The organism is Terriglobus sp. ADX1, from assembly GCF_036877645.1.
GTDB lineage: Bacteria > Acidobacteriota > Terriglobia > Terriglobales > Acidobacteriaceae > Terriglobus.
In genome coordinates this window covers 1-52,486 of record NZ_JAEDXV010000030.1, presented here as the reverse complement: position 1 = coordinate 52,486, position 52,486 = coordinate 1, and the positions used below count along the sequence as shown (strand labels likewise).

Sequence of the window (52,486 nt, the reverse complement as noted above, 5' to 3'; positions counted from 1 at the left end):
GGGGGTACCCATGCACTACCGCACCGCCATTGCATTGTTCGTCCTCGTCACCGGAGCAGCGACCGCACAGTCCGTTCCAAAGGATCTGGAATCGCAACCAGCGCGTCCGCCCGTCACTGGCCCACACGGCGAAACCCTCATCGGCATGCCCAGGTTCCACGAGCCACTGCCCTACGACATCGACGCCCACACCGGTTACACACAGATCTTCGACGGCGCCTCACTCAAGGGCTGGGACGGCGACCCCACCATCTGGCGCGTGGAAGACGGCCTCATGATCGGTGAGACATTGCAGGACAAGCCGCGTGGCAACAGCTACATCGTCTACACCGACAAGAAGACCAAAGACTTCGACCTCAAACTCCAGATGAAGATCGAGAAGGGCGGCGGAGGCGGCATCCAGTACCGTTCGCACACAGGAACGCCCTGGACGCGTCCACAACCAGCGGGCGCTGGCCCCAACGGCACACCCACCAAATGGCTACTCACCGGCCCCCAGGCCGACTTCTGGTTCCCCGTGGGTAAAGCCGCGCAGCAGCATACCGGCCAGTGGTACTCCGAGAACACCATGCAGGGCATCCTCGCCTACCGTGGCCAGGTAACCCAGGCCCTCCCCGGCGACGGTAACCGCCTCGTAGCCAACATAGGTGACCGCCAGGCCCTGGGTGGGTACGTGCGCACCAACGAGTGGAACGATTACGAAATCATCGCGCGCGGTGGTGTGATGATGCACATCATGAACGGCCAGTTGATGGCCATCTTCATCGACGACAATCCGAACGACGCCAACAACCAGAGCGGCAATATCGGTTTCGAGATCGAGTCCCAACCCTGCAAGATCAGTGTGCGCAACATCTGGCTGCGCACCTTCGACAAGTAAGCGCAGTATGCTGGTGCTCGTGTAACGCTACGCAACAGCGTCAGGGAGAAGCAATGGACAGGAGAGACTTTCTGGGGGCAGCGGCTGTGCTGCCCTCTGCCCTCATCCAGCATTCGCAGGGAATCACGCATGTCGATACTGTGCGCAGCGGGCCACCACTCAAGAGCTCTGTGGTGAAGTCCTCCAGCCTGCAGGCTACGGGCGATAGCCCCGGTGCGAAGGCAAAGACCCACTTCAATGGCCCCACGCGGCAACTCGCCGCACTAGCATCAGGACTGGTGACACTGGAACCCGGTGCCCGCCCCCATCCGCCCCACCGCCATCCCGAAGAAGAACTCGTCATCATCGCGGAAGGCACCGGCGAAATCGTGGTGGATGGCGTCACCACCCATGTGGGCCCCGGCGACATGATGTACGCAGAAGCCAACGTGCTGCACGGCATCGTCAACACAGGGAAGACGCAAATGACCTTCTACTTCACCAAGATGCTCGCAAAGAATGCCTGAACTGTCTCAACGTTGGGAAAGTCGTGGCTCTTTATGCTGCGGCTTTCCGGCTTGTCGTAAGTTCACGCCAGTTGAAGTAGATGTCCGGGAAGAACAGATAAGCCGTAAATAGGCCCATGAGGATCAGGAAGAATCGCTCATCGCTGAGGTGTACCCATGCGGGTACCGGATTCGCCACACGCGTGAAGATGAAGTTCAAAGTGAACAGGTAAGAGCGCACCATCCATTGTCGATGCGCTTGTATCTGCCGATTGCGCGCAGTCTGATAAGCCGCAAACGTGCATGCAGCCCAAAGCAATCCGCCAACACAATTCGCAATGGTCGGTTCCAGAAGATATGCCGTGGGCGCAGCGATTGCAATGCAGATCACATACACACGCCCCATCACGCGATGCCTCATCAAGTGGCGTTGTCGAAAGCGCGTAGAGAACAGAAACGGTCCTAATACGGTCGCCGTTACGCCGCCGATGGCATGCGGAATCAGGATGACAAGTTCCTTCAGGAAACGGGCGCGTGCATGAAGCGGATCGGAGCCAAGGAAGGTTGGATAGTCGGTGTAAGCCAAAACGCTGAGTCCCATTAAACCCAGCATTATCCAGAGATAATGATGAGGACGCAGACGGCGTGCCGGTGTTCCGGGTGCGGAGGCGGGAAGCGTTGCCATGGCGGCAACCTCAGGTTGAAATGTTTGGAATCTGCGCGAAGTGTAGCGCAGATTCCAAACACCCCGCGCAAATTTTCACCGTGGTCGAAGATGGATTTCCACTAGAGATGGAAGGCGCGATCGGCGCCCCACACCAACGCCAGTGTCATGACTGCGATCACTACTTCTCCAATGACGCCCACCATCAGCGGGCGCACACCCTGCTTGCTCAGATCGCGGAAGCTGGTACGTAACCCAACGCCTGCGAAGGTCAATAGAAATGCCCAACGCGAAAGATTTCCGAGTGCTACCAGATTTGTCTTGGAGAAAAAGCCCACACTTGCAAGTGTGGAGATGAGCAGGAAACCGAGAACGAATTTCGGAAACTTCTTCCATAAAAACGCTGCCTTGTTTTCTACGCCGGAAGCTTGTCCCTTTGACGCCCAATAGATTGCGTAACCCAGGACCACAAAGCCAATCATGGCATTGCGGCATGTCTTTACAAGAACGGCGACTTTACCTGCAGCATCGGAATACAACGCACCCGCTGCAGCAGTTTCTGCGGTATTGTCGACGGCAAGCCCTGTCCACACACCGTATGCCTGATCGCTAAGGTGCAGCGCATGACCGATCAGCGGAAACAGAAATAGCGATACTGCGCCCAACGCAAGAATTGCAGCAATGGCGTAAGACGAGTCTTCCTCATCCGCATCAATCGCACCCTGGGTTGCAATGATGGCGGAGACACCACACACCGAAGCACCGACCGATAACAACGAAACCAGCTTGGGAGCAAGTCGGAAGCGTTTGCCCAACCATGTCATAAAAGCAAGTGCGAGGATGATCTCAACAAACACCAGCACCAGGGCCAAGCCACCCAGCGTCATGATGTCGCCCATCAGAAAGCGCGCGCCCAGCAGCACAATGCCCAGCTTCAGCCAGAACTCATACGTGGCCACGCCGCTGCGAAATATCTTCGGTACGCCGACGGTATTGGAAATCAGCAGACCAATCAGGATGGCCCACAACACATATTCAATGTTCGGCAGGACAAGATGGTGTGTCTTCCCGTAGCGAGCGATGAACTGCTCCAGAAACTTTCCCGCATAGCCCACAACAAACAACAACAGCACACCCGGCAACATGCCGAGCAGATTCGCAAACGCGCCAGAGGAAACGGAGGTATCAGGCACCGCACGAGTGTTAGACATGAGTGGCCTCCTGACCTACCAAGGCACGACGTTGAGTACGCCGAAGCGCACCAGTAGAGCCAGAGCCAATGCAAGCAGCACTGCCCAGGTATCAGCAGAAATACGTTGTGTAGGTGTTGTCATGGGTTCTATGAAGATAGAACCCGAAACGACCGTTAGGCAAACGAGCCGTAACAGCTTGAGACAGTAGTAGGCTTGCTGTCTAAGTCTTCGCTCGGGGAGTGTTGCCGTGAATCGCAAATGTATGAGGTGGACCTCATGCGTCGTAGCCGGATTAATTGCTATTGCGCCTTCTGCTGTTGCCCAGCACACGCTGCCTGGCGATACAGTGCAGCCGGTAAACATCACGGTGAACCTTGACCAGCCCATAGGCGAGTACAAGCCGATTTATGCCTGGTTCGGTTATGACGAAGCGAACTTCACCACCATGCATGACGGTCGTGTGTTGATGAAGGAACTTCACGATCTGAGCCCTGTGCCCGTCACCATCCGCGCTCATCATCTGCTGACCAGCGGCAATGGTGTGCCAGAACTCAAGTGGAGTTCCACCGGCGTCTACAGCGAAGATGAGCACGGCAAGCCGGTGTACAACTTCACACTGCTCGACGGTATCTTCGACGCCTATCGAGATGCAGGTGTGCGGCCCATGGTGGAGCTTGGCTTTATGCCGAAGGACCTGGCCGCAGATGTGCCGGGACGTTCTCAACCGTACCAGGTGCATTATCCCGCCAGCACCATTAGTGGCCGCAGCAACAATCCTCCCAAGGATTATGCGAAGTGGGGTGAGTTGTGTCGGGTGGTCACGGAGCATCTTGTGCAGCGTTATGGCCGCGATACTGTGCAGCAGTGGTACTTCGAAGTATGGAACGAGCCAGACATCGACTATTGGCACGGCACGCCGCAGGACTACTTCAAGCTGTATGACTACGCCGTGGCTGGGGTGCGTGCCGCGCTTCCCAATGCAATTGTTGGTGGACCTGCCACAACCAGCCCACGCTCCGATAAGGCATACGCCTTCCTGAAGGCTTTTCTCGATCACGTGCGCGATGACCATAGCGCAGCCGATGGCAAGGCCGTTCCGCTCAAGTTCATCAGCTTTCACGCGAAGGGTCAGCCGGTGATTCAGAATGGCGAAGTGAGCATGGGCATCCGCAGCGAACTGCGCGATGTGGATCGCGGCTTTTCACTTATCGCGAGTTATCCGCAGTTCAAGCCACTTCCCATCATTCTGTCCGAGGCTGATCCGGAAGGTTGTGCCGCCTGCTCCAGCAAGGTGAATCCTGCAAACAACTACCGTAACGGTACGCTTTATCCGGCTTACACTGCAGCGGCATATAAGCGGCTCTTTGAGCTTGCGGATAGGCATGGTGTCAATCTCATCAGCATGTTGAGCTGGTCGTTCGAGTTTGAGAACCGCGACTCGTTTGAAGGGTTTCGCGATCTTTCCACCAACGGCATCGACAAGCCGATCCTGAACTTCTTTCGCATGGCCGCAAAGATGAGCGGCACCCGCGTGTCAGCAAGCAGCAGCGCGGAAGTCCCCCTCGACAAGGCACTCGCTGATGGGATTCGTGGTGACTACGATATTGCTGCCATAGCTACACGCAATCCGCACAGCGCTGCCACGATGCTATGGAACTACAACGACGACGCCGCATCTACGGCGCCAGCGTCTGTTCAACTCGCCGTGAGGCAATTGCCCAGCACAGTGCATGCCGTACGTGTAACGGAATATCGCGTAGACAGCACCCACAGCAACGCCTACACCGTCTGGCAGCAAATGGGCTCTCCGGCTCATCCCACTCCGGATCAACTCCGTAAACTGAAATCTGTAGATGGCCTTCAGTCGATGGGCCCAGCACATCGAGTCACAGTGAAGAACGCAACGCTAACCATGCCCATTTCACTGCCTGCGCAAAGTGTGTCGTTGTTTCTCTTCGATTGGTAGTTAGTTATCGGAATGAGGAAGCGATGGATTTAAACCGCTACAGGATGTAGCGGCTTAAATCCTGGTTCTTCACAATGCCGGCTACTTGCTGCCGAACGTATTCGCGATCGATCAGAACCACGCGTTCCATGCCGCCTTCCACCTGCCGTTCCAGCACTGGCAAGGGATGTGCGTTTTCCGGTTGCGCTGCACCGCGTGGCTGCTGCACGGTGCTCGGTTCCACCTGTGCAATGACGCCGTTTACCGCAGGCTGTGCGTTTTTGATCAGGTCCGGCGCCTGGAAGCTGATCTCGTCCAGTACGCGCTCCATGATGGTGTGCAGGCGGCGTGCGCCGATGTTTTCTGTGGTCTCGTTCACGCTGAAAGCAAACGAAGCCATCTCTTCCAGAGCATCGGGCTGGAACTCCAGCTTCAGGCCTTCGGTTTCCAGCAGCGCGATGGACTGCTTCACCAGCGACGACTTCGGTTCCGTCAGAATGCGAATGAAGTCTTCCACGGTGAGTGATTGCAGTTCTACGCGAATGGGGAAACGTCCCTGCAATTCAGGGATCAGGTCGCTGGGTTTGGAAACATGGAATGCGCCTGCCGCGATGAATAGGATGTGGTCCGTCGACACGAAGCCGTACTTCGTGTTCACAGTGGTGCCTTCCACAATAGGCAGAATGTCGCGCTGCACGCCTTCGCGGCTGATGTCCGGGCCGTGGCCGCCTTCGCGTCCCGCGATCTTGTCGATCTCGTCCAGGAAGACGATGCCTGAATCTTCCACGCGTTCAATGGCGGTGCGTGTCACCAGATCCATGTCGATCAGACGGCCTTCTTCCTCACTGATGAGGTACTCAAAGGCTTCGCTGACCTTCATCTTCCTCTTGCTCTTGCGTGGTCCGAAGAGGCCAGGAAGGATGTCCTTCAGGTTTACATCGGCGTCTTCCGTACCGCCCACACCCACAATTTCAAACTGCGGTTGATTGCGGTCGCGGGCGTCCAGTTCTACGATGCGTTCGTCCAGCTTGCCTTCGCGGAACTGCTGGCGCAGCTTTTCACGTGTGCGTTCCTGAGTGTGCGGCTCTTCCGGTTTTGTTTCAGTCGCAGCGTCGAAATCGATCGCTACGGAAGGTGTTGGGGATTCAAGCGCGAGTCCGACGGTATCCACGTCGGCAGTTTTCTGTGCAGTCTGTGCGGCTTTCAGTGTTTCCGGAGAAGGCGGCAGCAGCAGGTCCAGCAATCGCTCTTCGGCGTTGCGCTCAGCCTTATCTTCGGTCTCTTCCAGCTTTTCTTCGCGCACCATTTCAATGGCGGTTTCCACCAGGTCGCGAACGATGGATTCCACATCGCGACCCACATAGCCCACTTCGGTGAATTTGCTGGCTTCTACTTTCAGGAACGGAGAATTGGTTAACTTGGCTAACCGTCGAGCAATCTCCGTTTTACCCACGCCCGTTGCGCCGATCATGATGATGTTCTTCGGCATGATCTCGTCGGCAAGTTCGGGAGGCAGCTTCTGGCGGCGCTGACGATTGCGCAGCGCAATCGCTACGGCACGCTTCGCCGCGTACTGACCAACGACGTACTTGTCCAACTCGGCAACGATCTCGCGCGGCGTCATCTCTTCCAACGCAACGGCCTGGTCTTCTGCAACTCCGGGAAGGTAAATGGCCATTTAGAGCTCCTCCACGGCGATATTGCCGTTTGTGTAGATACAGATTTCCGCGGCAATCTTCATGCTCTTTTCGACGATCTCGCGGGCGGAGAGGTCTGTGTTTTCCAGTAGCGCCTGTGCCGCAGCCTGCGCGAACGATCCGCCAGAGCCGATGGTCATGATGGCTCCATCGCCGGTCATGTCGGGTTCAATGACATCGCCGTTGCCGCCCAGCAGGTACATGTGTTCCTTGTCAGCGACAAGAAGCAGAGCTTCAAGCTGGCGCAGCATCTTGTCTGTGCGCCAATCCTTGGCGAGCTCCACGGCGGCGCGGGGCAGATTTCCTGCGAACTGTTCCAGTTTGCCCTCAAAACGCGAGAACAGCGAGAACGCATCTGCTGTCGATCCGGCGAATCCGGCCAGCACCTTGTCCTGATACAGCCGACGCAACTTCTTCGCACCGGACTTCATCACGGCCGAGCCCAGTGTTACCTGCCCGTCGGCGGCCATCACCACCTTGCCATTGCGACGGACACAAAGAACAGTGGTGGACCGAATGCGCCGGCCATCTGCCGTGTCGTACGGGTGCATCGCGGGCTGTGCGGAATGCGTGGTTTTGGTCATGGAATCGCTGCGTAAAGACAGCTCAGAACGAGTGCCGGAGGAAGTGTGCATCACTCACCAGTATACGCCCGCGACCGTGCTAAATCACTGGTTCCGACTCGCCCCGTGTCACCTTCCGCGCCAGTACCATCAGCACCACCACCAACAGCAGCGCGCTGAAATACATGTAGCTCTGGACGATGTTCCACCCGTGATATGGCGCGGCCTTGTTGAGAGCCAGCCACGCGTTCATGGTGAACAGTGACGCTATGCCCAACAGCCACGGGCGTTTCTCCTGCCAGCATCCATACGCGAACCAGACCCAGGCAAACACACCCACCACAATGCCGTAGTGGTGTTCCCAGGCCATGGGGGAAGCGGCTACCGAAACGATGCCCATTGCTGCCAGATCGGCTGCGGAAGCGCGCAGCTTGCCCCACGGAAACAGGAGTACAGTGCCCATCAGCACCAACGCTGTCGCGACGGTAGTGAGGTACACCCAACGGATGTACGGCGTGTAGAGCAGCGGCGTATACGAGATATTTTCGCCATTTCCAATGGCGCGATTCAGTGTGCCGAACATGCTCTGGTTGCCGTAGTGCGACTGTGCCTTCTTGCTCAATCCGGCCAGCACATGCAGGAAGTCCAGGTTGTTATGGACGCCGAAAACAATCACGGAAAGCAGCAGCAACACTGCGGATGTGGCCAGAAATGCAATGGTGGCGTTCCAGCGCTTGCGCACGGCCATCCAGATCAGCAGCAGCGCATACTGCGGCTTTACGAAGGCCAGCAGCGCGCCAACAACGCCTCCTGCAGCTTCTTTGCCTTCAGACCAAAGCAGCAGCAGCAATGCGAATTCAAATGACAGATAGGTCTGCGCATTACCTAGTGAATAGCCCTTCAGCAGCGGATAGCAGAACAACACGGCAGCAAATACTGCCACTACGGTTTCCCACGTGATGCGCACGCCGCGTGCCTTTAGAAACTTGTGTGCCATGGCCAGAGCTACGCCGGCAATGCCTGCCAAAGCCAACCATGAAGTTACTGCGAGAAAACGCAGCATGGCCACATCGCCCATGCCCAGTTTTTTCAGCGCCCACAGCGGCAGGATACTGGCCAGCGAATAGATCAGCGTGTCGTATAGCGGTGCGTAGTAGATAGGCAGCGTGGGGTGCTGCAGGAAGTAGTCCACCGACTGCATCATAGGCAGCCAGGAATCTGTCCATGTGTGAAGGGTCCAGAAGTCATGGAGCAGATGGCCAATCGAGCCAGGATTGCCCCATCCCACCAATTTGAAAAGGATGTGCGGAATGAAGTTCGATAGTACGAGGCTGCCCAATACAAACAGAAGCAGACGACGGCCATGCGCAGGATCACTGGGACGTGGGCTCATTCCACTCCAGTACAGCACGGAAGCAGCGGCTTTGCTACTTCAATGTGGCCACATGTTTGTCTGCCCGGACGGTAGTTTATTTGTCTGGACGTATATATTCCTGTTTTGCGCCACGGTCAGTCAGCCGTACGCGCATACGGCAAAAGTTGCATCGCCATGGATATTGGCCTAGTAATGGCCAGAAATACTTCTCTAACAAGCTGCGGCGCTTACTGCGCTTCAACCTGCCACGCTGACACAGCGTGCAAACATGTTCGTTCATGTATCACCGGAAGGAAGAACTTACCCAAAGCAGCAGGACAAAAGTGAGGCAGAGGCGCAGCGACGACAGGTTTTTATAAGTGGTGATGATTTTAACGACCGTTATACATAGTTGAGTTGCGAAAAGTCGTGCCATTGAAAAGAAAAAGGCTCCAGTTTCCCGGAGCCTTCGCGGATTGATATTGCGGACGGTATTACTTGCGATAAGCAGGCGGCTGCGGATTGCGATGGTAGAACTGCACCTGGTGCCAGTAGGGATAGGGCTTGGGCAGTTCGCTGGCTTTGTCCAACTTTGCTACTTGCTCTTCCGATAGCACGAAGCTGGCAGCTTCAAGATTGCCTTTCAACTGTTCTGCATTGCGCGCGCCAATGACCAGGCTGCTCACCGTCGGCTTGCGCAGCAGCCAGTTCAAAGCTACCTGCGGTACAGTCTTCCCGGTTTCGGCGGCGATGGCATCCAGAGCATCCACCACTTTGTACAGGTACTCATCGTCCACGACAGGACCACCTGCAGTGCCTTCTTTAGCGCGAGTACCAGCGGCAGGCGGCTGACCGCGACGAATCTTGCCGGTCAGGCGTCCCCATCCCAGCGGGCTCCATACCAGCGCTCCAACGCCTTCCTTATCGCCGACCTGCATCAGTTCCCATTCATAGTCGCGACCAATCAGTGAGTAATACACCTGGTGCGCGGCATACTTTGCCCAGCCGTATTTTTCGCTGATGTCCACGGACTTCTGCAGCGCCCAGCCAGAGAAGTTGGAGCATGCGATGTAGCGGATCTTGCCTTCCCGTACGAACTTGTCCAAAGTGTTCAGCGTCTCTTCAATCGGCGTCAGGCCATCGAATGCATGCATGTGATAGACGTCGATGTAATCCGTCTGCAGGCGTTTCAGGCTGCCGTGAAGCTGCTCGGTAATGTGATAACGGCTTGATCCCACATCGTTCGGCCCGGGGCCAAAGCTGAAACCGGATTTCGTGCTGAGCAGAACGCTTGTGCGCGGTAGATGCTTGATGGCCTCGCCCAGAATCTCTTCCGAACGGCCTTCAGAGTAACCATCCGCCGTATCGAAGAAGTTCACTCCAGCTTCCATGCACTGGTCGATGAGTTGCCGCGCTTCGTCGACGTCCGTCGAACCCCACGTTTTGAAGAATTCGTTCGTACCACCAAAGGTGCCAGTGCCATAGCAAAGCACGGGAACCTTCAGACCGCTGTTGCCAAGCTGTCGAAATTCCATATTGTCCTCAGATGCCTCTGTCTTGATTCGGTCGCAATCGCTCTCACGACAATGTACTCATTCCCTTACGCCATTCCGTCACATACTTCGTGAAGAACATCATGGGTCGCAGCCGCCCCACTTGCATTATTTTCCTTCTCTCCATCGTTCTGTTCTGTGCCAATGCTTCTGCGCAGCATACTGCTTACACTGCTGTCCGGCAGGGAGATCTCCAACTTGGCGGTGGTTTCAGCTACGCCCTTACTGGAGATTCCGGTGATTCCTACGCCATTCAGACCGGCTATAGCAATGAGCACATCACTGGATTCAAACTCTATGGCAACTACGATTTCAAGACCCACTTTGGCATTGAAGTAGACGTCAACCAGCTCAACGGCAAGAACAGCGTCTACGAGCGCACCTACGAGATTGGTCCTCGCTATGTCTTACGATATGACCGCTGGGATCCCTACGTGCGTGTCATGTACGGACGCGGCGTCTTCAACTTTCCGCAAAATATCGCTAACCTTGCCTACAATATTGGCGTCGTTGGCGGTGGTGTGGACTACCATCTCTCCACTCATATCAACCTGCGTGCCGATTATGAATATCAGAAGTGGTTCGGCTTTCCACCGCATGACCTTACGCCTTCCATTCTCAGCATTGGTGCGGCTTACCACTTTTAATGACCCAGCAGGCCTATAACCTGATCTATGACATCGCCGCCGAATCCGTGTAGCCACTGCACGCGTGTATCGCGACGAAACCATGTGCCTTGTCGCTTGCTGTAGTTGCGATGACCGGTTTGCGTTTTCGCGATGGCTTCTGCTTCGGTCATTTCGCCCCGCAGTACGGCCTGCGCTTCTGCATATCCCAGTGAACTCAGTGCGCGGCAGTCGGCGCCATATTTCGCGACTAATCCACGCGTTTCTTCTACTAAGCCGTCGTGAAACATGGCGGCACAGCGGGCGTTGATGCGGTCGTATAAAGCGGCGCGCTCTGGAGCCAGCCCCATCTGCACTACATGAAACCCTTCCAGCGGCGAAGGCGATCGGGCTTGCCATGCGTCGCTCATGGGCCTGCCTTCCAGCACAGAAACTTCAATTGCGCGAATCAGTTTCGGATGGTCGTTCTCATGGATTCGCGCAGCCGCGGCAGCGTCCAGGCGTCGCAGCACACGCATCAGCACTGCGGGGCCACGGCGTTCCATCGCTGCACGCAGCCTGTCGCGGAGAGCTTCATCGCGTTGCGGCACGGGGCTGAAACCATCCAGCAGCGCACGTAGATACAGCCCTGTGCCACCGGCCACGATGGGAACTTTACCGCGGCTGGTAATGTCCTGCACTGCTGCTCGTGCGGCTCGGCCGTACTCGCCTGCGGTGTATTCCACGCTGGGCGGCACCACGTCGATCATGTGGTGCCGTACCTGCGCACGTTCTTCTCGCGATGGCTTCGCTGTTCCTAGCTCCATCTCTTGGTAAACCGCTACGGAGTCGCAGGAGACGATTTCACCGCCAAGCCGCTCCGCCAGCGCAAGCGATAAAGCGGTCTTGCCGCTGGCGGTAGGCCCAACGATGACAGGTAGTAGAGGAAGTGTGCTCAAGGCAGCATTCCTCCGCGCCACGCACGCAGCACGATGATCACGAGCATGATTGCACCGACTGCGATTGCTGCTGACAGTTGCAGTCGTTGTAGCCGTGCCTGTTCTTTCGTATGCATCCCTTCACCAACATAAAGCCGGCGAGGGTTTGCGTGCGCGAGCAAGCCTTATACGGTCTGTTCTGTTGCGTGGTCCACTTTCTCGTCGTGGTAGAACTGGCAGCCGAACAACCGGAAATCCTGCACGTTATGCAAGCGGAACTGCTTTTCGCGCAGACGACGTGGCAGGCGCAGCCGGAATAGATCCACACCTTCCGCATCGGCCAACAGCATCGTGGGGCGTGTGTCGCTGTTGGATGCGTTGGCGAACTCCACGTTCGACAGTTCCAGGTTGCGAATGTGGCGCGCATACAGGCCGCTGGCGGGAACGTCGCCGAACATATTCGGTTCGGGATAGCCGTTGGGAAGCTCCTGCGGGATGCCGTCCGGCCCCAGCGGTGCAGGGCCTGCCTGCCCGTAGCCCGATGCCGCGTGGCCCTTGTCGATGGCGCTCATCTGCACATTCGAGGCTGCCGAAACACTCTCAATGGGCGCGTGATGGAAGTAGCTGTCGGAGAGCTTTACGTCTTCAATCGCATGTTCGGGAATGCCTGCAAAGATACTGGGCATTGGGTCGGCGTTGTGGCTGGTGATGTTGCTCATCAACGCGCGTTTCAGCGTGCCGACCGGAATTTCCTTTGGTCCACGCATGCGCGATTGCAGCCGCAGGAACAGCGGTGCGCCACGCACACCGCGCATGGTGATGCCGGTGAAGGTAATGTCTTCCAGGTTCGCTCCATCGGCGGTCTCCAGCGCAAGGCCGCGGCAGGTGTCGAAGGTGCAGTCGGAGATGGTGATGTTGCGGAATCCGCCGTTGGATTCCGTGCCGCACTTGATGCGGCCATGCCCGTAGAACCGTGCGGGGTTCACATGGGGTTTCCACGTGCCGTCCAGGACGGAGCCGATCTGGTAACCACCGGTGACGTAGCAGCCCGTGATGGTTACGTTTTCAGTATCGCGACGATAGCCCAGCGCGTAGCTGCTCTTGGGGCAGATGCCGTCATCATTGGGCGAATTGACGGTGCAGTTGCTGATGCGGACGTTGCGGCAGCAATCCACGTCAATGCCATCGCGGCTGGTGTCGATTTTCAGATTGTCGATGGTCAGGTTATCCACGCCTGTTGCCAAAACACAGAACCACCCGCCGCGCAGCACCGAGAAATCGCTCAGGATGACGTTGCGGCAGTTCTTCAGCGCGATGGCCTTATTGGCCACACCGGGCGAGGTGCTGGCGGGCAGATCGACCTCAGCTTTTTCGCCTCGGGCAAGGCCCTTGCCCCAGATCAGGCCGGGGCCAAAGATACCGATGTCGTGCAGGTCTTCGCCCCAGAGCAGGGAATTGTGCCAGTGGTTATGGCCGTAATCCTGAAACTTCTCAATGGCCGGATTTTGCGGTTCGGCAGCGTCGTAGCCGCCGGTTTTCAGCCCTTCCATGGGAACGGTTGCCGCCAGGATGGTCGAGCCCTGCGACAGATAGAGTGCGACGTTGCTCTTCAGGCGGATGGAATAGCTGGCATAGACGCCTGCCGGGAACACCACTGTGCCGCCGCCCGCGTTGGCCGCAGCTTCAATGGCCCGGTTAATGGCGGGGGAGTCGATGGTCTGGCCGTCGCCCGTGGCCCCAAAGCGGCGCACATCGTAGTAGACCTCGCGTGTGGCCGTAGCGGCACCGCGATGAGGCTGTGCCCCCAGCGATCCTGCCAGCGTGACTGCGCCACCGGCCATGCCCAATCCGGCCATCTTTAGAAATTCACGACGAAACTCCTGCACCTTTTTCATCCCCATGACTCATTTGTGTGGAAAGCAGCACCAGTTTAGGTGAGAGCGATGAACCGGGTGTGATGGAAATGCTGAAATCCGTATGCGGTAACCTTTTGGCTGCCGCCAGCCGATAGAGGGGGAGTGAGACGCGGACGCTGTGCCCGTGCTGTGGTAGCCTGAAAAACGAAACAGGGGTGAGCGGAGCTGCACAACGGCGGCACCTTTCCGTCCACTAGAAAGTGTTTAACGAACCGCCAGAGCGCGCAGCGTCCTGCCAACCAGAGGAAAGCGCCATCGCATGAGCAGTGCATCGTCGGCCAGTGTGTATGACCTGATCGTGATCGGCTCCGGCCCCGCCGGACAACGCGCTGCCATTTATGGCGCAAAGCTCGGCAAGAGGGTCGCCCTCGTCGAGATGCGCGAAGTGGTGGGCGGAGCCTGTATCAACACCGGAACCATCCCCAGCAAGACCATGCGCGAGGCGGTGCTGCACCTCTCGGGCTATAACTACCGCTCTATCTACGGCATGAACTACCGTGTGAAGGAGCGCATCACGATGGCCGACCTGGCCTTCCGTGTGCAGCACGTCATCAAGACTGAGATTGACGTTACCGAAGCTCAGCTTTCCCGTAACAACATCGAGATGTTCACCGGTGTCGCCTCGTTTGAGGATCCGACCCACCTCCGCGTGACCAATAGCCGCGGATCGAATGTCTACGAGGCGAAGAACATCATCATTGCCACCGGCACGAAGCCGGCCAGCAGCGACAAGGTGCCGATCAACGGCAACACGATTATCAACAGCGATCTGGTGCTTGATCTGAAGCAGTTGCCCAAGACCATGATCGTGGTGGGTGGCGGCGTCATCGGTGTGGAATACACCTGCATGTTCGCCGCGCTGGGCGTGCGCGTCACGCTGATTGAGCGTCGTCCACGCCTGCTGGAGTTTGCCGATCAGGAAATTGTGGAAGCGCTCAGCTACCACCTGCGCGACAGCCGCGTGACCATGCGCCTGAACGAAGAGGTGGAGTCCGTCGAAGAGAACGAAGACGGCACGGTGACGGCGAACCTGGAATCGAAGAAGAAGGTACAGGGCGACGCGCTGCTGTACGCCGTTGGCCGCCAGGGCAACGTGGATGAGTTGATGCTGCAGAACATTGGGGTGGATTCCGATGAACGTGGCCGCATCCCCGTGGACAAGGATTACCGGACGAAGTGCCCCACCGTATTTGCCGTGGGTGACGTGATCGGATTCCCGTCGCTGGCGTCGGTATCCATGGAGCAGGGCCGTATCGCGGGTGCTCGCGCCTTTGGCGACGAAACGATCCTCTCCAACCCCAGCTTCTACCCCTACGGCATTTGGACGATTCCAGAGATCAGCTTCCTCGGCAAGACGGAAGAACAGCTCACGGAAGAGGACGTGCCTTACGAAGTGGGCGTGGCCTACTATCGCGAGATTGCGCGTGGTCAGATCCGTGGCGATACGACCGGACGCCTGAAACTCATCTTCCACCGTGAGAACAAGTCAATCCTGGGCGTGCACATCATTGGCGAAGGCGCCAGCGAACTGTTGCACATCGGGCAGGCTGTGATGGCGTTGGGCGGCAACGTGGACTACTTCGTGGAGACGGTCTTCAACTATCCCACGCTGGCCGAGTGCTACAAGGTGGCAGCCTTCAATGGTCTGAACCGCCTGCGTCGTGGCGACTAGTTCGTTTCGCAAAAGATAAAGAGGGCATGGCGCAAGCCATGCCCTTCGTTTTTCTGGTCAGACTTGTTACTGAACGTCTGCGTCGAAGACTCCGGTTTCTACCGTGTTCCCGTGCTTCATCTGTACGAAGATGCGATAGCGTCCGGGTTTAGGAAAGCCATAGGGAAACTCGACGATCGGGTCGATGTGCGTTTCCGGCATGTGCATGCCGGACATGCCTGCCATGGAATCCATGTTCTGCATGGCCATGTCGCTTTCTCCGTTGGCGATTTCCATAGACTGCATGGGCGCGGAGCCTTCAGGATGCGTATGCGCGAAGGTGGAGAAATCGTCGCGAACAAACGCCGCGTGTCCGGCCATGCCGAGGTAGGGAACCACGTCTGCGGCAGGTTTGCCGTTGGCATCCACCAGATGGAAGCGGAAGGTGGCTGCCTTGCCAGACCTCAGCGATGCAGGCTTGTCCCAGACCATCGTGTAGTCGTCCGGCAAGTGGAATTGTGGTCCCAGTTCACCGGCGGAAATAGGAGCGGGAGCGGCAGAGGCGTCTTCCCTGGCGAGCGCGCCGCCGTGCAAGTCTGCTGGAATATCCAGTGTAGAGGTCAGCGTTTCCGGCAATCCGCTGCGATGGACAATATCCGCAAACAGTCGATAGCGGCCTGCGGGCATGGCGGGGAGAGCCATCTTCAGCTCACCGTTTCCGGCAGGGGCTGGATGCAGATGGAAGACGGCATCCATGCCGGGTTCGCGGATGGCATAGAGGTGCATCAGGTGGTCGTGGTCAGGCACCAGGTCGGTGTTTCTGCGCCGCCAGTGCGGATCGTTCGCGGCGTCTGCGCCAATGGCAAGATCAAGATTGTCGCCCTGTAACGTGGGTGTCAGCGAAAGCGGATGGTAGACGCCCTCCGCGTAATCCGCAGCTTCCACGTTCCACCACTTCGCTCCAAGCCAGACGGCGATGAGGGCAATGGCAAGTGTCGCGCTGCCTGCTAACCAGGCACGGCGATTGCTGTTTGCTGACGGCTCCTGTCCTGGGACAAGGCGCGATTCTCGCGCCGCAGCGGCAACGATTGCTGCCACGCCCACAACCAGCAGAAAGCCCAGAATGCCGAGCACAATGCCGATGGAGCGGTTCATGCGCAACATCTGCAGAGCCACGGCGGGAACAGGCACACTGGCGCTGCCGGAACCGGCGTGGCCTTCGGCCAGGAGCGACACTTTCCATGAACCGGGAGCCATCAGCCAGACGGAGCCGGTGAAGAACTTCGCGTCCGCGCCAGAGACCTTGAGCGTATCGGGTGTCGGTGGATGTTTGCTGGCGTCGCCGGTCATGGGGACGGGCGTTACTCGGAGCGAGTGGGGCACGGCATCGCCGGATATGCGAACTTCCACCACGGCTACGCCGGGGATGACGTCAGGCGGACGGACCGTTACGTACAGTTTGTATGGCCCGGCCTGCACCTGTTCAAAGACATCTTTGGAACCAACGTGCGCGCGCGCGGGCAGGACGAATCCCACGCACAGGAAAAGAAGCAGAAGGATGCGACGCATTTAACGGCGAACCCCACGCATCCACTTGCCGAAGGCGAGACCGCACCATGCTGAGATCGACGCATAGATCGATGCTCTCAGCAGACCCATCCAGAGCGTGACACCGCTGTCTGGTGAGAAAAACACACGGCGGAAATCAAAGCTGTTCGGGTTCTGGAAGTAGCTGAAATAGATGGTGCCGAAGAAGCGGTTGGCGGCAGCAGGCGTGAGCAGGAAATGTGAAAACGGCCACTCCACGGCAACCAGCACGGCGATGAAGAGGAAGCCGGAGGCCAATGCCACCTGCCAGCGCTTCCACGATTGTGTGCGCTGCCACAGCAGATCCAGCGCAAAGGCCGGGATCAGGATCAGCACCGGAAACTTAGTGGGAACCAGATGCGTGACAGGGACGAAGACAGGACCCAGTTTGGGTTCTGCCTTCACCAGAGGGAAGATCAGGATTTCTGCGATCAGCAGTACGGTGTAGATGGCGGCAGCCGTCGTTGCGGCCCACTTGAATCGCGATGCCTGCGAAACCATGGCTAACGCAACCGGTACACCAATGGCCAGAGCCAGGTACGCAATCACACGATGCATTGCGACTTCGGTCGTGTATTCCTGCAGGAAGAACATCTGTCCGCAGACAGTGAGTCCGCCTAGATACAGCAGCAGTCGCTGTAATGGCGCGAAGTTTTCCGAACCTTCGTCTGCCGCGCGATTCATGGTGGCAAGAATGAGGAAGAAGACACCCAGCGATACCGCGCGCATGCCCAGGATCAGCAGCGTGTGCGGCGGCGAGATGATCTTCACGTCCAGGCCGTAGGCGTCGTGCCACCAGTTATCAAACGGCGCGGAGGTGATCATCGCGACACCACCCCAGGCCGCCACAAAAATCCCAAGTGGGGCGCGTAGTCCGAAGACGCTTACGGACGATGCTGCAAGCTCTGATTCAGGGCGGAAGGTGCACTGATAGACCAGATACAGTCCCACCACTGCGGCAATGACGCCGCATAACTGGATCATCAGGTGAGCGGGTGTCCAGAAGGTGTCGCGGCCAATGGAGCGATGCCACGAGACGTCCCACTGACCACCAATGAACGCGGAGGTCACTCCGGCGACGCCTGTCCAGATGTACCAGGGAACGGTAGCGGATTCTGCCTCGCGCACCGTGGTGTGAATCTCCGTTTCCGGCAGACCGATGAGAGAAGAGGGATGTGCGGCTGAGGACATGATCGATTTCCTTTGCAGGAATGTTGCTTCAGCCTATAGCGACGCAATCGAACATGGAAAGCTGAAAAGCGACGGAGGTAGCGGCAATTGCACGAAGCTGTGTGCAATTGCCGCTAACGATTTACTGCGGCGCTGGTCCGCGCACCACCTGCACCAGGTCTTCCACACGCAGATTCTTTGCGAAGGATGCCTGTACTTCTTCAGCTGTGAGTCCCAGGTAGGTCTTTGCGGCGTTGTCGCTTTCATTCAGCGGCAGGCCCATTTGCGCACGTGCCAGCAGAGCGGCTGCCACCGCGGCTTGGCTTGATTCGCCAAGCTGAAGCTGGCGCAGGATCAGGCTCTTGGCCAGTGTCAGTTCGCCTGAGGTTACGGGTGTAGTCTTCATCGATTGCAGATCGCGTTCGACGAGCGCGCGTGCCTTGGAGACGTTTACCGGCTCGCAGCCATAGTCCACGGTGTATGTGGCACGTGTCTTCGTGGCGCGAAGGTTCACGTCTACGGTGTAGACATAGCCCGCTACCTGGCGCAGATCGTGATACAGGCGGCTGGCGTAGAAGCCTCCACCCAGCACGTACGTGCCAAGCTGCATGGGATAGTAATCCGGGCTGAAGCGGTTCATCTGCAAGGTGTGCGACAGCGTGACGGAGTCCTGCACAGCCTCCGGATCACCTACGACGGCGGCGGTCGGCTTATTCGGTGGAACGGGCGGCAGCTCGACCTGAGGCTTCGGTCCGGTAGCCGTCCATGTACCAAAGGCCCTTTCCACCTGCGCACGGGCTTCTGCAGGCGTGATGTCTCCAACGATGACGATGGTCGTCAGGTCGGGCCGCATGGTGGACTTCATGTAGCTCTTCACGTCGTCCAACTTCAACGCGGCAATGGTTTGCGGTGTCTGCTGGCGTAGCGAAGGATCGTTCTTTGGCAATAGAGCTTCACTCAATGCGCGACGCGTGCGGTAGCCGGGCGACGTGAGATTGCCAGCGGTCAACTCCGCTGTTTGCTTCTGCACCACGGGGAAGGCTTCGGCGGGCAATGCGGGATGAAGCTGGTTGTCTGCCAGCAGCTCCACGCCGCGTGCGAAGTTCTCTTTCAGTACCTTCAACCCGAAGCTGAAGCCGGCATCTTCCGTTGCGCCGATGTCATCGAGTTCTTTCTGGAAGGCAATGCGGTCCAGCGAGGTGGTGCCGTAACCGTAGAGCTCCTCCAGAACATCGGCAACGCCTTCCTTGCCCTTCGGCGTGTCCAGATCTTCGTTATGGCGCACAGAGCCGGTCAGCGTGACCGTTGGGCTGGTGTGATCGGTGCGAACGATCAGTCGCAAGCCGTTTGGCAGCGTCTCATCGCTGGGTAATGTCATGGGATGCGGCAGTCGAAGTTCTGCCAGCGGCTTTGCAGCCCAGTCGGGCAGCGCCACTTCCTTCGTTGGAGTGGAGGTGAGTTTCTCGCCGCCACCAAAGCCCTTGCCTGCGGTGGGTGCGCCGCTGGCAACCGGTTTCAGTGTCGCCGTCATGGTGCTCACGCGCAGCAGATACTGCCGTGCCACGCGGTTCACGTCGGCTACCGTGACGCGTTTAATGGCTTCCGTTGCTTCTGCGGGAGAATTCTTGCGATCCGCGCCCAAAGCCTGCGACCACTGCTGCGCAAGGCCCGGAATGGAGTTGGCACCGAAGGCGTCATCTGTAATTTCGCTGCGCTTTGCGGCTTCCACCAGGTCAGCGGGAACGCCGTTCTGTGCATAGCGATTCAGGATGGAACGCATCTCATCCAGCGCGGGTTTGGCGTCGGCTTCGCTGGCAACGGCCACCATGCCGAAGCCAAGGCTGGCCTTGGGATAGCTGCCTGCCATGCCAAACTGTGTTCCCAGGGCCTTGCCCGCGGGCACCATGGCGTACAGATCGCCGCGCTGGCTGCTGAGCACATCAGCCAGCACCTGCGCTGCGGCGTAGTCCTTGCTTTCCGTGCCGGGAAGACGATAGCCGATGACCGCCAACGTGTACGGTAGATTGCTGTCCAGCGTGAACGTCTCGTTCTTCACTGGGCTCAGCGTGAATGCAGCTTCCTTCGGCACCTCGCGGCGCTTTACCGGGCCGAAGAATTCACGCACCTGCTTCAATGTCTGGTCGGAATCAACATCGCCCACAATGACCAGCACCGCGTTCGACGGCGAGTACCACTTGTCATAAAACGCGCGGAGGTCAGCGCCTGTGGTCTTTTCAAAGCTTTCCTTGGTGCCAAGAGCGTCGTGTGCGTAGGGTGTTCCGGCGAACATGCCTTCATTTAGCCGCGAAATCAGCTTGTACGTCGGCGAAGAAAGATCGCGCTGCACTTCCTGCGTAATGGCGCCGCGTTCCTGCTCCCACTCATGATCGGCGTTGTCGACACCCACCATGCAGGCGGCTTCGGCGCGCAACGCTACTTCCACGTCTGTCGATGGAACGGTGGCGTAGAACTGCGTCACGTTACCCTGCGTGTCGGCGTTGTTGTCGCCACCCAGGCGAGCGTAGATGGCGGCGGTCTGGTCCGCCGTCATACCGGTGCAGCCGCGGAATGCCATGTGCTCCAGCGCATGCGCGGTGCCGGGGAAGCCCACGGGCGTCTGATTGCCGCCAGCGAGGATGTTCAGTTCCACCGTTGCCACGGGGGCCAGTCGGTTCTTCACAATCACCACGCGCAGGCCGTTGGGCAGTGTTTCGCGCGTCACATTGGGGCCGTCTGCCAGTGTTTTTGGAGAGGCGTGCTTTACGGCGACGGGCTTCTTCTGCGCGCTGGTAAATAGCGGAGAAGAAATGGCAACAGACAGAATGGCGGCTAGAACGAGTGGAGTGCGTGCTTTCAAAACGAACATGTACCTCGCTGCTTTAGACTCTACCCCCTCTGGGCAGGTCAACCACTGGTGCAGTGTGAGGATTTATCCTATAGAAGACGATGTCTGCGCTGTTTGGTAAATCGCTTCCGGAACTGACCGAACTGGCCGCCGCCCTGGGCCAGAAGCCCTACCGTGCGCGGCAGATCTTCGACGCCCTCTACAAACAGCGCGTGACGGACTTTGACGCCATCACGCCGCTTTCGCAGGAATTACGCGCCTCGCTGGCTGCGGAACATACGGTTGGCATGCCTGAAATTGTGCAAACCGCGATCTCCGTAGATGGAACCGAGCGCTACCTGATGCGCATGGAAGACGGCGAAACGGTGGAAACCGTCTGGATGCCAGATGGCGACGGCGTGGAAAACACCGACGACGCCGAAGAGGCCGCCGATGCCCGTGCCGACGCAAAGTTCGTGGACAAGCGGAACTGGGGCGCACTGGCTCCAATGGGATATCGGCGCGCGACCATCTGTATTTCGTCGCAGGTGGGCTGCGCGGTGAACTGCCAGTTCTGCCTGACGGCAAAGCTGGGCATCAAGCGCGACCTGACCGCAGGCGAGATCGCAGGCCAGGTGGCCGCTGTGCTGAATCGCCACAAAATTCAGATGGGCAAGGACCGCATCAACCTTGTCTTCATGGGCATGGGCGAACCCTTCTTGAACTACGACAACTTCATGAAGTCCGTGTTGCTGTTGGTGGAAGGCATCGGTATTCCTGCATCGCGGATGACGGTGAGCACCAGCGGCATTGAGCCGGCGATTCGCCGCTTTGCTACGGAGACTGTTCGACCCAATCTTGCGCTGTCCTTAAATGGATCGAACGACACGGTGCGCGAACAGGTCATGCCTATCACGCGCAAATGGAACATTGAAAAACTGCTGGACGCGGTGAATACCATCCCGCTGAACAAGCGCGACTGGGTCACGTTTGAATACGTAATGCTTGGCGGCATCAACGACCAGCTGTCAAACGCGCACGAAGTTCTTGCGCTGCTCAAGGGCATGCACGCGAAGGTAAACCTGATCGTGTGGAACCCTGGCCCCGGTATGCCTTACACGCAACCCACCGCAGAGGACGTGGATGTATTCCAGCAGACGCTGATCCAGAACGGATTGCCCTGCTACATCCGCCGCCCACGCGGCCGCGACATCTACGCAGCCTGCGGGCAGTTAAAGCGCACCGTGGAACCGGAAAAAACAGCGGACACGCTGGTACAACTCAGCGCTTAGCCTTATCCCTGCATTCTGAATACCGTGACCCATCCTGTGATGGGCAGTTCTGTGTAAGTGCCACCTCCTCTTGAGTTCTTGAACTATTCCCCAAGACGACTAAGTCCGCCTCGAGAGGCGACTTAGTGTCTTGGTTACGTTGTTTGAAGTTATTGCACGGTCACGGTGATTGCGGATGAGGCACTTGCGCCGGGGTTCGTTGCTACCAGCTGTCCTGTTCCTGCTGCTGCCAGATCAGAGGCTGGGATCGCAACAGTGACGTGCGTAGCATCCACGATGGTTGTCGTGCGGTAGCTACCGTTCCAGGTAACTGCTACACCCGGAATGAAGTTGCTACCAGTCAACGTCAACAACGTGTTGCCCGTGCCCGCTGTAATTGTGGTTGCGGAGCTTGAGGTGAGTGTTGCCGCAGAGTTTGCGCCCAGTTCCTGCGGCACTACAAATGCTCCCCGGATCAGATAGATATGTCCGGTAGAGGTCAACATAGCAAGCCCATCCTGTCCCCAACGGATGACGTCCACGATTGAGTACGAGCTTGACCCCTCGATGGAAGCAAAATCAATCGGCAGAACAGAACTGGCTAGATACGTGTTCAAGTCGTAGGACGTGATGGCGTTCGAAACTCCATACGATTGTCCTGAAGTCAGGTAGAAAGCACGCCGGAGCGAGGAGTCGGGAACAAAACCCTGGTTCGACGAATAGCCACCGGAGGTAGAAGTGGGTAGAGTTGCTATCTGGCGCGCTATCGAACCGGAAGGATCTGCTATGCCTCCAGCATTCGCAAAGGCAAGACCGCCGCTCAGTTTGAAACAGCCAAAGTGATTGAGCGTAGAAGACGTGTATTGCGAGTAGTTGTAGTACTGGAAGCCCGCTGGCGTCACCGTGTAGTGGTCTAAGCTGAAGCCGCTTGTGTCTATGTCAAATGACAGCATGTTATTGGCATCGAGAAAGGCAATGCATGAGCCCGTATAGGGGCCTGTGGCGCTGCCGCGCTTCGTGGCTGTTTTGTTTACCGGATCGAAGTCATAGAGAATGTTGCCTTCCCAGGAAGACAGGTCGAGCGCGAGAGTATTTTCAGAACCAGTCTGGACGGCCAGGCCGCGAGGATAGGTCGTGGTGCTGGAGGTCGAACTGGTCCCGACCGCGTAAGTGTAGTCCAGGCTACGGCTCAGCATGTTGAACCGTGCAATGCTCTGATTGCCATTCAACACGGTGTAGAGCGTCTGCCCAGTGCTGCTTAGTGCCATGCTTGTGGGTTGACTGCCAATTGCAACCTCTTGATCAAAGAGGCCCGTCGATGGTGTAAGTGCCACGATGGTGTTGCCTTTGATTGTGGATGATCCGGCGCCGACGCTTACCATGATCTGACCCGAATATGGATCCGTGAGAATGTGGTTCGCGCCAAGAGTGAAGGTCTGGTAGACGGAGAGAGGCTGTGCGGAAGAGGTTCCGCCGCCCAGTCCTGGGGTGGTCACCGTAACGGGTGCCCAGCCAAGTTTAGTCAGATTCGCTGCCGGTACCATCGCGGTGAGCTTTCCGCTGTTCACGAACGTAGTCGCAAGCGAACTGGAGGCAAGAGAGACTATTGATGTGGAGTTGAAGTTTGCTCCCAGCACTGTAATTACGGTATCCGTCGAGCCGGCTGCCAAGGCAGAGGGCGAGAAGGATGCAAGAACGGGGGGCAGAGCGTAAGCGTTTCCTGTGATGGCGACAGTCGTGGATGCGCTGTTATTGCTGCTCGTCGAATCTGTGGTCGATCCCGACACGGTTGCAGAAAGTGTTTCGTCTCCAGCTGTGGTCTGAAGAACACTGACTGACACTGTGGCACTGCTGCCATTTGTGAGGGTGCCAAGTGCGCATGTGGACGTTTGACCCAGGTAGCAGGTGCCGCCCGAGGTCGTTACTGCTGTTACAACCCCATTCGATGGACCAGCAATGAAGAGGAAGACGTCAGTGGCGTCCGACGGACCACCATTGGCAACTTTCACCGTAAAGTTGCCGGTCGCTCCAGTGGTTGTGCTTCCAGATGACGTAATGCTCACCCCAAGATCTGCTTGCGAGGCTGAGAGATCCTTTACAACCGCAGTTTGGAGACTGAAGAAACCGTCTGTCGTGCGGAATGCCAGCCCGTTTGCTCCCCAACGCGTCAGACGCGGCCCGGAAGCGCCGTAAATAGACGAGGATGAGACGCTCGGTATTGCGATGAATGCACCGGCAGTGAAGTCCGAGGGATTGAATGCCTGGATCTGATATCCGCTTGTAGAATTGTTTGTCTCCAACACAAATGTTTTGCTGGCATCAGGTTCGGTGACCTGAGAGCCCGCAGCGACGGTCTGCCCGGAACTGTAATAAGTGCCAAGCGTGGCACCGGACTCCGCATCCAGAACCCTGCCAGTATCGGTGTAGATGCGGCCATTCAGCAGTTGCATTTCGTCCGTGCTGCTGCCAGCCACATTCGCGTTATTGTTGGTGGCTTTGGTGGTTATGCCCGTTGACGAATAGGTGTACGTGTTGAACGTGCTGCCACCCGCGTAGATCTCGTTCTTTGTCCCGTCAATCTGGAGTGCGTAGGTTTGGTTGTAGCTTGTTGTGGTGCTTGTTGCTGTTCTCTGAACACCAGCGTCGTAGATGGAGAGGTAGGGAGAGGAACTGATACCCACCGAACTGGAGATAACAACCGAGTCGGTGGCTCCCGGAAGCGCCGCGAGGGCGAGCACGGTTTGAGGAGCGTTATAGATGCCAGAATTCGTGGGGGTGAGTGAGAACTGGAGGCCAGCCGTTCCAGAGTTGAGGTCTACCTTTCGCACGGCGGAGGAACCATCCAGGCCAACCCATAGATATCTTCCATCCGAAGTCACCGCCAGCTTGTTGGGCTCGCTTCCAACAGGGATGGGAGTGCCGAGAGCACCGGTGAGGGGATCGATTGAGACGATTGCATTTCCAAGTGGCGCTCCTGCCGAGGAAGGGATGGAGGCGTAGAACAGGCCCTTTACGGGGTTATAGACCATGCTGTTATTCGGAACTGCTACATACGCCAGGAAAGGCTTGGAAGCGCTGCCACCACCCGGCGCGGGAGTCGTGACGGTCACATTTGCAAGCCCGGGTCGAGAGAGGGCAGACGCTGGAATGGTGACACTCAGACTCGTACTCGTCACAGAAGAGACGTTGTAAGTTACGCCGCTGTATTGGAGCGTGGTGGAAGCAGTAAAGCCGGTTCCATAGATCGAAAGTGTCGCGTCTTTCCCGATTGGTGCTGCTGAAGGGCTAATACTCGTGATTGTCGGAGCAGGAGGATCCGTGATGCTTACTGTGAGTGCGTTGGAGTTAGCTGAGGCACCCGGCGTGGAGGCTGTGATCGAAGCTGTTCCCTTGGTTGCGATCAGGCTGGCCGCCACCTTGGCGGACAGATAATTGATGGTGGTATTACCAACTACGACAGTGTTGTATACCGTCGAGTCGAGTGTCGTTCCATTCCAGAGCAGCTTGGTGGAGGCGGTCAGGTTTGTTCCCTGAGCGCTAATGGAGGTATCACCAGATCCTGCAACGAAGCTCGTTGGGCTCACGGTGGACAATACTGGGGTAGCAGCTGGCTTCGGCGCTACGATAAAATTAGCTGGTACTCCAGGGCCCCCACCCGGCTGCATGTTGTAAAGCACAAACGTAAGCGTGCCGGTGCTCGCGAAATCTGCAGTGGTGAGCCCGACAGTCATCTGGGTCCCGCTGACATAGGTTGCAGCCCTAGTAATGCCATTGATCTGCAGAACCGTGGAAGGCAGAAATCCTGAACCATTGATTGTTATCTTGGCTGCTGCCGCTCCTACAACGACGGAACTGGGCGCGAGAGAAGTGATGCTGGGAGCGGGGTTGTTTACTGCAAGTGAACTGGTGCCGGACATGCCGCCGCCCGGCTTGGGGTTGATGACGTTCAGCGGTAACGCCTGCGCTGTGGCAAAATCAGCCGCAGTCAACGCCGCAGTGAGTTGTGTGTCGCTGACAAAAGTGGTGTCGCGCGTGCTGCCGTTTACCGCAAGCGCAACGCCCGGAACGAAGTTTGTTCCCGTTACCGTGATGCTGGAAGCGCTGGTTCCTAGCAAGACTGCCGCTGGCGAAACAGAAATCAGTGATGGAACCGGATTATCGACGGAGAGAGCGACGGACTGAGTGTCAGCTTTGACAGTCGTGCTGCCATTGTTTACGGAGACAGACAGCACTGTGCCCAGCTTGAGCTGGGCTGCGGCTACGGCTGCCTTGAGCTGTGTATCGCTAACGTAGGTCGTGGGCTCGGCCGTGCTGCCGAGAGAGATGACCGATGAACTGGTAAAGCCTGTACCGGTTACGACCAATGTGATGTCGTTCGATCCCATGGGGACATTGGTGGGAGAAACACCAGCGATGGTCAGGGTTGCCGTAGTAGAGCCGCCACCGCCCCCAGTGGAGGATGATGCTCCACCCCCGGCGCAACCAGTGAAGAACATCGTTGAGGCAGACAGGGAGGCAATCGCTGCAAGGCGTAGGAGAAACGAACGGCAGTCGGACATAGACCTCGGATAGTAATTCCCGGAGGTAACACAGGCAACCTAAATTAACGCCAATTTGCGCCATAGCGCGTGATTATTACCCGGATTGATAACCCCCTGCTGGAATCAGCGTCATATATCAGCCTTTGGCGTCCTTATTTGCCGATTTTGTTCGTCGTCAGGACCTCTGAGAGGTGCATAGCTCTCCGTGAGCCGTTTTGGGCAATCTGTTCGCGGCAACTGAAGCCGTTGCTGACGATGATGTCCTGTTCTGATGCTGCACGTACTGCTGGCATTAGAACGCGTTCGGCGAGGGTCTGCGAAACTTCGTACTTGTCTTTCTCAAATCCGAATGGGCCTGCCATGCCGCAGCATCCGGAGTCGAGCAGATCTACCTGCGCTCCCGTTGCCTGGAGTAAGGCCATGTCGTCCTTCATGGTGAGTTGTGTCTTCTGATGGCAGTGGCCGTGCACCACGATACGGCGATCTGGCATCTGTGGCGGTTGCCACTGTTTGCGTGCAAGCGCCTCACTCAACATGATGGTTTGTTTTGCTAACTTCTTTGCACGCTCGTCGTTCGGGTAGAAGTTCAGCAGTTCATCGCGAAAGACGGTGGCGCAACTTGGTTCCAGCATGATGACGGGGATTCCCGCATCAATCTCATGGGCAAACGTATCCAGCACGCGACGGAGATATTTCTTCGCTTCATCCAGAAAACCGAAGTCATACAGCGGACGCCCGCAGCAGATGTGTCGCTTCTGCGTGGTGATGGTGTAACCGGCATCGTTCAACAGATCGGCAGCAGCGTGTAGTGCGGAGGGGTGGAAGTAGTTATTCCATGTATCGGCCCACAGAATGGCATCCGTTTGTTGTGGCTTCCATGCGTGTGTCCGATTGAATGCGTCGCGAAAGTTGCTCTTGGCAAACTGTGGCAGTTCACGCTGCGGTGCAATGTGCAGTATGCGTTTTGCAAGCGATGCCAGTGGCGCAATCTTCATCGGCAGATTCGCCAGTGTGGGCGCAATGGATGCGAGCGATGCCCACTTATCCATGTGGCCAAAGCCGTAGTGCGAAAGAGGATGATGTTTGCCTTCGTAGTAATGCGCCAGGAACTCTGACTTCCACGTGGCCATGTCCACGTTCACGGGGCACTCTGTCTTGCATGCCTTGCAGGAGAGACAGAGGTCGAGTGCATCGTGAATCTCTTCGCTCTTCCAACCCTCGCTGATGGCGTCGCCGTGCAGCATTTCCCATAGCAAGTGCGCACGACCGCGTGTGGAGTGCTTTTCTTCGTGCGTGGCCATGTAGCTGGGACACATGGTGCCGTGATCATGGCGACGGCATGCACCTACGCCGACGCAGCGTTCTGTGGCTCCAGCAAAGCCTTCGTCGTTGGGATAGGTAAACCACGTCTTTGTTGCTGCGGCTTCGTAACCGGGGCCAATGCGCAGGTTGTCGATGGCGTCATAGACCGCGACAGGATCAATGAGCTTGCCGGGGTTCATGTGATTCGTGGGATCCCACAACCACTTGAATTCGCGGAAGGCATCCATCAATTCGTCCCCGAACATTTTCGGTAGCAAGCACGCACGTGCTTGTCCGTCGCCGTGTTCGCCGGAGAACGAGCCTCCGTACTTCAACACGATGTCCGCAGCGCGATCAATGAAGGAGCGATACTTCTCTGCGCCTTCCTGCGTGCGCAGATCGAAGGAGATGCGCAGGTGCACGCATCCCTGTCCGAAGTGGCCATACATGGGCGTGCGGTAGTCGTATTCGTGTAGCAGGTGGAAGAGATCTCGCAGATACTTGCCAAGATGTTCGGGCGGGACGGCAGAGTCCTCCCAGCCTTCCCAGCCGCTCTTTTCGCCGGGAACAAACACGCTGGCGCCGAGGCCCGATTCGCGCACCTTCCACACACGCGCTGCTTCCGCCTCGCTGTAACGGCCTACGGTAGGCTTCACAGGAAACGTCTGCACATCTTCAAGGAAGCGCTCGACGATGGCATCAACTTCTGCGTCGTCGTTCGTGCCGAACTCGCAGAGCAGGAAGCCGCGTCCTTCGGGCAGAAGCTTCACGTCGTCGACTGCAAGATTCTTGCGCAACATGAAGTCGACCAGCAGACCATCAAAACCCTCCAGGCCGATGGGACTGTGCTTCAAAACATTGGGAACATGATCGGCTGCGATGTACGGATCAGGGAACCCAAGTGCGACGAGGCGACGCTTCTGTGGGCTTTGTTTTAGTTCGCACTTCGCTGCAAGGATGGTGACGCAAGTGCCCTCTGTACCCACAAGCGCGCGTGCTACGTTGAATCCGTTCTCCGGCAGAAGCTGATCCAGGTTGTAGCCAGAGACTCGACGTGGAATATCCGGGAAACGCTCACGCACCAGTGTGCTGTAGGTATCGCGAAGGCGCTTCAATCCTGCATAAATCTCACCCTTGCGACCACCAGCGGCAATGATCTTTGCAAGCTCTTCTTCGGTGGTGCGACCCACAGTCATGCGTGTGCCGTCATAAAGAAGAATGTCCAATTCCTCAATGTTGTCGACGGTTTTGCCACCCATCAGCGCGTGGACACCACAGGAGTTGTTACCGATCATGCCGCCCAGCGTGCAACGCGAATGCGTTGCAGGATCAGGCGCAAAGGTGAGTTCGTGCTTCTCTGCCTCATCGCGCAGTGCATCCAGCACAATGCCCGGCTGCACATATGCCATACGTCCGTCTGGATCAAGCGAGACGATGTGGTTCAGATACTTGGAAAAATCCATTACCACGGCCACGTTGCAGCATTGGCCTGCCAGGCTGGTACCGCCTCCGCGTGAAAGCACGGGCGCGCCAAAGGCACGGCAGGCAGCAACGGTTGCAATCACGTCGTCGATGGTCTTTGGAATGACGAGGCCGATGGGCACCTGTCGATAGTTTGAAGCGTCCGTGGCATAGAGCGCGCGCGAAGCTTCGTCAAAGCGCACCTCGCCCTGAACGGTAGCGCGCAGGCGCTGTTCCAGACGCACCGCGTCAGAGAATCGCTCGTGGGGGTGCGGGTCGGAAGGCGTCTGTTGCAGGATGGAAAATGGCGAGGTAGTGCTCATGACGTCGGCAGCGGAACTCCCTGCTGCCATCCTACCGCTCTCACCGTGCATGGCCAATCGTCCGTGCCAGCCGCTATAGTTCTGTTGCCCGCACGCAGTCCAATTAGAAGGATTTTAGCCAGCATGAGCACGTCGCGACAGACGCGAATCCGATACCTGATTGTGTTAATGCTCTTTCTTGCCAGTTCGTTCAGCTATGGCGATCGCGTGGTGCTGTCGATTGTGGGCGTGGCTCTGAGCAAGGATCTGCACCTGAATGCGCTGAAGCTTGGCTATCTGTTGTCTGCTTTCAGTTGGGCGTATGTGATCATGCAGTTGCCTGCGGGCAGTCTGCTGGATCGCTACGGGTCAAAGCGCGTGTACGGCTATAGCATCGTGGGCTGGTCCATCTGCGCCATTGCGGCTGGCTTTGTGGGATATCTTCCGGTTGCGATGGCGTTTGGCGCGTTGTTCTTTCTGCGGTTGCTGTCGGGTGCGGTGCAGTCGCCCATCTTTCCTGGTAATGGACGAATTGTTGCTGCCTGGTTTCCCGCGTCTGAACGCGGTCGTGCCTCGGCGATCTTTAATTCGTCGCAGTACTTTGCATTGGTGTTCTTCGGGCCGCTGATGGGGTGGCTGGTGACCCGGCGTAACTGGGAGGCGTGCTTCTGGCTTGGCGGAGTGATGAGCCTGCTGTTAAGTGTGTTGTGGTTCCGCGCGGTGTACAGCGTGAAAGAGCATCCACGCATAAGCCAGGAGGAGATTGAACATATTGAGGTTGGTGGTGGACTCGCTTCCATGGATTCTGGTACAGCGAAGCGCACGTCCACGCTGACGTGGTCGGGCGTCAAGCTGCTCCTGAGCAATCGCATGCTGGTGGGCATTTACATTGGCCAGTACTGCATTACCGCGCTGACGTGGTTCTTCCTTACATGGTTCCCCATCTATCTGAGTCAGGCGAGGCACATGTCCATGCAGAAGGTTGGCTTTCTGGCAGCACTGCCGGCAATGTGCGGTGTCGTGGGCGGCATTCTTGGCGGGGTTGTTAGCGACATTTTGTTGCGCAAGACGAAGAGTCCGTCCATTGCACGCAAGACGCCGATTGTGGCGGGCATGCTGTGCTCGTTGACCATGATCGGTTGCAATTACACGAACAGCAGCATCGTGGTGGTGACGTTGATGGCGTTGGCATTCTTTGGCAAGGGTTTCGGCGCGCTGGGCTGGACTGTGATTTCAGACGTCTCACCAAAGAACATGATTGGATTGAATGGTGGATTGTTCAACCTGATTGGCAATACCGCAGGCATCACTACGCCCATCATTATTGGTTACATCCGCCAGAAGACAGGATCGTTTGAGATGGCGCTGGTGTATGTGGGGTTCATGGCGCTTACAGCCATCGTGAGTTATTTGCTGATTGTGGGTGAGATTCGCCGCGTGGAGTTTACGCCGGAACAGTTGCAGGGGAGAGCAGTATGAGTGAGCTGAAAGGCGCGCCAGTCGTTACCGGAATGCGCGTTATCCCTGTCGCGGGGCAGGACAGCATGTTGCTGAATCTGAGCGGTGCGCATGCGCCCTTCTTCACGCGCAACCTGGTGCTGCTGACGGATAGCGCCGGCAACACCGGTGTGGGCGAAGTTCCCGGCGGTGAGTCGATTCGCGAAGTGCTGGAGCAGTCGCGCGCGATTGTTGTCAGCACCAGCATCGCGGCGTATCGCACCACGCTGCAGCGTGTGCATGCAGCCTTTGCGGACCGCGACGCAGGCGGACGTGGATTGCAGACATTCGATCTTCGTGTGGCTATTCATGCTGTTACAGCGTTAGAAGCTGCTCTTCTCGATCTGGTGGGTAAGTTTGTGAACCTTCCTGTTGCGGATCTGCTGGGTGAAGGCCGACAGCGTTCGCAGGTGGAGGTGTTGGGATACCTGTTCTATATCGGCGATCGAACGCAGACGGATCTTCCATATCGTGATGAAAAGAGTGCCGAAGAAGAATGGTTTCGTCTGCGCAATGAGGAAGCACTGACCCCGGAAAGTATTGTGCGTTTGGCAGAGGCCACGTATGCGCGTTATGGCTTTCGCGATTTCAAGCTGAAGGGCGGTGTGCTTGCGGGTGATGAGGAGATCGAAGCAGTCACTGCACTTGCTGAGCGTTTTCCGGAAGCGCGCATCACGCTGGACCCCAATGGCGCGTGGTCGTTGAAAGAAGCGGTGCGGCTATGCAGCGGCAAGCATGATGTACTTGCATACGCCGAAGATCCATGCGGGGCTGAGGATGGTTTTAGTGGGCGCGAAATTATGGCGGAATTCCGTAAAGAAACCGGATTGCCCACAGCGACCAACATGATTGCAACAGATTGGCGACAGCTTCAACATGCGCTGCAGTTGCACTCCGTGGATATTCCCCTTGCTGATCCGCACTTCTGGACGATGGAAGGTTCTGTACGTGTGGCGCAGACGTGCCGCATGCATGGGCTTACATGGGGCTCGCATTCGAACAATCATTTTGATGTTTCGCTGGCCATGTTTACGCACGTGGCAGCAGCCGCACCGGGAGACACCACTGCCATTGATACACACTGGATCTGGCAGGACGGGCAGCGGCTGACGAAGGAGCCATTGCGTATTCAGGACGGTTTGCTCACGGTGCCGAACAAGCCGGGCCTGGGCGTGGAAGTGGATATGGAACAAGTGGAGCAGGCGCACGCTACGTATAACAGTTTGCCTGCAGGGGCGCGAAATGATGCAGCAGCGATGCAGTATCTGATCCCAAATTGGAAGTTTGACCCGAAGAAGGCGTGCCTTGTTCGTTGATGTTTCAACGTTATAGTGAGAATCGAAATGACCATGGATCCTAAAGCACTTGCGCAGACAGTCGGCTCCGGCCTCCTCTCTTTTCCTGTAACGCACTTCACCGCAGATGGCGACTTCAACGAAGATTCGTATCGCAAGCATCTTGCGTGGCTAGGTGAGACGCCCCTGGCTGCCTTGTTTGCTGCAGGTGGAACTGGCGAATATTTTTCGTTGACGCTGGAGGAGTACAGCCGCGTTGTGCGCGCAGCAGTCAGCGAAGTTGGAGGTAACATGCCGATTCTAAGTGGCTGCGGTTATGGCACACGTACGGCGATTGAGTTCGCAAAAGCCGCAGAGAAAGCGGGCGCGCAAGGATTGCTGTTGTTTCCGCCGTATCTTGTGAATGCAGATCAGGATGGATTGTTCCGCCATGTAAAGGCGGTGTGCGATTCCACATCGTTGGGCGTAATTGTCTACAACCGCGACAATGCCATTGCGACCGATGTAACGTTGGCGCGGATGTGCGATGCGTGTCCGAACCTGGTTGGGTTTAAGGATGGCGTGGGTGATCTTGAGTTGATGATGAAGATCTATCTGCGTATGGGCGATCGGCTTACGTACATCGGTGGTTTGCCCACGGCAGAGACGTTTGCGCTGAGCTATCTGGAGATGGGCGTAACAACGTATTCATCGGCCATCTTTAACTTCCTGCCCAAGTGGGCAACGGCGTTTTACGCTGCAGTGCGCCGCCGCGACCATGCTTATGTTGCAAAAGAGATGCGCGAGTTTGTTGTGCCATATCTTGCTATTCGCGATCGCCGCAAGGGGTATGCGGTGTCTATTGTGAAGGCCGGTGTTCGTTTGAAGGGACATGACTGCGGTCCGGTGCGCACGCCGTTGAGTGATCTGACAGAAGAAGAGATGGCAATGCTGGCAAAACTGCTGGAAGGCCGTTCGTAACGTTGTTGCGGGAGAAAGAGATATGGCGATCACGGGTTCAATACTGATTGGCGGCGAAGAAGTCAAAGGTTTGCAGGGAACGCAGCGTGCTGTGAATCCTGCAACAAATGCAGAGATGGAGCCGGTCTTTGGTGGCGGAACGCTGGAGGATGTCGATCGCGCCTGTATGCTGGCTGCGCAGAATTTTGATGCGTTTCGCAATGCGCCGCTGGAGACACGTGCTCGATTGCTGGAGGCCATCGCAGACAATCTGATGGCGCTTGGCGATGAGTTAATCGAACGCGCTATGGCCGAGAGTGGACTGCCGCGCCCTCGGTTGGAAGGTGAGCGTGGGCGCACCTGTGGTCAGCTTCGCCTGTTCGCTTCGCTGGTGCGTGAGGGGCGCTTTCTCAATGTGACGGTGGATACGGCATTGCCTGATCGCAAGCCGTTACCGCGTTCCGATCTGCGTTCGCGCAAGATTCCGGTTGGCCCGGTTGCAGTGTTTGGTGCAAGCAATTTCCCGCTGGCGTTCTCTGTGGCGGGAGGCGATACGGCTGCGGCGTTGGCTGCAGGATGTTCTGTCATCGCGAAATCGCATCCTTCACACCTTGGCACGTCAGAGCTTGCGGGCCGCGCCATTCAAGCCGCTGTTGCCGGGCTTGAATTACCAGCAGGCGTGTTTTCGCTGCTGGTGGGCGTTGGTAACGAAGTGGGCGCAGCGTTGGTGCAGCACCCTGCAGTGCAGTCGGTTGCGTTTACGGGATCACGTAAAGGTGGTCAGGCGCTGATGGCGTTGGCGGCGGCGCGTCCCCAGCCGGTTCCAGTGTTTGCAGAGATGAGCAGCATTAACCCCTTGTTCCTTCTGCCTGCTGCGCTGGAGAAGCGCGGTGCTGCGATTGCTGCGGGATTAGTGGCTTCCGCTACGCTGGGCGTAGGACAGTTCTGCACCAAACCGGGATTGATCTTTGGCATTGCAGGACCTGCATTTGACGCGTTAAAGGTCGCGGCGACAGAGGCGATTTCTGCTGCTGCTTCTGCCACCATGTTGAACAGTGGCATTCAGAAGGCGTTTAAGCATGGTGTGGAGGCGTTAGGTACAGCAGACGGTGTAAAGAAGTTGGGCGAAGGCGCTGAGGCGACGCACCCCACGGCGGCACAGCCTGCATTGTTTGCCACAACGGCTGCAGAGTTTTCTTCGAATCCGAAGTTGTCGGAAGAAGTCTTCGGGCCCGCAGCTCTGGTGATTGAATGCAGCAGCGCAGACGAAATGGTTAAGCTGGCGAACCAGTTTGAAGGACAGCTTACAGCGACGATGCATCTGGAAACTGCGGACCATGCATTGGCCGCACAGTTACTCCCGGTGTTGGAACGCAAGGCTGGGCGCATCGTCATCAACGGCTTCCCCACGGGTGTTGAGGTTAGCTATGCCATGGTGCATGGTGGGCCGTTCCCATCAACATCTGACGCGCGCGCGACCAGTGTGGGAGCCATGTCGATCGAGCGTTTTCTGAGGCCTGTCTGCTATCAGGACTTTCCTGCGGAGTTGTTGCCTGTTGAGTTGCAGGACGATCACCTTTCGAAGCACGCGCGGCTTGTGGATGGAAAGTTGTACACCGCATGAAACCCTTACGCATACAGCTTCAACCGGAAGACAATGTAGCCATCGTGGTGAATGAAGGCGGTTTGCCTGCGGGAACTGTCTTTGACGATGGATTGACGTTGGTGGAGCATGTGCCAGAGGCGCATAAGGTTGCGCTTATGGATCTGCCAAAAGGCTCTGCGGTGACTCGTTATGGTGTCACCATCGGCACCACGAATGCGGATGTGCCGCGCGGTGCGTGGGTGCATGAAGGGTTGATGGAAGAACCCGCGGCGCCTTCGTTGCAGGACGCTCCGTTTGGCGGTGCGCCAGTTCCGGATATGTCGCCCCTGGAAGGCATTACGTTTCAGGGCTATCGCAATGCCGATGGCACAGTGGGCACGCGCAACATTCTTGGCATCAGCACTACGGTGCAATGCGTTTCGGCAACAGTGGATTATGCGGTGAAACGCATCAAGCAGGACTTGCTGCCGAAGTATCCCAATGTGGACGATGTCATCGCCATTACCCACAACTATGGCTGTGGCATTGCGTTTTATGCGCCGGGTTCTGAGATTCCGATTCGCACGCTGCGTAATCTTGCGTTGAACCCGAATCTTGGCGGCGCACCGATGGTGGTGAGCCTTGGTTGCGAGAAGATGCAGCCTTCATCCATGCTGCCTGCGTCAACGTTGCCTGTGCTGCAGCAAGCACCTTATGTCGTGACACTGCAGGATGAAGAACATCACGGATTCATGGAAATTGTCTCCGCCATTCTGGAGATGGCGGAGAAGCGACTTGAGGAGTTGAATCGACGCACACGTGTGACGTGTCCCGCAAGTGATCTTGTTGTGGGGATGCAGTGCGGCGGCAGCGACGCCTTTAGTGGCGTTACAGCGAATCCCGCAGTGGGTTATGCAAGTGATCTGCTGGTGCGCGCAGGCGCTACGGTGATGTTCAGCGAAGTAACCGAAGTACGCGATGGTATCCACATGCTGACAGCACGTGCCGCGAATGATGACGTGGCACGTGCCTTAGTGCGGGAGATGCAGTGGTACGACGATTACCTTGCGCATGGCGGCATGGATCGCAGTGCCAATCCAACTCCTGGTAACAAAGCCGGTGGATTGAACAACATTGTGGAGAAGGCGATGGGTTCCATCGCCAAGAGTGGACGCTCACAGATTCACGGTGTGCTTGGGCCGGGAGAACGAGCGAGCACAAAGGGATTGCTCTTCGCTGCAACGCCTGCGAGTGATTTTGTGTGCGGTACGCTGCAGCTTGCTGCTGGCATGAACATGCATGTGTTTACCACTGGTCGTGGCACTCCGTATGGCTTGGCGATGGCGCCGGTGATCAAGTTGAGCACGCGGTCACCACTGGCGCGACGTTGGCATGACCTGATTGACATTGATGCAGGAACGATTGCTACGGGTGAGGAGACGATTGTGCAGGTAGGTGAGCGCATCTTTCAGATGATCCTAGATACGGCGAGCGGAAAGCATACAACGTGCGCGGACCACTACGGTCTGCACAATGAGTTTGCGCTGTTTAATCCTGCGCCAATTACCTAACGGCTTTGCATTCAAACAATGAAAAGGGCGCAGCCTAGGCTGCGCCCTTTCTTGCGTAACAGTCCGTTACTTCGCAACCTTGAAGTCCTTCACGGTTACGTCGGTGTTGTGTGCCATGCGGATACCGGCAAAGCCGTCGGTGGACTTCAGTTTGCCATCAGCCACTACGTCGGTCTTGTTGTAGCTGGCCACGGTGGTGCCGTTAATCATGCAGGAAACCTTGTCGCCCTTTACCTGCATGGCGATGGTTTGCGTTACGGGCTGGCCTGGGCCTGCGGCCTTGTGTACCGCATCGTTCGCTTCAGGACGGCGACCGCCCATCTGGAAGGCGTCGGGCGAGAAGCCGCGCACGATGAAGGTGCCGTTGCCGTATGCGGCGCAGTAGAGGCCGTTGCCGCCTTCGCCTGCAATGGCAATGCCATAGGGATGTGGGTGATCGTTGCGGTTCATGTACTGCGCTTCCGTGAACGTGGCGGAAACGGTGTAGTCACCCTTGAGGGACTTCTTCGTATCCCAGTAAGTGAGTGCGGGGCCGGTCATGATGTGGAATCCGCCTGCTTCGGCCTTGAAGCTGGAGTCTTTTTCGCTTTGGCCCTGCTTGATGGCGCCAGCGTCAACGGTTGCCTTCCATCCAGAAACGAAGATGCCGCCGTCCTTGATGGGAGTCGCTTTTTCTTCGTGCTGCATGGCGCCCGCGGGGGCCTGTGCGTAAAGCATTGCGGGGGCAAGTGCGAGGAGTGTGCAACAAAGTGCCTTATGCATGACGTGTGTGTCCTGTGCCGCTGAGATGTTGGCGGCCGGGCCGCCGTCGTTCGGGACTCATTCTACTGCGGTTCGTGTACATGCTGCGCAAAATCCGCGGGAAATCGCGTTATGCTCACAGCACTGACCATGCGAATCCTTCTGGCTATCGTTGCGTTGTCTGTTTCCGTTTCCGCTGTGGTCGCGCAAAAGCCTTTCAGCGTGGCTGATGCTCTGTCCGCTCCGTTTATGAATCAACTCACCGCAGCGCCAGCGAGAAGCCGTGTGGCGTGGTTTGTGGATGACGAAGGCAAGCGCAATGTATGGGCTGCCTCGCTCACGGAGAAGGCGCGTTCGCTGACGCATTACACGCAGGATGATGGACAGGATATTGACGACATCATCTGGTCGCCGGATGGTGAGCGCGTGGCCTACACGCATGGCACCGGGCCAGAAGGATCAGAGCATCCGGTTGCGGCGAATCCCGCGCACTTGCAGGAGGATGTGCAGCAGCGGGTGGAGATCGCCACTTGGGATGGCGCGGTGCGCGTGGTGGGCGTGGGGCATAAGCCGGTGTTCTCTGTGGATGGCAGCCGTGTGTTTTATCTGCATGACGGAAAGATTTATGCTGCGGATGTCGCGGATGCTTCAAAGAAACCAGAGCAGCTTGTGGTTGCGGAGGGACGTGCGTCGCAGATTCGGCCTTCGCTGGATGGAGCGAAGCTCGCGTTTGTTTCCAATCGCGGCGACCACAGTTTCATCGGCGTGTTTACATTTGCAACGAAGACGTTGGAGTATGTCGATCCGGGCACGGGAATCGATCATGATCCGGTGTGGTCTGCGGATTCGCGACGGATTGCTTTTATTCGAGAATCCCCTGTGGTGACGGAACTTGATCTGCGCTGGATGAGGAGTGTGCCGGTGCCGTGGTCGATCCGTATGGCGGACGTTGCGAGTGGAGATGGCAGGCAGATCTGGCAGGCGGACAAGGGTATGGGGTCGCTGTTTCATGAGATGGTGGCGTCGAACCAGTTGCTGGGCATGAAGGATGGCCGCATTGTCTTTGCGTGGGAGAAGACAGGCTGGTTGCATTTGTATTCGCTGTTGCCGGGTGAGAAAGAGGCGAAGCTGCTAACGCCGGGTGAGTTTGAGATCGATAACGTTGTTACCGATGGCGAGCGGATTGTTTATAGCAGCAATCAGAGAGCCGAAGAGTCTGACGATATAGACCGCAAACATATCTGGTCAGTGGCCCTAACTACACGTGCTCCCGAGTCGATCACGTGGGGTGCGGGGCTTGAGACCAATCCAGCGATCTTGTCGGACGGCCGAATCTCAGCGATGCAAGCGACGTGGCGTGCGCCATTCGCGCCAGTCGTACTCGTTCCTCACACCGCCAAAGCAGGGCCGCTGTCCCACACATGCGCAATCAACGGATACCAACCCGACATCGATCGGTGCGAAGCGGGTGCAGGGCTCGTGTCGCTTATGCCACAGAGTGCAGATGCAGCGAATGGTTTTATTTCGCCGAAGCAAGTTGTGTTTCCCGCGAGTGACGGACTGCCGATTCATGGGCAGTGGTTTTTGCCGAAGAACGTAAAGCCAGGTGAGAAGCTGCCGACGATTGTTTTCTTTCATGGTGGATCGCGGCGGCAGATGCTGCTGGGCTATAACCCCATGCAGTATTACGCGCAGGCTTATGAACTGAATCAATACTTCGTTTCGCGCGGCTATGCGGTGCTGAGTGTGAATTATCGCAGCGGCACTGGCTACGGCATGGAGTTTCGACAGGCGAAGGATTACGGCGTCTTTGGTGGCTCGGAGTATCGCGATATTGAAGGTGCTGTGAAGTGGTTGAAGTCGCAGCCGAATGTGGATGCGAAACGCATTGGTGCGTGGGGCGGCAGTTATGGCGGTTACATGACGGCGCTTGCGCTGGCGCGCGACTCCGCGGATTTTGCTGTTGGTGTTGATCTGCATGGCGTGCATGACTGGTCGTTTGAGATGGATTCGTGGAAGCAGACCAGCGACCCGAAGTATGACGCTGCAGCGCGGGCAAAGATTGCGTTTGCGGCTTCGCCGATGGCAGATGTGACGAAGTGGAAGTCTCCGGTTTTGCTGATGCAGGGCGATGATGATCGCAATGTGCTGTTTGGGCAGACGGTGCGTTTGGCAGCAGCCCTGCGTGCCGAAGGCGTCGATGTGGAAGAGAAGATCTTCCCCGATGAGGTGCATGACTTTCTACTACACCGGAACTGGGTGGCGGCGTATGAGGCTGCGGCGGAGTTCTTTGATCGGAAGTTGAAGGGGAAGTAGAGATAGACGCTCCTGGTTTCCTTCCAAATCCCAGTGGCGCGGGAAGAAAGCAGGTTTTTCGGCTTCGCTCAAGATGACGGTTCCTCGAATCGTATGAGCTTCGCTTTGCGAAGCTGGTTTTGGGTTGGTGGCTGGCTGGGAGGGCTTGAGTGTGTGTCGCTGCGAAGAATGCGTTGGGATTCTCCCACAGGCTCAGGGTCAGAATGGCAAGCCTTACCGATTGAGCATTCGCTCCGATTACATTTTCGACAGAACTTTTGCTCTCTTGAAATCACGAATGAGGCGAATTTCTTTGGGCTGATTTTTGAAGGAACTCTGCATCCAAGGAAAGACCATTGCAGGAATTTCTGGAGGCAGGGCGAGATGAGTTTGGCGGCGTGGGTGGCGGCGCATGGATACGCGACGGTGCTGGGGCTGCTGATGCTGTCCTCGCTGGGCTTGCCGTTACCTGCGGGGTTGGCGCTGATCCTGGCTGGGGCGGCTGCCCATAGCGGATTGCTGCGCTTAGAACTTCTGGTTCCGTTGGCGATTCTTGCGGATAATATCGGTGCCACCATCCTCTTCACGGGCGGGCGGTTGACGGGCTGGTGGCTCCTGGGACGGCTATGCCGGATGACAATGGACCCGGAGCACTGCATCTTCCGATCAGCGGATTTCTTTTATGAGCGTGGCCCGCGCGTGCTGTTGATTGCGCGGTTTCTGCCGGGACTGAACAGCATGGCGCCGCCGCTGGCCGGCAGCCTGAACATGCGCTTCTTGAAGTTCTGGCGTCTGGATGTGATGGGCGCCATGCTTCATGTGTGTGTGTGGACCGCGGTAGGGTATTTCGCTAGTCGCTACATCAAGGTGGTAACGGATGCGCTCGCCGTGGTGGGGCATGTTGCCATAGGTTTTGCGCTGTTGATCCTGGCGGGTTATGCGGCGCTTTGGGTTTTTGTTTCGCTGCGTGATCGGCGGTATCGCAATGTCAACCGCATCGCCGCAGACGAGGTGGTGCGGCGGCTGGAGAATCCTGATCCATCGCATCCCATTGTGATTGCGGATGTGCGTTCGCACGGCTATTACGACCCCGGAATGTTGCGGATTAAAAACAGCATCCGCGTGGAGCCGAATCGGCTGGGCGCAGAGCTGGATGCGTTGCGCGAGACGCTGGCCCCCGCCTGCGATATCTATGTGTATTGCTCGTGTGTGAGAGACGCGACGAGCATTCGGATTGCACATGCCATGGAAACGCGCGGAACGAAGGTGCATGTGATTGAAGGTGGTTTGCGAGCGTGGCTGAAGGCGGGATGGCCGACGGAGCCTGTGCCTGCAGGGGAAGTGCGCCATCTGCCGCGCTTTGATTAACGGGCGTGCATAAGATTCATCCAGCGTGCTAGGGTGACTCCACGGTCATGCTTCAGTGGATTGCCAGAACGACGGTGTTATGTGCAGCTGCGTGGGCGTTTGTGCAGCCCTGTTGTGCACAGGCAAGCCCGGCCTCAGTTGAGAACGATAAGTCCACATTGCATGTGTACGTGAATCTGGTGCAGATCCCGGTCCTGGTGTTGAACAGTTCGCTGCATCCGGTCCCGCGCATTCCCGACAACAGTTTCAGAGTCACCATCGAAGGACTTGGCAAGATACATCCAGCGCGGATTCGCATGGAGGGAGAAGACCCCATCAATCTTGTGCTGATTGTGGACCGCAGCGTGAGAGATGACACGTTGTGGAACGATCTTCCGAAGTCGATGGAGCCGCTGATCCAATCGTTGCGTTCGCGCGATCACATCTCCTTCCTGGCCATGGATGGATGTGGCGCGCGGAGATTCGGACCGGAGATGGCTCCTTATGATCCAGACTGGTTGCGGCAAACTGCGAAGGTGGTCACGGACATGGCGCCTTCCAAATCTCGTGGCAAGCAAGCGTGCCCCAAGCCCATCACCTATTGGGAGCTGGTGATGTATGCGGCCGGTAAGCTTTCACAATATCCAGGAAGAAAGATTCTGGTGACGCTTGGGCCAGGGGACCGGCTGAATCCGCAGATGGCGCAACAGGTCCATTCGCTGCTTACGGGACACAGCATCACGCTATTTCCTGTCATTCATGGCTTTGCGACGAGTAGCCCCTTTCAATCGCGTGGCTTAGACATGGATCCAGACGCGTTGCAGGCAATGAGCACCCAGGCGGAATTAAGCGGCGGCATGCTGTTGGGCACTTCGTACCGGGATTTTGGTAAGACTATCGCGCAGCCGGTGGAACTGGCGCGGGGCCGATACATCATTGAATTTCCGCGACCGGACAAACTTCCACCGGGGTTGCATCACATCGATGTGGCGGATGGGCATCCGCGTGATTTTATTCGCGTTGCAGGGATATCGGTCCCGATTGCAGCGCCGAACGAAATGCAGGACCCCACGGTTGAGCATGGGACGCTGATGGATACTGAAGCGTCAGCTGCGGATGGTAACGCGACTTCGCATGAGTCGGCGCAGGATGCTGGGGGCGAGAAGACACCAGCAGTCGTGGCACCGCCAGCGGCAACTATTTCTCCGGCTCCACCTGCTGCTCCTGTTGCGTCGCAGCCCGTTGCGCCGCAATCTCACCAGCCGGATCCTGCAGATATTACGGACGATCTTCGGCCTCAGCAGTAATGCGCAAAACCCTCGTAGAATAAGGGGGTGGGCGTTATGGAACAGTTCGATGTGCTGGTGGTGGGTGCGGGGCATGCCGGTTGCGAGGCCGCCGCTGCCTCGGCACGCATGGGCCTGCGCACGGCGCTGTTCACGCTGAGCGTGGAGATGGTTGCGCAGATGAGCTGCAACCCCGCGATCGGAGGCATTGCCAAGGGACATCTTGTTCGCGAAGTGGATGCGCTGGGCGGCGTGATGGGCGAAGTGGCCGATGCCTGCGGCATTCAGTTTCGTTTGTTGAACACTTCGCGTGGGCCTGCGGTGTGGTCGCCGCGTGCGCAGTGCGATAAGGCGCTGTATCGCGTGAAGATGCGTGAGGTACTGGCGCGCGTTCCCAATCTTTCCGTGGTGGAAGCGGAAGTGGTGGATGTGATGCTGGAAGCAGCAAGTCAGCAAGCCAGTGATTCAGCGAGTCAGCCTTCTGCGCGGCGTTGTGTTGGATTGAAGTTGCGCGATGGATCTGAGGTTCGGGCTAAGGCTGTTGTCATTACGACCGGCACGTTTCTGAATGGACTGATTCATTGCGGTGAAGAACGGACGAGTGCCGGACGTACTCCTTCGGAAGCTGCCAGTGTGTTTCTTGGCGAGAACCTGAAGAAGCTTGGGTTGCGCGGATGCCGTTTGAAGACGGGAACGCCGCCGCGGCTGGATGGCCGCACGATTGATTGGTCAAAGTTTGAAGAACAGCCGGGCGATGATGATCCAACGCCGTTTTCGTTTCGTTCGAAGCAGGTGCCGCAGTTGCGGCAGGTATCTTGTCATATTGCTTACACCACGCCTGCGCTGTTGCAGTTGATTCGCGATAACGTGCATCGGTCGGCAATGTACTCGGGGCGGATTGAAGGCATCGGGCCGCGGTATTGCCCTTCGATTGAAGACAAGATCGTTCGTTTTCCAGATAAGGAGCAGCACCAGTTCTTCCTGGAGCCAGAAGGATTGGATACCGACGAGGTGTACATCAATGGCATGAGCACGTCGCTGCCGCGCGATGTGCAGTTGCAGATGGTGCGTTCGATTCCGGGGCTGGAGAATGTGACGATGCTGCGGCCGGGTTATGCGATTGAGTATGACTCGATTGATCCTACGGAGCTGGATCGTGCGCTGAAGGTGAAGTCGATTGATGGGCTTTATCTTGCCGGGCAGATCAATGGCACCAGCGGGTATGAAGAAGCTGCGTGCCAGGGCTTGATGGCGGGTATCAATGCAGCGCTTGCGGTGAAGGGCGAGGACGCGTTTACGCTGGATCGCACAGAGGGTTACACCGGCATTCTTGTGGATGACCTGATCAGCAAGGGAACGAATGAGCCTTATCGCATGTTCACTTCGCGTGCGGAGTTCCGTTTGCACTTGCGCATTGATAATGCGGACCGCAGGCTTACGCCGCATGGGCGTCGGCTTGGATTGATTGATGATGACGCGTGGGCGGATTACGAGGCTCGTCAGGCTCGCATGGCTGCGATGACGGTTTTGTTGGAGACGCAGCGGGTGAGCGAGTCAGCGAGTCAACAAGTCAGCTTGATGTTGGCTGAGTTGAAGAGTGCGGTGGTGGATGCGTCTTTGGGTGGTGAGAAGAATGCAGGCCCTTCGGCTGCGCTGCGCTCCGCTCAGGATAACGGACTCATCGCTTCGCGCTTCGATGAGGTCGCATCTGCTGCTTCTGTGAGAGGGCAGACGTATGCGCAGTTGCTAAAGCGTCCTGAGGTTCGCGTGGAGATGCTGGTTCCATTTTTGCGCGAGGAGATCGTGAAGCTTGCCGATCTGCGCGAGTATGCGGATGAGGTGATGACTTCGCGTGTGCGCAATGAACTTCGTGCAGTGGAGACGGAGATCAAGTTTGCGGGGTATCTGGAGCAGCAGCGGCGTTCCATTGAGAAGCTGAAGAAGGCTGAGGGGCATGTGATCCCTGCTTCATTTGTGTATCGCGGTATCAGCGGGCTTTCGCGCGAGATGCAAGAGAAGCTGGAACATGTGCGTCCGCAGACGATTGGGCAGGCAAGCCGGATTCCCGGAGTTACACCTGCCGCGGTGACGCTGATTCATCTGTTGATTGAGGTTGAGGGACGTAAGACCGCTAAGGTCTAGTAGCGACGGTTTTTTACCTGACCGAGCAGGCTCCCTCAGCGGCTAAAGCCGGGCGTTGGGTACGGCTATACGGCAGGGCTGAAGCCCTGCCCTTCCGAAAGAAGACGCACTTCGTGCGTTGGATCGTACCTTTGGTGCGATGCCTAGATTAGCTTCGCGAATCTGGGAAACCCATTTTCAGATGTCTCGTTTTCGCCCTAGGCCCACGTCTCAAAAGCGAGACGTGGGGCACCCACTGCATTTCACACCCTGCTCTTTTCCGTTCGCAGGGCGGCTGCCTAGTGCTGGCCTTTGCGGTAGTCGGCTACGTTGGCGTTGTGTTCATTGATGTCGCTGGCGAAGCGGGTGTGGCCTGTGTTGTCAGCTACGAAATAGAGGGCTTCTGTGTCGGCGGGATGCAGCGCGGCTTTGAGAGCTGCGGCTCCTGGTGAACAGATGGGCGCGGGCGGTAGGCCTGCGTGTTTGTAGGTGTTGTACGGAGAGTCGCGGTCGAGATCACTGCGATGGATGACGCCTGTCCAATGTCCTGCGAGGATCGCTGCGTAGATCACCGTTGGATCTGTTTGCAAATGCATGTTGCGGTTCAGACGATTGATAAAGACGCCTGCTGCCTGTGTGCGTTCGTCGTCAAAGTGAACTTCTTTTTCTACAAGTGATGCGAGCGTTACGGTCTGTGCAAGCGATGTGCAGAGACCGGCGCATGCTTGTGATTGTTGAAGATCGAGCAGCGCTGTCTCCTTGCGGAATCGGCGAACCATCGTGTCGAGCATGGTGCGCATTGTGGTGTGACGGCTGAAGCGATAGGTGTCGGGGTAGAGGAAACCTTCGAGCGTATGCGCGTTCGGCGAGAGATCGGTGATGAGGTCTGTGTTCTTCTGCGCGGCTTCAAGGAAGGCCGAGTGAGTGCCGAGACCAGCAGCTTCAATCGCAGCAGCGATGTCGTAGAGGTTGAAGCCTTCAGGGATAGTGACGGCGCGCGTGTAGACATCTCCGCGTGCGATGCGCTGATAGACGGTGAGTGCAGACGCGGGATCGGCGAAGCGATACTCACCTGCTTTGAGATTGCCGCCTTTCCATACGCGAAGAATCAGAAAGGCATAACGCGTACGGATGACGTGTGCGTCCTGCAGCTTTTGCGCCATGGTCTGCGTGCCTGTGCCAACAGGGAGATCGACGAAGGTTTCCTGCGGCGGTGTGATCGGGGCGTAGACAAGATAAGCGGCACCGCCCAGGGCGATGAGTACGAGCAGGAGAAGGAAGCCAAGAAACTTCACGTGCTTAGGGTCGCAGTTTGGAGACGGCGGAGCAAGTGGGCGGTTGGGTGTTCACGCCACTTCATTTTGAGCGTCGCATTGTTAGTCCCGTTTTTAGTCACCCTTTCCGTTTCAACTGCTTGCGAGTTGTAGGTCTTCGGGGTGGATTCCAGATTGGGAAATCCACTGATTTCAGGAAGAAAAAGCTTGCCAAGTTCCCAAGCTTGGGGCGAATATAAGGCGAAGAAAAGGTGGGTAGGATAGTGGGTATACCCACGCCATCTTTTTCGTTAAAGGCTTACGACTTTCGATTTTTTCTCCCCTGAATTCGCGTTGACTTGGGTTTTTACGGGAACTACTTTCGCAAAACCAACATGACGCTATGAGACACCGCATATGAGTTGCGGAGAACCTGCGGGTTTCGCGCGGGCATAAGCCCCCTTATGCCTTCTCCCGGGAGAGACGCGAGATCACGTATGACGACAACCCGTTGCGGACGTGGCTCGTTGGCCCGAGAGCCAGCCACATTCGCAACACAACAGACCGGAGATCGACCTTGGAGAAACGAGGCGGCTACCGGATGAAGGTGAGAAAGAAGCATGAATTACTTGCGCAGGGACTTGAAGGTGTAGGGCAGCCAGGCCGGCTGACCTTGTTGGAAGAGCGTGTTGAGCGGCATGAACGAACGGTGCAGCGCATGAAAGGTGTGGGTGGCGCACTGAGCGTGCTGATGACGTTGTTTCATGTGGCGCTGGATGTGATGCGACATTAGTTGATTGGTAGTTGGACAAAACAGGGCTGCTCCGAATGGGGCGGCTCTATATTTTTTAGGAGAAGAGGATGAATTTCTTGAGGCTGTTTCTGCGTGGGATTGCTGTGCTGCCGAGCCTGATTCAGGGCATTGAGTCGGTTTATGGAGCGAAGACCGGCGATCAGAAGAAGAATGCTGCGCTGGAGATTGTAAGTGCAGCAGTGAAGATGGCGGATGCTGTTGCGAATAAGACGATTGTGAATGCGGATGCCTTCTCGACTGGTCTAGGGCTGGTGATTGACGGCGTTGTGGCTTGTTTGAATGCGAGCATCTGGGCGAAGTAGGTCTTTCCGGGATCGGTTTGCGGAGAGGGAAAGCAGGTCCTTTGATGTCACTTCGTTCAGAATGACGATCTTTCCGTAGGGGGCTAGGATTCGCCAATATAATCAATGTTATGGCTGATAGTCCGCTGATTGGCGTGGTTATGGGATCGAAGAGCGACTACGCGTGCATGGGCGCGGCGGTCCGCATTCTGAAGGAGTTTGGCGTGGCGCACGAGGCGCGTGTGGTTTCCGCGCATCGTACGCCGGACCTGCTGTTTGAGTACGCAGAGCAGGCTCGGCCGCGTGGTCTGCGTGCCATCATTGCTGGTGCAGGCGGGGCTGCGCATTTGCCGGGTATGTTGGCAGCGAAGACGATCGTGCCCGTGTTTGGTGTACCGGTGAATGCGACTTCACTGAATGGCATGGATTCGCTGCTGTCGATTGTGCAGATGCCGAAGGGCATTCCGGTGGGGACGCTGGCGATTGGTGAAGCGGGTGCTGTGAATGCAGCACTGCTGGCGATTGCAGTGCTGGCTACGACCGATGCTGCGCTGGGTGACCGGCTGGAGAAGTGGCGCAAACAGCGCGAAACGATTGTGCGCGCCGAGACGCTGGAAGATGGAGCGACTGCATGAATACCACTCCTGCTGACCTGATGGAAAAACTACGTGGACCGGTGCTGCCGGGAGCGACGATCGGTATCTTTGGCGGTGGCCAGCTAGGCCGCATGATGGGCATTGCAGCACGTTCGATGGGCTATAAGGTTCACGTACTGGATCCCGATCCGGCGTGCCCTGCGGGTTATATCGCTGACAAGGTCATTGAGGCTTCGTGGAATGATCGCTGGGCTGCTGCGAATCTTGCGCGTGAATCTTCGACGGTGACGCTGGAGATTGAGCAGGTTTCCATTACGAGTCTGGATGAGGCTTCGCGATGGGCGCCGATGCGGCCCGGAGCGGCGATGCTGGCAGTGATTCAGGATCGCGTGGAGCAGAAGGATTGGCTGCAAAAGCATGGCTTCCCCGTGGGACCATATCGCTCGGTGCGCTCGCCGGAGCAGTTGGCTGAAGCTGTGAAGGCACTGAATGGGCCCGTGTTTGTTAAGTCTGCGCGCGGTGGTTATGACGGCCGCGGACAGGCGAAGCTGGGATTTGGTGGCGCTGCTGTGGATGATGCTGCACTGCGCCAGGCCTGGGAGGATGTGGGTTCTGCGGCGTGCGTTGCAGAGCGTGCGCTCGATCTGGCAAAAGAGATCAGTGTGATGGTCGCGCGCGCTCCGAATGGTGAGGTGAAGGTCTATCCTCCGGCAGAGAATTTTCACGAAAACCAGATTCTTAGCTGGAGCGTGATACCGGCGAGCATCTCCGATGAATTGATGAAGAAGGCACAATCAGTGGCGAGCGAAATTGCCGATACGTTTGGGCTGGAAGGTCTGCTTGCGGTGGAGATGTTCCTGACTACCGATGGCCAATTGCTGGTGAATGAGCTTGCGCCGCGTCCGCACAATAGCTATCACGGTAGTGAGCGGGCATGCACGACGGGGCAGTTTGAACAGGCGATTCGCACCGCGTGTAACTTGCCGTTGGGTGACGTGTCGTTGGTGCAGCCTACTGCGATTGCAAATCTGCTAGGTGATGTTTGGCTGGACGACGAGGGCAAGGAAAAGCAGCCTGCGTTTGATAAGGCGCTGGCTGTTCCCGGTGTCCGGCTAACGCTGTATGAGAAGCTGAAGCCGCGCAAGGGCCGGAAGATGGGACATCTAAGTGCGGTGGGTGCGACGGCAGAAGAGGCTCGCGAGCGTGTGCTGGCCGCAAAGGCTGCGTTGTAACGAATCGTGGCTTCGCTGGATACATCGCCTGTTGTTGGTATTGACTTTGGCACGACGAACAGTTCGGTGGCGCTTGCGCTGCCGGATGGTTCGGTGCAGTTTGTCGAGTTTCCGTTTGCCGGTGCGCTGACGCGATCTTCGCGGTCGGTGCTATATCTGCAGAAGAAGATCGGCGTTGGTAGACCAGCTTCTGTGTGGAGTGGACCCGAGGCGATTGAACGTTATCTTGCCACGGACAACTTCGAGGATGAGGTGCAGGGACGGTTGATCCAGTCGCTGAAGAGCTATCTGGCTGCGCGATCGTTCAACGGTACTGAGATCTTCGGTCGGCATTATCGCGTGGAAGATCTGGTTGCGAAGATGGTGGGCGACCTGCGTCGTCGCGCCAGCATTGCACTTGGATTTGAGGTGACACGCGCAGTTGTTGGTCGACCGGTTGCGTTTGTTAGCGCGGATAACGATAGCGACAATGATTTTGCGGAAGAGCGGCTTAGGGCCTCATTACTGCGAGCAGGTTTTACTGATGTGCGATTTGCCATGGAGCCGATTGCTGCAGCGCATACCTATGCCGAGGGTATCCAGCGGGAAGAAACTGTCCTGATTGGTGACTTTGGCGGCGGTACCACTGACTTCTCTTTGTTGAGAGTTTCCCCTACGGAACGCGTGGTGCTGGGAACGACCGGCGTGGGGCTGGCGGGTGATGCGTTTGATGCGAAGATCGTGCACTATCTTGTTTCACCTGCGTTGGGTTCTGATTCGATGGCGCGCTCGTTGAACAAGGTTTTGCCTGCTTTGCCAGCGTGGGTTTATGCAAACCTGGAACGCTGGCATACGTTGTCGTTTTTGCGGACGCGGCAGGTGATGGAGATGCTGCGCACCACACAGAAACGCGCGCTGGAGCCGGAGAAGATTGCTGCGCTGATTGCGGTGGTGGAGCATGATCTTGGCTATCGCCTGCATCAAGCTGTGCAGCGCGTGAAGATTGATTTGTCATCGCAGGATGCGACGGAGTTTGTTCTGAAGACAGACGCGGTTTCACTGCGGGAGCCGGTGACGCGCACAGAGTTCGAAGGATGGATCGCGCCTGAGCTGGAGCGGATGGAACGTTCGCTGGACGATGTTTTGCAGAAGACCGGCGTTGCGGTTGCGCAGGTGGATCGCGTCTTTCTTACGGGCGGAACTTCGCTGGTGCCGGCGGTGCGACGCGTGTTTACTTCACGATTCGGCGAAGAGCGCGTGGTGAGTGGTGAGGCATTTACGTCTGTAGCGCAGGGGCTCGCGCTGATGGCGTTTATGCAGACGTAGAAGTTATTACACTTTCTGTTAAGCCGCTCGCTATGATGTTGGGCATGCGTCCCATCGGATTCTTTGCCATCTCAATCACGATCTTCGTTTGCGCCAATGCATGCGGTCTTTGGATTCGAAGGAGATGGTCGGGCGGAGTTGGTCGTGAGTCAGGCTCATTGAAGACGTTGGAGTCTGCAGTTCTGGCGCTGCTGGGATTGCTGCTTGGCTTCACATTTTCCATGGCGGTCTCGCGCTATGACACGCGCAAGGCGTTAGAGATTGAAGAGGCGAATGATATTGGCACTTTGTGGCTGCGCACCTCTTTATTGAGTGACAACGGTCGCGTTGCGGAGCAAGCCCTGATTACGCGTTATGTGCACGCGCGCCTGGAATTTTTTGCGTCTGGCCGTTCGCAGGAGCGGTTTGTAAAGAGTGCAGAGGACACGGCGCGGTTACAGCAGCAAATGTGGGACGTCGCGATGCAGGAAAGCAATCTTCGACGCGATCCTGAGTCGGCACTCTTCGTATCAGTTCTGAACGATTCCATCGATGTAACGGAGAAACGGAGAGCGGCACTGGAGAATCGCATTCCGGCGCCAGCGTGGGTAATGCTGCTGGGAATGGGTGCGATTGGATGTTTGCTGGTAGCGCTGAGCTTTCAAGGCAAGACGAAGGGACTACAGATTATGCTGCCGCTGATATTAGCGTCGACATTGACGCTTATCTACGATATTGATAGCCCTCGTTCTGGATTGATCCGCGTGCAGCAGCAGAGCATGGAGCGTTTGGCGCAGAGTGTTGGAGTTCGTTAACCCTGAGCGAGCCCCTCTCGGTTCCTGCACCGGACCAGTTCCAAAGCATGCTTCCATGCACTGAATTTCCGCTGAGCATTTGTTGTTTCCCGCAAAGGGAACCGGACGCTACTCCTGTTCGGCGTCTTCTACTTCCTCGGCATCTTCTTCATCTTCCTCGTCTTCGTCTGCCTCAGCTTCTTCTTCGTCGTCCAACTCGTCTTCATCGCTCAGGTCGTCTTCACCGGCGAAGGCGAGCGAACGGTTGATCTCATCCTGCAGGCTTTCGACTGCGAAGAACTCAGGGGTATTCTGGATTTCCTCTGTCATCATGTTGATTCTCACTTTCCGGCGGAACTGAAGGTAGGATGCGGTGCAGCACTTACAGTGTGGAGGAAAGCGGTTATTTCTCGATGAATGTGGGGCAGGAAAGAGAAACGGCTGCTGCATTGTCAAAATGCGGCAGCCGTAATGTTCGTAACGATTTAGTGGTTAGCCGATGTCTTCGGACCAGTTCTCCAGGAAGTTCTTGAAGTCGGTCATGAACTTGCCCGCGTCTGCACCGTCGACGATGCGGTGATCGAAGCCGAGGGTGAAGCGCTGCACGCTGCGGACGGCGATGACGTCGCCGCCATCCTTGTCCTGCACCACTAACGCTTCCTTGTTCAGGCCGCCGATGCCGAGGATGGCTACCTGCGGCTGATTGATGATGGGCGTGCCGAATTGCTCGCCGAAGATGCCGGAGTTGGTGACGGTGAAGGTGCCACCTGCCACTTCGTCCGGAGCCAGCTTCTTGTTGCGGGCACGGTCGGCGATGTCGACGATGCCGCGCGCGATGCCGAGGAAGTTCTTCTCCTCAAGCTGCTTGATGACGGGAACGATCAGGCCCCAGTCCAGCGCTACAGCAATGCCGATATTGATGTTCTTGTTGTACTTGATGGCGTCGCCCTGTACGGCGGCGTTCAGGATGGGGTGCTTACGCAGTGCTTCGACTACGGCGCGGGTGATGAAGGGCATGAAGGTGAGCTTCACGCCATTGCGCTGTTCGTACTTATTCTTTTCCTTTTCGCGCAGTTTGACGATGCGCGTCATGTCCACCTTGAAGACGGTGTGGACGTGCGGAGAAGTGGCCTTGGATTCCACCATGCGCTTGGCAATGATGGAACGCATCTTGGACATGGGAACGAGGTCGCCCGGCAGAGGAGCGGCCGGTGCAGGCGTTGCGGCTTTGGCTGATGCAGCAGCGGCAACTGGTGCCGGGGCGGCTGCAGGCTTGGCTCCGCCCTGGATGTAGCCGACGATGTCGTTCTTGGTGATGCGGCCTGCAGAACCGGAACCGGCGATGCCCGCAGCGGCGAGGTCGATGTTGTTGTCCTTCGCGATCTTGCGGACCAGCGGCGACGAGCGTGGTGTTTCACCAGTGGACGCAGTCGCAGCAGGAGCAGCAGCCTGGACGGGAGCGGCAGCAGGTGTTGCTGCGGGAGCCGAAGCAGCCGGTGCGGACGCGCCTGCGGTACCGCCGATAAGGGCGACTACCGTGTTGATGGCAACGGTGGTGCCTTCTGCAGCCTTGATCTCGGTGAGCACGCCAGCGGCAGGGGACGGGATTTCCGCGTCGACCTTGTCGGTGGAGATTTCGAAGATGGGCTCGTC

38 protein-coding genes are annotated in these 52,486 nt (G+C 57.3%); 21 read left to right on the top strand and 17 right to left on the bottom strand.

Going from position 1 to position 52,486, the window contains the following annotated elements; translation table 11 throughout:
- Both JAO32_RS16780 and JAO32_RS16775 read left to right on the top strand, forming a co-directional pair.
- Positions 1-880: 3-keto-disaccharide hydrolase (locus JAO32_RS16780; RefSeq protein ID WP_334242512.1), on the top strand; the 880-nt coding region annotated here is incomplete at its 5' end.
- Positions 881-933: 53 nt separating this feature from the next.
- Positions 934-1,386 carry a cupin domain-containing protein gene (locus tag JAO32_RS16775; RefSeq protein WP_334242511.1) on the top strand — a complete coding sequence of 151 codons (453 nt, stop codon included), beginning with the start codon at positions 934-936 and terminating at the stop codon, positions 1,384-1,386.
- Between the two features lie 31 nt (positions 1,387-1,417).
- Here JAO32_RS16775 and JAO32_RS16770 read toward each other — a convergent pair whose 3' ends face one another.
- Both JAO32_RS16770 and JAO32_RS16765 read right to left on the bottom strand, forming a co-directional pair.
- The gene (locus JAO32_RS16770; RefSeq protein ID WP_334242509.1) at positions 1,418-2,050 is read right to left on the bottom strand and encodes a DUF2306 domain-containing protein; all 633 of its coding nucleotides are present in this window, start codon (positions 2,048-2,050) and stop codon (positions 1,418-1,420) included.
- A gap of 101 nt (positions 2,051-2,151) precedes the next feature.
- Positions 2,152-3,240, bottom strand: a complete 1,089-nt coding sequence (locus JAO32_RS16765) for a YeiH family protein (protein WP_334242508.1) — start codon at positions 3,238-3,240, stop codon at positions 2,152-2,154.
- Between the two features lie 244 nt (positions 3,241-3,484).
- Here JAO32_RS16765 and JAO32_RS16760 point away from each other — a divergent pair, with 244 nt between their 5' ends.
- Positions 3,485-5,188 (top strand): GH39 family glycosyl hydrolase, encoded by a 1,704-nt coding sequence (locus tag JAO32_RS16760; protein WP_334242506.1) that lies wholly within the window; start codon positions 3,485-3,487, stop codon positions 5,186-5,188.
- Between the two features lie 37 nt (positions 5,189-5,225).
- Here the strand turns inward: JAO32_RS16760 and hslU are convergent, their stop codons facing one another.
- From hslU to JAO32_RS16740, 4 genes are all read right to left on the bottom strand, one after another.
- On the bottom strand, positions 5,226-6,845 hold the full coding sequence (gene hslU, locus JAO32_RS16755; protein WP_334242504.1) for an ATP-dependent protease ATPase subunit HslU: 1,620 nt from the start codon (positions 6,843-6,845) through the stop codon (positions 5,226-5,228).
- Positions 6,846-7,448 (bottom strand): ATP-dependent protease subunit HslV, encoded by a 603-nt coding sequence (gene hslV / locus JAO32_RS16750; protein WP_443082613.1) that lies wholly within the window; start codon positions 7,446-7,448, stop codon positions 6,846-6,848.
- 79 nt (positions 7,449-7,527) lie between these two features.
- Entirely contained in the window at positions 7,528-8,820 is a 1,293-nt protein-coding gene (locus tag JAO32_RS16745; RefSeq protein ID WP_334242502.1) for a glycosyltransferase family 87 protein, read from the bottom strand.
- 455 nt (positions 8,821-9,275) lie between these two features.
- On the bottom strand, positions 9,276-10,316 hold the full coding sequence (locus JAO32_RS16740; RefSeq protein WP_334242501.1) for an aldo/keto reductase: 1,041 nt from the start codon (positions 10,314-10,316) through the stop codon (positions 9,276-9,278).
- 101 nt (positions 10,317-10,417) lie between these two features.
- Between JAO32_RS16740 and JAO32_RS16735 the strand changes: the two genes are divergently transcribed.
- A complete protein-coding gene (locus JAO32_RS16735) occupies positions 10,418-10,981 on the top strand; it encodes an outer membrane beta-barrel protein (RefSeq protein WP_334242499.1) in 564 nt (187 codons plus the stop codon).
- Here the strand turns inward: JAO32_RS16735 and miaA are convergent.
- On the bottom strand, positions 10,978-11,898 hold the full coding sequence (miaA, locus tag JAO32_RS16730) for a tRNA (adenosine(37)-N6)-dimethylallyltransferase MiaA (protein WP_334242497.1): 921 nt from the start codon (positions 11,896-11,898) through the stop codon (positions 10,978-10,980). The genes JAO32_RS16735 and miaA overlap by 4 nt on opposite strands.
- Before the next feature lie 164 nt (positions 11,899-12,062).
- The gene (locus JAO32_RS16725) at positions 12,063-13,772 is read right to left on the bottom strand and encodes a rhamnogalacturonidase (protein WP_443082614.1); all 1,710 of its coding nucleotides are present in this window, start codon (positions 13,770-13,772) and stop codon (positions 12,063-12,065) included.
- Positions 13,773-14,052: 280 nt separating this feature from the next.
- Between JAO32_RS16725 and sthA the strand changes: the two genes are divergently transcribed.
- Entirely contained in the window at positions 14,053-15,465 is a 1,413-nt protein-coding gene (gene sthA, locus JAO32_RS16720; protein WP_047491017.1) for a Si-specific NAD(P)(+) transhydrogenase, read from the top strand.
- Between the two features lie 66 nt (positions 15,466-15,531).
- Here the strand turns inward: sthA and JAO32_RS16715 are convergent, their stop codons facing one another.
- The 3 genes from JAO32_RS16715 to JAO32_RS16705 form a co-directional block, all read right to left on the bottom strand.
- Positions 15,532-17,013 (bottom strand): hypothetical protein, encoded by a 1,482-nt coding sequence (locus JAO32_RS16715; RefSeq protein WP_334242492.1) that lies wholly within the window; start codon positions 17,011-17,013, stop codon positions 15,532-15,534.
- Positions 17,014-18,222 carry a hypothetical protein gene (locus JAO32_RS16710; RefSeq protein ID WP_334242490.1) on the bottom strand — a complete coding sequence of 403 codons (1,209 nt, stop codon included), beginning with the start codon at positions 18,220-18,222 and terminating at the stop codon, positions 17,014-17,016. It lies immediately after the preceding gene.
- Positions 18,223-18,343: 121 nt separating this feature from the next.
- Positions 18,344-21,067 (bottom strand): M16 family metallopeptidase, encoded by a 2,724-nt coding sequence (locus JAO32_RS16705; protein WP_334242488.1) that lies wholly within the window; start codon positions 21,065-21,067, stop codon positions 18,344-18,346.
- Positions 21,068-21,147: 80 nt separating this feature from the next.
- Here JAO32_RS16705 and rlmN point away from each other — a divergent pair, with 80 nt between their 5' ends.
- On the top strand, positions 21,148-22,317 hold the full coding sequence (rlmN, locus tag JAO32_RS16700; RefSeq protein WP_334242486.1) for a 23S rRNA (adenine(2503)-C(2))-methyltransferase RlmN: 1,170 nt from the start codon (positions 21,148-21,150) through the stop codon (positions 22,315-22,317).
- 149 nt (positions 22,318-22,466) lie between these two features.
- Here the strand turns inward: rlmN and JAO32_RS16695 are convergent, their stop codons facing one another.
- The gene (locus JAO32_RS16695; RefSeq protein WP_334242484.1) at positions 22,467-26,855 is read right to left on the bottom strand and encodes a beta strand repeat-containing protein; all 4,389 of its coding nucleotides are present in this window, start codon (positions 26,853-26,855) and stop codon (positions 22,467-22,469) included.
- Positions 26,856-26,989: 134 nt separating this feature from the next.
- On the bottom strand, positions 26,990-29,953 hold the full coding sequence (locus JAO32_RS16690; protein ID WP_334242481.1) for an FAD-binding and (Fe-S)-binding domain-containing protein: 2,964 nt from the start codon (positions 29,951-29,953) through the stop codon (positions 26,990-26,992).
- Positions 29,954-30,046: 93 nt separating this feature from the next.
- Between JAO32_RS16690 and JAO32_RS16685 the strand changes: the two genes are divergently transcribed.
- The 5 genes from JAO32_RS16685 to garD are packed head-to-tail and all read left to right on the top strand — an operon-like array spanning position 30,047 to position 36,789.
- Positions 30,047-31,381 carry an MFS transporter gene (locus tag JAO32_RS16685; RefSeq protein WP_334242479.1) on the top strand — a complete coding sequence of 445 codons (1,335 nt, stop codon included), beginning with the start codon at positions 30,047-30,049 and terminating at the stop codon, positions 31,379-31,381.
- Positions 31,378-32,715, top strand: coding sequence for a glucarate dehydratase (gene gudD, locus JAO32_RS16680; protein ID WP_334242477.1), 1,338 nt, complete (start codon positions 31,378-31,380; stop codon positions 32,713-32,715). The genes JAO32_RS16685 and gudD overlap by 4 nt, the downstream gene beginning before the upstream one ends.
- A 27-nt stretch (positions 32,716-32,742) precedes the next feature.
- Positions 32,743-33,654, top strand: coding sequence for a 5-dehydro-4-deoxyglucarate dehydratase (gene kdgD, locus JAO32_RS16675; protein WP_334242474.1), 912 nt, complete (start codon positions 32,743-32,745; stop codon positions 33,652-33,654).
- 22 nt (positions 33,655-33,676) lie between these two features.
- A complete protein-coding gene (locus JAO32_RS16670; protein WP_334242472.1) occupies positions 33,677-35,257 on the top strand; it encodes an aldehyde dehydrogenase (NADP(+)) in 1,581 nt (526 codons plus the stop codon).
- The gene (gene garD / locus JAO32_RS16665; protein ID WP_334242470.1) at positions 35,254-36,789 is read left to right on the top strand and encodes a galactarate dehydratase; all 1,536 of its coding nucleotides are present in this window, start codon (positions 35,254-35,256) and stop codon (positions 36,787-36,789) included. The genes JAO32_RS16670 and garD overlap by 4 nt, the downstream gene beginning before the upstream one ends.
- A 66-nt stretch (positions 36,790-36,855) precedes the next feature.
- Here garD and JAO32_RS16660 read toward each other — a convergent pair whose 3' ends face one another.
- Positions 36,856-37,551: a hypothetical protein gene (locus JAO32_RS16660; RefSeq protein WP_334242468.1), complete on the bottom strand. Its 696-nt coding sequence runs from the start codon at positions 37,549-37,551 to the stop codon at positions 36,856-36,858.
- 111 nt (positions 37,552-37,662) lie between these two features.
- Here JAO32_RS16660 and JAO32_RS16655 point away from each other — a divergent pair, with 111 nt between their 5' ends.
- From JAO32_RS16655 to mnmG, 4 genes are all read left to right on the top strand, one after another.
- Positions 37,663-39,846 carry a S9 family peptidase gene (locus JAO32_RS16655; RefSeq protein WP_334242466.1) on the top strand — a complete coding sequence of 728 codons (2,184 nt, stop codon included), beginning with the start codon at positions 37,663-37,665 and terminating at the stop codon, positions 39,844-39,846.
- 363 nt (positions 39,847-40,209) lie between these two features.
- Positions 40,210-41,193, top strand: coding sequence for a VTT domain-containing protein (locus tag JAO32_RS16650; RefSeq protein ID WP_334242464.1), 984 nt, complete (start codon positions 40,210-40,212; stop codon positions 41,191-41,193).
- 47 nt (positions 41,194-41,240) lie between these two features.
- Positions 41,241-42,479, top strand: a complete 1,239-nt coding sequence (locus JAO32_RS16645; RefSeq protein ID WP_334242463.1) for a hypothetical protein — start codon at positions 41,241-41,243, stop codon at positions 42,477-42,479.
- A 36-nt stretch (positions 42,480-42,515) separates the two neighbouring features.
- Positions 42,516-44,600, top strand: coding sequence for a tRNA uridine-5-carboxymethylaminomethyl(34) synthesis enzyme MnmG (mnmG, locus tag JAO32_RS16640; protein ID WP_443082612.1), 2,085 nt, complete (start codon positions 42,516-42,518; stop codon positions 44,598-44,600).
- A 278-nt stretch (positions 44,601-44,878) separates the two neighbouring features.
- Here the strand turns inward: mnmG and mltG are convergent, their stop codons facing one another.
- Complete coding sequence (gene mltG, locus JAO32_RS16635; RefSeq protein ID WP_334242460.1) at positions 44,879-45,874, bottom strand: endolytic transglycosylase MltG; 996 nt, start codon at positions 45,872-45,874, stop codon at positions 44,879-44,881.
- A 535-nt stretch (positions 45,875-46,409) separates the two neighbouring features.
- Here mltG and JAO32_RS16630 point away from each other — a divergent pair.
- The 6 genes from JAO32_RS16630 to JAO32_RS16605 all read left to right on the top strand — a co-directional run bounded on the left by JAO32_RS16630 (position 46,410) and on the right by JAO32_RS16605 (position 50,854).
- Positions 46,410-46,625, top strand: a complete 216-nt coding sequence (locus tag JAO32_RS16630) for a hypothetical protein (protein WP_334242458.1) — start codon at positions 46,410-46,412, stop codon at positions 46,623-46,625.
- Between the two features lie 68 nt (positions 46,626-46,693).
- Entirely contained in the window at positions 46,694-46,948 is a 255-nt protein-coding gene (locus JAO32_RS16625) for a hypothetical protein (protein ID WP_334242456.1), read from the top strand.
- A 110-nt stretch (positions 46,949-47,058) separates the two neighbouring features.
- Positions 47,059-47,562 (top strand): 5-(carboxyamino)imidazole ribonucleotide mutase, encoded by a 504-nt coding sequence (purE, locus tag JAO32_RS16620; RefSeq protein ID WP_334242454.1) that lies wholly within the window; start codon positions 47,059-47,061, stop codon positions 47,560-47,562.
- Positions 47,559-48,755, top strand: coding sequence for a 5-(carboxyamino)imidazole ribonucleotide synthase (gene purK, locus JAO32_RS16615; RefSeq protein ID WP_334242451.1), 1,197 nt, complete (start codon positions 47,559-47,561; stop codon positions 48,753-48,755). Before purE ends, purK begins: the two co-directional genes overlap by 4 nt.
- 6 nt (positions 48,756-48,761) lie before the next feature.
- The gene (locus tag JAO32_RS16610) at positions 48,762-50,060 is read left to right on the top strand and encodes an Hsp70 family protein (protein WP_334242449.1); all 1,299 of its coding nucleotides are present in this window, start codon (positions 48,762-48,764) and stop codon (positions 50,058-50,060) included.
- A 44-nt stretch (positions 50,061-50,104) separates the two neighbouring features.
- Positions 50,105-50,854 carry a bestrophin-like domain gene (locus JAO32_RS16605; protein ID WP_334242447.1) on the top strand — a complete coding sequence of 250 codons (750 nt, stop codon included), beginning with the start codon at positions 50,105-50,107 and terminating at the stop codon, positions 50,852-50,854.
- 108 nt (positions 50,855-50,962) lie between these two features.
- On the opposite strand, the gene JAO32_RS16600 is transcribed toward JAO32_RS16605, so the two are convergent.
- Together JAO32_RS16600 and JAO32_RS16595 are read right to left on the bottom strand one after the other, a co-directional pair.
- On the bottom strand, positions 50,963-51,166 hold the full coding sequence (locus JAO32_RS16600) for a hypothetical protein (RefSeq protein ID WP_334242445.1): 204 nt from the start codon (positions 51,164-51,166) through the stop codon (positions 50,963-50,965).
- A gap of 159 nt (positions 51,167-51,325) precedes the next feature.
- Positions 51,326-52,486 (bottom strand): dihydrolipoamide acetyltransferase family protein (locus tag JAO32_RS16595; RefSeq protein ID WP_334242443.1); only part of this gene is annotated, 1,161 nt, incomplete at its 5' end.

Excerpts from the sequence above, each read along its gene's own strand:
- JAO32_RS16775 (WP_334242511.1), top strand. The coding sequence starts at position 934 with ATGGACAGGAGAGACTTTCTGGGGGCAGCGGCTGTGCTGCCCTCTGCC.
- JAO32_RS16770 (WP_334242509.1), bottom strand. The coding sequence starts at position 2,050 with ATGGCAACGCTTCCCGCCTCCGCACCCGGAACACCGGCACGCCGTCTG.
- JAO32_RS16765 (WP_334242508.1), bottom strand. The coding sequence starts at position 3,240 with ATGTCTAACACTCGTGCGGTGCCTGATACCTCCGTTTCCTCTGGCGCG.
- JAO32_RS16760 (WP_334242506.1), top strand. The coding sequence starts at position 3,485 with ATGAGGTGGACCTCATGCGTCGTAGCCGGATTAATTGCTATTGCGCCT.
- hslU (WP_334242504.1), bottom strand. The coding sequence starts at position 6,845 with ATGGCCATTTACCTTCCCGGAGTTGCAGAAGACCAGGCCGTTGCGTTG.
- hslV (WP_443082613.1), bottom strand. The coding sequence starts at position 7,448 with ATGACCAAAACCACGCATTCCGCACAGCCCGCGATGCACCCGTACGAC.
- JAO32_RS16745 (WP_334242502.1), bottom strand. The coding sequence starts at position 8,820 with ATGAGCCCACGTCCCAGTGATCCTGCGCATGGCCGTCGTCTGCTTCTG.
- JAO32_RS16740 (WP_334242501.1), bottom strand. The coding sequence starts at position 10,316 with ATGGAATTTCGACAGCTTGGCAACAGCGGTCTGAAGGTTCCCGTGCTT.
- JAO32_RS16735 (WP_334242499.1), top strand. The coding sequence starts at position 10,418 with ATGGGTCGCAGCCGCCCCACTTGCATTATTTTCCTTCTCTCCATCGTT.
- JAO32_RS16725 (WP_443082614.1), bottom strand. The coding sequence starts at position 13,772 with ATGAAAAAGGTGCAGGAGTTTCGTCGTGAATTTCTAAAGATGGCCGGA.
- sthA (WP_047491017.1), top strand. The coding sequence starts at position 14,053 with ATGAGCAGTGCATCGTCGGCCAGTGTGTATGACCTGATCGTGATCGGC.
- JAO32_RS16715 (WP_334242492.1), bottom strand. The coding sequence starts at position 17,013 with ATGCGTCGCATCCTTCTGCTTCTTTTCCTGTGCGTGGGATTCGTCCTG.
- JAO32_RS16710 (WP_334242490.1), bottom strand. The coding sequence starts at position 18,222 with ATGTCCTCAGCCGCACATCCCTCTTCTCTCATCGGTCTGCCGGAAACG.
- JAO32_RS16705 (WP_334242488.1), bottom strand. The coding sequence starts at position 21,067 with ATGTTCGTTTTGAAAGCACGCACTCCACTCGTTCTAGCCGCCATTCTG.
- rlmN (WP_334242486.1), top strand. The coding sequence starts at position 21,148 with ATGTCTGCGCTGTTTGGTAAATCGCTTCCGGAACTGACCGAACTGGCC.
- JAO32_RS16695 (WP_334242484.1), bottom strand. The coding sequence starts at position 26,855 with ATGTCCGACTGCCGTTCGTTTCTCCTACGCCTTGCAGCGATTGCCTCC.
- JAO32_RS16690 (WP_334242481.1), bottom strand. The coding sequence starts at position 29,953 with ATGGCAGCAGGGAGTTCCGCTGCCGACGTCATGAGCACTACCTCGCCA.
- JAO32_RS16685 (WP_334242479.1), top strand. The coding sequence starts at position 30,047 with ATGAGCACGTCGCGACAGACGCGAATCCGATACCTGATTGTGTTAATG.
- gudD (WP_334242477.1), top strand. The coding sequence starts at position 31,378 with ATGAGTGAGCTGAAAGGCGCGCCAGTCGTTACCGGAATGCGCGTTATC.
- kdgD (WP_334242474.1), top strand. The coding sequence starts at position 32,743 with ATGACCATGGATCCTAAAGCACTTGCGCAGACAGTCGGCTCCGGCCTC.
- JAO32_RS16670 (WP_334242472.1), top strand. The coding sequence starts at position 33,677 with ATGGCGATCACGGGTTCAATACTGATTGGCGGCGAAGAAGTCAAAGGT.
- garD (WP_334242470.1), top strand. The coding sequence starts at position 35,254 with ATGAAACCCTTACGCATACAGCTTCAACCGGAAGACAATGTAGCCATC.
- JAO32_RS16660 (WP_334242468.1), bottom strand. The coding sequence starts at position 37,551 with ATGCATAAGGCACTTTGTTGCACACTCCTCGCACTTGCCCCCGCAATG.
- JAO32_RS16655 (WP_334242466.1), top strand. The coding sequence starts at position 37,663 with ATGCTCACAGCACTGACCATGCGAATCCTTCTGGCTATCGTTGCGTTG.
- JAO32_RS16650 (WP_334242464.1), top strand. The coding sequence starts at position 40,210 with ATGAGTTTGGCGGCGTGGGTGGCGGCGCATGGATACGCGACGGTGCTG.
- JAO32_RS16645 (WP_334242463.1), top strand. The coding sequence starts at position 41,241 with ATGCTTCAGTGGATTGCCAGAACGACGGTGTTATGTGCAGCTGCGTGG.
- mnmG (WP_443082612.1), top strand. The coding sequence starts at position 42,516 with ATGGAACAGTTCGATGTGCTGGTGGTGGGTGCGGGGCATGCCGGTTGC.
- JAO32_RS16625 (WP_334242456.1), top strand. The coding sequence starts at position 46,694 with ATGAATTTCTTGAGGCTGTTTCTGCGTGGGATTGCTGTGCTGCCGAGC.
- purE (WP_334242454.1), top strand. The coding sequence starts at position 47,059 with ATGGCTGATAGTCCGCTGATTGGCGTGGTTATGGGATCGAAGAGCGAC.
- purK (WP_334242451.1), top strand. The coding sequence starts at position 47,559 with ATGAATACCACTCCTGCTGACCTGATGGAAAAACTACGTGGACCGGTG.
- JAO32_RS16605 (WP_334242447.1), top strand. The coding sequence starts at position 50,105 with ATGCGTCCCATCGGATTCTTTGCCATCTCAATCACGATCTTCGTTTGC.
- JAO32_RS16600 (WP_334242445.1), bottom strand. The coding sequence starts at position 51,166 with ATGATGACAGAGGAAATCCAGAATACCCCTGAGTTCTTCGCAGTCGAA.